Annotated in this window: 44 protein-coding genes and 6 pseudogenes (2 of these 50 cut by a window edge); 30 read left to right on the top strand and 20 right to left on the bottom strand. The window is 61.3% G+C overall.

Annotated features, from left to right (window positions below; translation table 11 throughout):
* Positions 1-1,223, top strand: the 3' portion of a protein-coding gene (locus EJ070_RS00510; protein WP_126089913.1) for an acyltransferase family protein. 649 nt of this gene lie to the left of the window's left edge; the window shows 1,223 of its 1,872 coding nt (coding positions 650-1,872); its start codon lies off the left edge, out of view; it ends in the stop codon at positions 1,221-1,223.
* Between the two features lie 489 nt (positions 1,224-1,712).
* Here EJ070_RS00510 and EJ070_RS00505 read toward each other — a convergent pair whose 3' ends face one another.
* On the bottom strand, positions 1,713-2,852 hold the full coding sequence (locus EJ070_RS00505; RefSeq protein ID WP_126089912.1) for a porin: 1,140 nt from the start codon (positions 2,850-2,852) through the stop codon (positions 1,713-1,715).
* Positions 2,853-3,534: 682 nt separating this feature from the next.
* On the opposite strand from EJ070_RS00505, the gene EJ070_RS00500 reads away from it, so the two are divergent.
* A complete protein-coding gene (locus EJ070_RS00500; RefSeq protein ID WP_091595902.1) occupies positions 3,535-3,891 on the top strand; it encodes a hypothetical protein in 357 nt (118 codons plus the stop codon).
* A 495-nt stretch (positions 3,892-4,386) separates the two neighbouring features.
* Positions 4,387-5,713 (top strand): annotated as a pseudogene (hemN, locus tag EJ070_RS00495) (oxygen-independent coproporphyrinogen III oxidase).
* 231 nt (positions 5,714-5,944) lie between these two features.
* Here the strand turns inward: hemN and EJ070_RS00490 are convergent.
* From EJ070_RS00490 to EJ070_RS00445, 10 genes are all read right to left on the bottom strand, one after another.
* Entirely contained in the window at positions 5,945-7,588 is a 1,644-nt protein-coding gene (locus EJ070_RS00490) for an MFS transporter (RefSeq protein ID WP_029354881.1), read from the bottom strand.
* Positions 7,589-7,761: 173 nt separating this feature from the next.
* On the bottom strand, positions 7,762-8,745 hold the full coding sequence (locus EJ070_RS00485) for a beta-ketoacyl-ACP synthase III (RefSeq protein ID WP_126089911.1): 984 nt from the start codon (positions 8,743-8,745) through the stop codon (positions 7,762-7,764).
* Positions 8,742-10,007 carry an adenosylmethionine--8-amino-7-oxononanoate transaminase gene (locus EJ070_RS00480; protein ID WP_126089910.1) on the bottom strand — a complete coding sequence of 422 codons (1,266 nt, stop codon included), beginning with the start codon at positions 10,005-10,007 and terminating at the stop codon, positions 8,742-8,744. Before EJ070_RS00480 ends, EJ070_RS00485 begins: the two co-directional genes overlap by 4 nt.
* Positions 10,007-10,642 carry a dethiobiotin synthase gene (bioD, locus tag EJ070_RS00475; protein WP_126089909.1) on the bottom strand — a complete coding sequence of 212 codons (636 nt, stop codon included), beginning with the start codon at positions 10,640-10,642 and terminating at the stop codon, positions 10,007-10,009. The genes EJ070_RS00480 and bioD overlap by 1 nt, the downstream gene beginning before the upstream one ends.
* Positions 10,639-11,778 carry an 8-amino-7-oxononanoate synthase gene (locus EJ070_RS00470; protein ID WP_126089908.1) on the bottom strand — a complete coding sequence of 380 codons (1,140 nt, stop codon included), beginning with the start codon at positions 11,776-11,778 and terminating at the stop codon, positions 10,639-10,641. The genes bioD and EJ070_RS00470 overlap by 4 nt, the downstream gene beginning before the upstream one ends.
* Complete coding sequence (gene bioB / locus EJ070_RS00465; RefSeq protein WP_245456833.1) at positions 11,775-12,743, bottom strand: biotin synthase BioB; 969 nt, start codon at positions 12,741-12,743, stop codon at positions 11,775-11,777. Before bioB ends, EJ070_RS00470 begins: the two co-directional genes overlap by 4 nt.
* Positions 12,744-12,950: 207 nt before the next feature.
* Positions 12,951-13,832, bottom strand: coding sequence for a carboxylating nicotinate-nucleotide diphosphorylase (gene nadC / locus EJ070_RS00460; protein ID WP_185928335.1), 882 nt, complete (start codon positions 13,830-13,832; stop codon positions 12,951-12,953).
* A 1-nt stretch (position 13,833) separates the two neighbouring features.
* Complete coding sequence (locus EJ070_RS00455) at positions 13,834-15,375, bottom strand: L-aspartate oxidase (RefSeq protein WP_029354892.1); 1,542 nt, start codon at positions 15,373-15,375, stop codon at positions 13,834-13,836.
* Positions 15,372-16,346 (bottom strand): quinolinate synthase NadA, encoded by a 975-nt coding sequence (gene nadA, locus EJ070_RS00450; protein WP_029354894.1) that lies wholly within the window; start codon positions 16,344-16,346, stop codon positions 15,372-15,374. The genes EJ070_RS00455 and nadA overlap by 4 nt, the downstream gene beginning before the upstream one ends.
* 62 nt (positions 16,347-16,408) lie before the next feature.
* Positions 16,409-17,371, bottom strand: a complete 963-nt coding sequence (locus EJ070_RS00445) for a hypothetical protein (protein ID WP_095521262.1) — start codon at positions 17,369-17,371, stop codon at positions 16,409-16,411.
* Between the two features lie 171 nt (positions 17,372-17,542).
* On the opposite strand from EJ070_RS00445, the gene panB reads away from it, so the two are divergent.
* The 4 genes from panB to EJ070_RS00425 all read left to right on the top strand — a co-directional run bounded on the left by panB (position 17,543) and on the right by EJ070_RS00425 (position 20,826).
* A complete protein-coding gene (gene panB / locus EJ070_RS00440; RefSeq protein WP_126089906.1) occupies positions 17,543-18,379 on the top strand; it encodes a 3-methyl-2-oxobutanoate hydroxymethyltransferase in 837 nt (278 codons plus the stop codon).
* The gene (gene panC / locus EJ070_RS00435; protein WP_126089905.1) at positions 18,376-19,284 is read left to right on the top strand and encodes a pantoate--beta-alanine ligase; all 909 of its coding nucleotides are present in this window, start codon (positions 18,376-18,378) and stop codon (positions 19,282-19,284) included. Before panB ends, panC begins: the two co-directional genes overlap by 4 nt.
* Positions 19,285-19,381: 97 nt before the next feature.
* Entirely contained in the window at positions 19,382-20,101 is a 720-nt protein-coding gene (locus EJ070_RS00430; RefSeq protein ID WP_029354898.1) for a LuxR family transcriptional regulator, read from the top strand.
* 92 nt (positions 20,102-20,193) lie between these two features.
* A complete protein-coding gene (locus tag EJ070_RS00425) occupies positions 20,194-20,826 on the top strand; it encodes an acyl-homoserine-lactone synthase (protein WP_029354900.1) in 633 nt (210 codons plus the stop codon).
* Between the two features lie 364 nt (positions 20,827-21,190).
* On the opposite strand, the gene EJ070_RS36720 is transcribed toward EJ070_RS00425, so the two are convergent.
* The gene (locus EJ070_RS36720; protein ID WP_029354901.1) at positions 21,191-21,439 is read right to left on the bottom strand and encodes a DUF6074 family protein; all 249 of its coding nucleotides are present in this window, start codon (positions 21,437-21,439) and stop codon (positions 21,191-21,193) included.
* Between the two features lie 535 nt (positions 21,440-21,974).
* Here EJ070_RS36720 and EJ070_RS00415 point away from each other — a divergent pair.
* Positions 21,975-22,679: a Crp/Fnr family transcriptional regulator gene (locus EJ070_RS00415; protein WP_029354903.1), complete on the top strand. Its 705-nt coding sequence runs from the start codon at positions 21,975-21,977 to the stop codon at positions 22,677-22,679.
* A gap of 488 nt (positions 22,680-23,167) precedes the next feature.
* Here EJ070_RS00415 and EJ070_RS00405 read toward each other — a convergent pair whose 3' ends face one another.
* The gene (locus tag EJ070_RS00405) at positions 23,168-23,557 is read right to left on the bottom strand and encodes a hypothetical protein (protein ID WP_029354905.1); all 390 of its coding nucleotides are present in this window, start codon (positions 23,555-23,557) and stop codon (positions 23,168-23,170) included.
* Positions 23,558-24,267: 710 nt separating this feature from the next.
* Here EJ070_RS00405 and EJ070_RS36715 point away from each other — a divergent pair.
* The 4 genes and pseudogenes from EJ070_RS36715 to EJ070_RS00390 all read left to right on the top strand — a co-directional run.
* A pseudogene (locus tag EJ070_RS36715) lies at positions 24,268-25,239 on the top strand (cation:dicarboxylase symporter family transporter); the annotation flags it as partial.
* Between the two features lie 856 nt (positions 25,240-26,095).
* Positions 26,096-26,374: a thioredoxin domain-containing protein gene (locus EJ070_RS36710; protein ID WP_329609616.1), complete on the top strand. Its 279-nt coding sequence runs from the start codon at positions 26,096-26,098 to the stop codon at positions 26,372-26,374.
* A gap of 82 nt (positions 26,375-26,456) precedes the next feature.
* The gene (locus EJ070_RS36705; protein ID WP_051695369.1) at positions 26,457-26,651 is read left to right on the top strand and encodes a hypothetical protein; all 195 of its coding nucleotides are present in this window, start codon (positions 26,457-26,459) and stop codon (positions 26,649-26,651) included.
* A gap of 476 nt (positions 26,652-27,127) precedes the next feature.
* A complete protein-coding gene (locus tag EJ070_RS00390; RefSeq protein WP_051695374.1) occupies positions 27,128-28,129 on the top strand; it encodes a zincin-like metallopeptidase domain-containing protein in 1,002 nt (333 codons plus the stop codon).
* A gap of 149 nt (positions 28,130-28,278) precedes the next feature.
* Here the strand turns inward: EJ070_RS00390 and groL are convergent, their stop codons facing one another.
* The 3 genes and pseudogenes from groL to EJ070_RS00375 form a co-directional block, all read right to left on the bottom strand.
* Positions 28,279-29,946 (bottom strand): chaperonin GroEL, encoded by a 1,668-nt coding sequence (gene groL, locus EJ070_RS00385; protein WP_126089904.1) that lies wholly within the window; start codon positions 29,944-29,946, stop codon positions 28,279-28,281.
* A gap of 65 nt (positions 29,947-30,011) precedes the next feature.
* A pseudogene (gene groES, locus EJ070_RS00380) lies at positions 30,012-30,305 on the bottom strand (co-chaperone GroES); the annotation flags it as partial.
* Between the two features lie 101 nt (positions 30,306-30,406).
* Positions 30,407-30,715, bottom strand: a complete 309-nt coding sequence (locus tag EJ070_RS00375) for a hypothetical protein (protein WP_126089903.1) — start codon at positions 30,713-30,715, stop codon at positions 30,407-30,409.
* 1,010 nt (positions 30,716-31,725) lie between these two features.
* Here EJ070_RS00375 and EJ070_RS00370 point away from each other — a divergent pair.
* From EJ070_RS00370 to EJ070_RS00340, 7 genes and pseudogenes are all read left to right on the top strand, one after another.
* Positions 31,726-32,049, top strand: coding sequence for a DUF736 domain-containing protein (locus EJ070_RS00370; RefSeq protein ID WP_029354915.1), 324 nt, complete (start codon positions 31,726-31,728; stop codon positions 32,047-32,049).
* Between the two features lie 180 nt (positions 32,050-32,229).
* Positions 32,230-32,499 carry a helix-turn-helix domain-containing protein gene (locus EJ070_RS00365; protein WP_029354917.1) on the top strand — a complete coding sequence of 90 codons (270 nt, stop codon included), beginning with the start codon at positions 32,230-32,232 and terminating at the stop codon, positions 32,497-32,499.
* A 92-nt stretch (positions 32,500-32,591) separates the two neighbouring features.
* Positions 32,592-33,044, top strand: coding sequence for a S26 family signal peptidase (locus EJ070_RS00360; RefSeq protein WP_245464777.1), 453 nt, complete (start codon positions 32,592-32,594; stop codon positions 33,042-33,044).
* The gene (locus EJ070_RS00355; RefSeq protein WP_024505647.1) at positions 33,032-33,715 is read left to right on the top strand and encodes a lytic transglycosylase domain-containing protein; all 684 of its coding nucleotides are present in this window, start codon (positions 33,032-33,034) and stop codon (positions 33,713-33,715) included. Before EJ070_RS00360 ends, EJ070_RS00355 begins: the two co-directional genes overlap by 13 nt.
* Before the next feature lie 179 nt (positions 33,716-33,894).
* Positions 33,895-35,865, top strand: a complete 1,971-nt coding sequence (gene rlxS, locus EJ070_RS00350) for a relaxase/mobilization nuclease RlxS (protein WP_126089902.1) — start codon at positions 33,895-33,897, stop codon at positions 35,863-35,865.
* A 356-nt stretch (positions 35,866-36,221) separates the two neighbouring features.
* Positions 36,222-37,205: pseudogene (locus EJ070_RS00345) on the top strand (ATP-binding protein).
* 17 nt (positions 37,206-37,222) lie between these two features.
* Positions 37,223-39,689 (top strand): annotated as a pseudogene (locus EJ070_RS00340) (S8 family peptidase).
* Between the two features lie 214 nt (positions 39,690-39,903).
* On the opposite strand, the gene EJ070_RS00335 reads toward EJ070_RS00340, so the two are convergent.
* The 4 genes from EJ070_RS00335 to EJ070_RS00320 are packed head-to-tail and all read right to left on the bottom strand — an operon-like array spanning position 39,904 to position 42,858.
* The gene (locus tag EJ070_RS00335) at positions 39,904-41,463 is read right to left on the bottom strand and encodes an E2 ligase fold family C protein (RefSeq protein ID WP_091595803.1); all 1,560 of its coding nucleotides are present in this window, start codon (positions 41,461-41,463) and stop codon (positions 39,904-39,906) included.
* A gap of 3 nt (positions 41,464-41,466) precedes the next feature.
* Positions 41,467-41,955: a Mov34/MPN/PAD-1 family protein gene (locus EJ070_RS00330; protein WP_091595801.1), complete on the bottom strand. Its 489-nt coding sequence runs from the start codon at positions 41,953-41,955 to the stop codon at positions 41,467-41,469.
* Entirely contained in the window at positions 41,952-42,569 is a 618-nt protein-coding gene (locus tag EJ070_RS00325) for a putative metal-binding protein (protein ID WP_091595799.1), read from the bottom strand. The genes EJ070_RS00330 and EJ070_RS00325 overlap by 4 nt, the downstream gene beginning before the upstream one ends.
* Positions 42,562-42,858, bottom strand: coding sequence for a DUF2604 domain-containing protein (locus tag EJ070_RS00320; protein WP_024505654.1), 297 nt, complete (start codon positions 42,856-42,858; stop codon positions 42,562-42,564). Before EJ070_RS00320 ends, EJ070_RS00325 begins: the two co-directional genes overlap by 8 nt.
* 922 nt (positions 42,859-43,780) lie before the next feature.
* On the opposite strand from EJ070_RS00320, the gene EJ070_RS00315 reads away from it, so the two are divergent.
* From EJ070_RS00315 to trbG, 11 genes and pseudogenes are all read left to right on the top strand, one after another.
* On the top strand, positions 43,781-47,245 hold the full coding sequence (locus EJ070_RS00315) for a Ulp1 family isopeptidase (protein WP_245464776.1): 3,465 nt from the start codon (positions 43,781-43,783) through the stop codon (positions 47,243-47,245).
* A gap of 218 nt (positions 47,246-47,463) precedes the next feature.
* Positions 47,464-49,494: a conjugal transfer protein TraG gene (locus EJ070_RS00310; protein ID WP_091595898.1), complete on the top strand. Its 2,031-nt coding sequence runs from the start codon at positions 47,464-47,466 to the stop codon at positions 49,492-49,494.
* A 116-nt stretch (positions 49,495-49,610) separates the two neighbouring features.
* Positions 49,611-50,024, top strand: coding sequence for a CopG family transcriptional regulator (locus EJ070_RS00305; RefSeq protein WP_029354930.1), 414 nt, complete (start codon positions 49,611-49,613; stop codon positions 50,022-50,024).
* Entirely contained in the window at positions 50,021-50,989 is a 969-nt protein-coding gene (gene trbB / locus EJ070_RS00300; protein WP_091595797.1) for a P-type conjugative transfer ATPase TrbB, read from the top strand. Before EJ070_RS00305 ends, trbB begins: the two co-directional genes overlap by 4 nt.
* A gap of 12 nt (positions 50,990-51,001) precedes the next feature.
* Positions 51,002-51,310, top strand: a complete 309-nt coding sequence (locus tag EJ070_RS00295; RefSeq protein ID WP_024502851.1) for a TrbC/VirB2 family protein — start codon at positions 51,002-51,004, stop codon at positions 51,308-51,310.
* Positions 51,310-51,582, top strand: a complete 273-nt coding sequence (locus tag EJ070_RS00290) for a VirB3 family type IV secretion system protein (RefSeq protein WP_126089901.1) — start codon at positions 51,310-51,312, stop codon at positions 51,580-51,582. The genes EJ070_RS00295 and EJ070_RS00290 overlap by 1 nt, the downstream gene beginning before the upstream one ends.
* Positions 51,576-54,026: a conjugal transfer protein TrbE gene (gene trbE, locus EJ070_RS00285; protein WP_029354937.1), complete on the top strand. Its 2,451-nt coding sequence runs from the start codon at positions 51,576-51,578 to the stop codon at positions 54,024-54,026. Before EJ070_RS00290 ends, trbE begins: the two co-directional genes overlap by 7 nt.
* Positions 54,023-54,748, top strand: a complete 726-nt coding sequence (gene trbJ, locus EJ070_RS00280) for a P-type conjugative transfer protein TrbJ (RefSeq protein ID WP_091595793.1) — start codon at positions 54,023-54,025, stop codon at positions 54,746-54,748. Before trbE ends, trbJ begins: the two co-directional genes overlap by 4 nt.
* A 33-nt stretch (positions 54,749-54,781) precedes the next feature.
* A complete protein-coding gene (gene trbL, locus EJ070_RS00275) occupies positions 54,782-56,104 on the top strand; it encodes a P-type conjugative transfer protein TrbL (protein ID WP_091595791.1) in 1,323 nt (440 codons plus the stop codon).
* A pseudogene (gene trbF, locus EJ070_RS00270) lies at positions 56,105-56,773 on the top strand (conjugal transfer protein TrbF); the annotation flags it as partial. It abuts the gene before it with no gap.
* Between the two features lie 63 nt (positions 56,774-56,836).
* Positions 56,837-57,671: the 5' portion of a P-type conjugative transfer protein TrbG gene (gene trbG, locus EJ070_RS00265; protein ID WP_164746653.1), read on the top strand. Its footprint extends 179 nt past the window's final position; only the first 835 of its 1,014 coding nucleotides appear in the window; the start codon lies at positions 56,837-56,839; the stop codon falls past the right edge of the window.

Raw genomic sequence — 57,671 nt, 5'->3', positions numbered from 1 at the left:
TCCTGATGGAGTCGGTGGGGTTGGCCGGATTTGGCCTTCTCGCCATCGGGTTCTTCGCGCTTTCGGAGAGCGACCCGTTCCCAGGCTACAACGCCTTGTATCCATGCATCGGAACGGCCCTTCTGATCTATGTTGGCCAAAATTCCCCCTCGACGGTCGCCAGCCGCATGCTCGAAATCCGGCCGCTGGTCTGGATTGGGCTCATCTCGTATTCTTTGTATCTTGTTCACTGGCCGCTCAATGCGTTCGCGCATTATCTTTCGTTCCAAAAACTCGATCCTTTGATGACCGGTGCGATGTTGGTAGCAAGCCTCGCATTGGCTGCATTCTCCTGGAAGTTTGTAGAGCAGCCGTTTCGACAGAAGAGGGCCTTCACCGCCCCGGGGCCTATCTTCGCCTTTTCAGCGCTCGCGATCGTTGTTCTTTGTGCCGGCGGAGCGGCGGGGGCGCTCGGCAACGGCTTTCCGCAACGGTTTCCGGACTATGTCCAGCGGCGCATTTCCGTCGGGGACTGGAGGAATGGCATCTGTTTCAACGAGGGCACCAGCCGGATCGAAAGCTGGAATATGGAGGATTGCACGCGCACTCGCGGTTTTCCAACAACGGTTTTTTTGTGGGGCGACTCCTTCGCCGCGCACTATGTTTCCGGCCTGGGTGCTAACATAAATCGGTTGCAGGCGAACATCGTGGAATATACGTACGCCGGCTGCCCACCGATACTCTCTTACTACTCTTACGCTCGTCTTGATTGTGTCCGGTTCAATCGCAAGGCCTTGGACATCATCTTGGAAGCGGACATCAAGACGGTTATCCTCAGCGGTAAATGGAGTGACTATGAGGTCAGAGGCTTCGACGGTCTTCAGCAAACAATCGATACGCTTCGTGCCCTGGGCGTGCGCGTGTTTGTCATCGGCCAGTCTCCGCAGTTCCCAACTGACGTCCGGAAAATTGCGTTCTTCGCCAAGCGCCAAAATCTGGACGATACGTCCTGGCCGATGGCGATGGACCCCGGCATCAACGAACGTGTGCGCTCATTTACCAAAGGCGCCACATTCATCGATCCGCTGAAATTCCTGTGCAGCGCAGGACGCTGCCCCTATTCCGACAGAGGAGAGTTTATGTATTTCGACTATGGTCATTTCTCTTCAGCCGGCGCCACACTGGCAATCTCGAAATACTGGCCGGCTTTTGGCAAAGACAATGCTCTTCCTAAGACGAAGTAGCGGGTCAGACGGCTGACAAGCACCAGTGCGGGTCCCTGTGATTGCTCCTGCTTCGGCAGCAGCCGCGACGATGGAGCTGTTCAGGTTTAAGGCCACCCGATAGCGACCTAGGATGGGTGCTGCCACGCGGATCGGACTAAGCGTGCATTATCACGTAAATGTTGAGAGAATGAATGGCGCCGCGAAGGGCAATTCCAGCCATCCACAGCGACAGGCGTGTCGCGGTCCCGACATAGCAGTGGCACTTACCTGACACGGCCTCACACTGCCCTCTAAACGGCCCCGAATTTGAACTGACCACCCCTGGCCGGTTCATTGGGCAGGTCAAGGGCTAGGCTGTATTACACAGGGCTCACCCCTTTCAGTCTCAAGTTGGTACGATGGGCCGTGGACGGTCGATGCAGACTTCAAGGATGGCGAAAGAAGCTCTCTATGCGTGCGTTGTCGAGGCAAGTGCCTTTGCCAGAGATGCTCGCGGCTGGAGAGATTTCAAAATGAGCGTTGGAAGCGGAGAATGCCGCCGACGCTGTTCGGCTTGCTCGTGCCCTTGACGGTGGTAGGGTCGGCAGGGCCGACGCCAAAGTTGCCGTAGTGGTCGTAATCGACCTCGGCTGTGACCGTGAAGCCAGGAACGACCATATAGACGACGTTTGCAGCCAAACCAGAATTCTTGAGCTGATCACTCGAGACCTGAAAGTTGAACGAAGTTTTCTCGTCAAACTCGTAGGTGGCGCCCGCCCAGAAAGCCCACTGGCCGTTCCAGATTTTGTACGAGCCGCGCACATGATTGGCGATTGCGCCGTTTGAGTCCTCGTTGAGACTGCCATTGGAACCGTAGCCGAACAGTCCAAACAGCGACAGCTGGTTTGTGACAGCGACGTCGACACGGATCTTGCCGGCCAAAGCTTCGTAGTTGCTGTCATAAGCCGCGACGCCGGTGATCGAGCCCCAGCCTTGCGTGTATTTCAAGCCGGCGACAACGTGCGGAATATAGCTGTCGATAGTACCGGCTGAGCCCGATCCTTGTTCGAGCGAAATCACGGTCGAAATGCCGTTGCCGGCGTCGAAGTAGTACTGAGCCACGTTGGTGTCGAAGCCGGCCGACCGAACGAGCATACTATCGAGAACGTTGCCAGCGTAGCTTACAAACGTATCGAAGGCCGACCCGTCCTTGCCAACTCGCAGGCCCCCCAGCTCGACCCAGGCAGAAGCCAGTGCGAGGCCGCTGTTGAAATCATAGTTCTGAGGACTGTCACGCGAGTTAGCGCTATTGCCAAAATTCACGTGGGTTTCGGTATAGGTCGTCAACGCGCCGAGCTCGGTCTGCTGGCCGCTCCAAGTTTTGAACGTGAAGCGTGTGTTGTTTCGCCAAGTGCCTTGGTCCTCGCCAGTTCTCACATCCGAGGTTCTTGCGCTGTCATAGGATCGGACATCACCCAGGCCGATATCATAACGGACATAGCCGCCGATGCGCAGGCAGGTGTCGGTGTTGGGAATATAGAAATACCCCGAGCCGAGGACGTCGCAGATCTTGATGTACTCGGCCGGTTCCCGCTCGGCGCCAGCTGCTCGAACGACGGAGGCGGCGATCAGAGCAGTTAAGCCGAGAAGACGATTCTTGATGTACATGTCTAGATCTCCATGAAGGAATAAAAAGGATAGAGGCGTAAGAGAAAGCTTTACTCTAAATTTTGTGCGTGTTGTCTCCAATTTGTGGACGTAAAAGCGCTTGACATGGGAGGTTATCCAGCGTAGAAGCCACATGTACTTAGAATAGTGTTTTCTGCTAGGAGATTCATTATCGTTTATATGTGAAACACTCCGGTCAGACCGCTGCAGCCTCGGAATAGAGCAGCAAGCGACATGCCAACCTGAAGCGTAGATGCGGCCGACACCAAAATTGGGCCGACGCGCCTTCGTCTCGCTGGAATCACTTTTTTTGAGGGTCACTGCGAAAAGCAATGTGCGACACGGTTCGCCATGTTCGATATGTGACAGTCTCGTTTAACAGCGACGGCTTCCCGTCTGACCGCAACGGAGGCCGCTTCATGCGCTACCGAGAAGGATTACTGCGCGCGTGCGGTCCGCAAGGGCTGCGCCAGGAACAGAGGGCGTCCACGTCCGATGTGTCGCATGGTGGCCGAAGCACCTTTTCGCCGCTGTAAGTTCGCCGTGCAGGTACATTGCGCGGCCGATAGCGAGAAGGGATCGCACCCTGAAACGGTTGCCTACGGCTCGCCTCGAGTAATTGGCGATGAACAGCATTCTCGAGAACTTAGTCTCGACGGAAAGAGCAACGAAAGGAAGCCGCTTGGACGAGCACGATCCGAAGGAAGAACTGATCGAGACCATTTTCCGCAACGGCACAATCACTGCCGTGGGTATCCTGCTTGCCTTTTCGCTCGGCTTCCTCACTCATTGGGCGGCGAACCCCTTGCCATGGCAACTCTACGATCTGTTCGCCGTAGTGCCGATCCTGCTCGGCATCGCACTGCAGATGAGAGCGCTGTCCATGCTGCTCGACATGAGTTCCTTGCGCCGCCCCATCTACGAACGCGCCAATCGCATTTTCATGGTCGGCCTCATCCAGACCGCGTGTGGCGTCGGGATGGCGATCTTGGTCGATCTTTTCGGGATATCGGTAGGGGGCACGCTGCCCGGCGCTTGACGACAAGCCACACCGCCGCTCATCGCTCGAAGCGACGTCAAGCTGGGGAGCCTTGTGCACCCCCTAGCGGCGCCTTCCTTTCATCAAATGAGCGGACGTCAGCTTTAGAGCGTCTCGGTGGCTAAAGCCGGTATGGTTTTTCGGCCGGCAGGGAAGGCCGCTGGCTGGACCTGGATGGCGTCTGAACGAGGCTTGACAGGTGCGTTGCGACGTTTGGCGTCGGACATGAATTTCGCATTGCAAAGTTCTTCCGCAGACGCCTCAAGCACACTGCATCGGCGTCACGTACTCAAACGTTGAATGCGGCACCGCACCATCACCTCAGGCGGACCATGGCACGCGCGCTCGGTTGATACCGTCCTGTCCAAGCGAGACTGCGACATCGCCGCCTCCGCCTTGAAAACGCGGAGAAAGCGGGACGCACTGACTTAGGTCAGAGACAGGACGAGCGCGCAACGAAACAATGATGGATCAGCGACGTGGGACGACAGCTCCTTGCACACCTCAATCCTGACAAAGTACCGGGACCCCCGGCCGCCTTGGTATACCATCTATCCGACTGTGCCAGACTTCTCTGCGGCGGTTGGTGCTGACGATTATGAGGAATGGCTGAGGGGCCTCCCGGCCGACGAATCGGTGTCGCTCTATTTCCACATTCCGTTTCGCCGATCCATGTGCTGGTATTGCGGCTTCCCTACCGCGGTCACCCGTCGCAACGGCCCGATCCTTAATTATTTGGCGGTGCTGCGTCAGGAGATCAGTTTGGTGTCGGAGCAAGCGCGGCAAGGGCTGCCGGTGAGCGATGTGCATTTCGGCGGCGGAACGCCTCACCTTATCGGGCCAGCCGAGCACTTAGCGCTGATGGAATTTCTACACGCCACTTCGCTTTCAGCAAAACTGCTGCGATCGCCGTGGAGTCGATCCCCGAACGTTCACACCGGAAATGGCCGAAGCCTTGGCAGCTACCGGTGTCAACCGCGCGAGCATCGGCGTGCAGAGCTTTGATCCCGATGTGCAAAAGGCGATCAATCGGATCCAGAGTAAGGTGCAGACGGCCGCTGCCGTCGAAAATCTCCGCCGGCATGGCGTTGGCCATATCAACTTCGATCTCATCTTCGGTCTCCCGAAACAGACTGTGCAGTCCTGCATCCAGACCGCGATGGCTGCGGTCGCCATGCGCCCCAACCGGTTTGCGGTGTTCGGCTACGCGCATATTCCTTCCGTGATAAAGAATCAGCGCCTAATCGAGCAGGCAGGTCTACCGGACGGCGATGTTCGCGCCGAACAGGCTGCAGCTGTCGCCGAGACACTGGTTGGCGTCGGCTACCGGGAGATCGGGCTCGATCATTTCGCTCTGCCGGACGACGAACTCGCGCTAGCGCAGAAGACCGGGCGCCTGCGGCGTAATTCGCTGGGATACTCGGCCGATACTTGCAAAACCGTGATCGGCTTCGGCGCGTCGGCTATTGGCCGAGTCGGCGAGGGGTACGTTCAGAACGAAGTAACACGGGATTCTTACGCCCGGCACATCGCAAGTGGACGTCTGGCGACATCAAAGGGCCACCGTCTGACCGACGATGACCGGGTGCGCGCAGCAATCATCGAGCGACTGATGTGCGATTTGGAGGCCGACGTGCCGACCATCTGTGCCGCCCACGAAATCGAACCAGCTCGTTTTCTCGATTCAGTTGAGCGTTTGGTGACGCTGGCTGAGGAGGGGATCGTGGACGTCGAAAACGGCTTCATCCGCGTGCGGCCGGAGCACCGCTTTGTTGTTCGCGCCGTTGCTGCTGCATTCGATGCTTTTCTCGCGAATCGATGAGTTGAGGCCACGACTCCGAAGGCATCAGACCTTGTTTGGCGCTCGTCGGCATGGGCTCTCGCAGAAGACTCCGCAAGCGCATGCAGGGGACTTCCACTTGACGCCGCGTTCATCATCATCTCGCCTGGGTGCGCTCGATCGCACAACTCGGAGCACGCTGCTCTCGGTGTGAGGCTGTGCTCTGCAAAGCACCGGTGATCCACCCTGTCCCTGGATAGCAGCTTGATGGCGTCATCTTGGAGGACGAGAAAAGATTGTCGAGGTACGGGTACGAATTGCCTCGGTCGTTCGTTCAATCGAAAGCACTGTCTGCGGAGGCACCTCTCCTTCATGCAGTGACAGGAGATGCTGGCCGACTTCCTTATCTGCTGCGGTGAGTCGATGATTTAGGCGGAGAAAGTCCATCCAGGTGGGGGTGCGGAATGTCTCCGTCCAAAGTGACGGTGTTTGCAGATTTCGCTGGAGCGTCCAGTTTCGTGCACCGGCACGGCTCTGGACGTGTCGCCGCGTGCGCATGTAGCCCAGAAAGGCCTCGATATTTTCCTCCGATATCAAATACTCGACCTTGGCCACGATAGGGCCACTTCTGGGTTTCAGATCGAGAGCCACGTCCGGCGGATGAAAAACTGAACTTTCTTGATCCGTTTCTTCCCAGGGACGGACCGGCAACACGATCCCCGCTGCTGCAACCAGCAACAGAGCGCCCGCGGCGCCCTCCAATGCTGAGGTCAAGGAATAGTTTTGCGCGACAGAACCCCAGATCCAGCTGCCAGCAGCCATACCGCCTGCGCTCAAGGCGTAGTAAATGGAGAGCGTGCGGCCTACAACCCACCTTGGGCTTGCCAACTGCACCGACACGTCAATGCCCGTCCAGGTGATAAGCCAACCCGCTCCGCCGAGCGCCAGCGAAATGGCCGCCACAGGAACCGACGATGTCAGGGCAAGGGAGAGGCAACAGACTGCACAAGCCACAGAGGCGAAGGCCACCAGCCTGTTTTGAGACGTGACCTTCCTCAAGAAGCCGTTGCCCATGCCCGCGATGAAAGCACCCATGCCGAAGCCGGCCAATAAGATACCGTAGACAATTGGCCCACTCTTCAACTGATCCCGGACGACGAGAGGGAGCAACGCCAGAATGGAGATGCTTGCCAATCCGAAAAGAGCTGCTCGGGCGGTCGCTGCCCTGATCTCCAAAGACATCGCCGTAAAGCGCACTCCGTCATGAATTGCCGTCGTCATTCTCTCACGAGGGAGAGGCGAAGAGCGGACCTCCCATTTGGTGCGCCATATCGCGCTTATAGGCGCCAGATCACTCACCGCAGCCAAGGCGAAAGCGGCCAGCGGCCCAAAGACGGCCAGGATCACGCCCCCTAAGGCCGGACCAACGCTGCGCACAATGTTGTATCCGACGGACATAAGCGTCACTGCGGCCGGAATGTCGCGTTTGTGAAGGATATCGCCGACCGAAGCGTGCCAGGCCGGATCATTCAAGGCAAAGCCGCAGCCGGCCAGGAAACCTAACCCGAGAATCAGCCAAGGACTGACAAATCCCAGACCCACAGAAATCATCAGCGTCATCGACGCCGATGCTATCAGGCAGTGTCCCGCAAACATCACCCACCGGCGGCTGAAGTTGTCGGCAATGGCTCCGGCGAAAACTGAGAGGAAGAACACCGGCAATGTAGATGCGGCCTGGACGAGTGCAACCATAAGGTCGGACGCAGAAATCGTTGCCATAAGCCAACTGATGGCGACCGTTTGCACTAGCCAACCCAGGCTGGAAATCTGGGTGGCCGTCCAAATTGAGCGAAACACCTTGTTTCGAAATGGAGCCAGCGTCTTTGAAACGGGCGGTTGAGGATTTTCGCTCTGCATGAGGTTTTGCTGGCCTTCGATGAGCGCTGCGATTTGAGCAAGCGGTTCGGTACTTAGACATCGCGGAGCACCGCACGGAACCAGCTCTATGGAGCTTGCCGGCGACTATTTACGTATTGAGCCATTCTCATAGTCTCATTCAATGAGCAGTCCTATGCGCAAGCGTTGCTTTGCTAAATTCCCACGACAAGCGCGCCGCCGCTGAGACCCGCACCCGCTGCCGCCAAGAGGACTTTCTCGCCAGGCCGAAACGGCTGCGCCCGATGGGCGAGCGACAATGAGAGCGGGATCGTCGCGGCGGAAGAGTTGCCATATTCGGCGATCGTCTTGACCATCGAGTGATCTGTGATGCCGAGGTTCCTGCCGACCGCGTCGAAAATGCGAGCATTGGCCTGATGCGGCACGAAACGATCGAGGTCTTGCGGCCTCAGTCGGGCAGCAGTGAGCGCATCTCTCGAGCAGGCGGTCATCATCTCCACGGCCTTGCTGAATACTTCACGGCCGTCAGTGATCGTCATCCGTGTCTGCGCGAGGTCGAGGTCGCCATGGAACGGCGTGTTGCTTCCGCCGGCGGGAATCTGGATCAGCCCGTAGCCCGAACCGTCGGAATCCACCGAAGCACCAAGAATGCCCCGGTCAGTGTCTTCGCACGGGCCGATCACCACGGCGCCGGCGGCATCGGCAAACAGCACGGCGCTGGCGCGCTCGGCCGAATTGATGCGGCGGCTGAGGATGTTGGCGGCGATGACAAGGCTCGCTTTGCCGTGCAGGCGGGTGAACCCGTCGGCGAACATCAGCGCATAGATGAAGCCGGCGCAGGCGCCGGTCAGGTCGATCGCGCCGGCGCGACCTAGTCCCAGCCGATGTGCGACCAGGGGCGCGCTTGGCGGCAGAAGATGATCGGGTGTGGAGGTAGCGAGCAACAGTAGGCCGATGTCGCCGCGGTCGATACCGGCATTGGTCAGCGCCATGTCGCCGGCGTGCGCGGCAAGGGCCGACAGCGTGTCTTCGTCCGCTGCCCAGAAGCGCGACCGTATCCCGGTGCGCTGCTCGATCCAGCCGGGTTCAAGCCCGAGACGATCTTCGATTTCCGGATTCTCCACCTTGCGCGCGGGCGCATGATGGCCAAACCCGAGAATGCGCGATGATCGGCTCATGGCTTTGAGCCGAAGCGTTCGCCGGCCTCCTCGATGGCGTCATAGAGCCCATCCAACTCGTTGCCGGTAATGCAATAGGGCGGCAGAAGGTACAGGACATTGCCGAGCGGGCGCACGAGCAGGCCGCGCTCAAGAAAAAAAGCGCGCAGTTTTGGCCCGATCTCGGCCAGATAACCGGCTGAGCCGGTGCGTAGGTCGAGTGCCGCGATGGTGCCGGTTGCCCGGCAATCGGTGAAGCGGGGGTTGTCGCGAAAGCGCTGGAGGCCAGCGGCCTGCATCGCGCTCGAGGCCGCGATCCGCTCGGCCACCGGCTCGTCGTGCCAGATCTCGACATTGGCAAGTGCCGCCGCGCATGCAATCGGATTGGCGGTGTAGGAGCTCGAATGGAAAAACGTCTTCTTGCGATCCTCGGAATAGTGAGCCTGGAAGATGGCATCGGTGGCGATCGTGGCGGCCAGCGGGATGGTACCACCGGTCAGACCTTTCGAGGTGCACAGGATGTCCGGCGAGACGGACGCCTGTTCGCAGGCGAACATGGTTCCGGTGCGCCCCCAGCCGGTCATCACTTCATCGGCGATCAACAGCGTGCCGGCGGCCTCAGTGATCCTCTTCAATTCGGTCAGAACCCAGGCCGGATACATGAGCATGCCGCCGGCGCCGAGCACGAGCGGCTCGACGATCAGCGCGGCGGCGCGCCGGTCGCGGGAGAGTGCCTCGAACCGATCCAGCGTTTCCTGCTCGCGCCCGGCGGCCGGGAAGGGGATGGTGTCGACCTCGAACAGCAAGGGCTCGTAGGCGGCGTTGAACACGCCACGGGCGCCGACGCTCATCGCCCCGATCGTGTCGCCATGATAGCCGTGCTCCATGACGACGATGCGCGAACGCGGCGCGCCGATGTTGCGGAAATAGCCGAGCGCCATCTTCAGCGCGACTTCGATTGAGGTCGAGCCACTGTCGGAATAGAACACCCGGTCGAGGCCGGCGGGTGCGAGGCCGACAAGCGCCTCGGCCAGGCGCTCGGCCGGCTCGTGGGTGAAGCCCGCGAAGATGATCTGGTCGAGGCTCGACGCGGTCGTCTCGATGGCCTTCATGATGCGGGGGTGGCGGTGGCCATGAGTGACGACCCACCAGGAAGAAATCGCATCCAGGATGCGGGAGCCGTCGGCCTTGTGGAGATAGGCGCCTTCAGTCAGCACGATTTCAGGGATCGAGGGCTCTAGCGCGTGCTGCGTGAACGGATGCCAGACTCGAGACTGCGCCATCAGTCGCCTCCGGCAATCATGGCCAGGTCGAAGCCGGAAATCATTGCATCTCTCAACGTTTCACCCGTCAGCGGACCGAGGTGCGGCAGCCTGCCGAGCTGCGGCACGCCGCCGAATTCCACGATTGTCCTTTGCGTATCGGCCACCTCTTCGCCCATGAAGGCAATGCCGATGAGCGGGATGGAGCGGGCTCTCAGGGCCTCGATCGACAACAGCGTATGATTGATGGTGCCGAGCGCGGTGCGGGCGCACAGTATGACCGGCAGCCGCCATTGTTCGAATATGTCAATGAACCTTGTCTGTCGATTGAGCGGCACCATCAGCCCGCCGGCGCCTTCGATGACGAGCGGTGTCGGCAGGACCGGAAATGAAAGATCGTCGGCCTCGATCGCGACGCCGTCGATTTCGGCTGATCGATGCGGCGACAGCGGCATCGCCAGTCGATAGACTTCGGGCAGCACGCGTCCGTCGGGCAAGCCGGAAAGCCGGGCAACGACCTCGCTGTCAGTCTCCTCGTCGAGGCCCGATTGCACCGGCTTCCAGTAGAAGCCGTCGAGCAGGCCGGCGAGCCCGGCCGAAAATACTGTCTTGCCAATTCCGGTGTCTGTTCCGGTGACGACGATGCGTTTGGTCATGCTGTGGCCAACACCTCGACGAGAGCCTCGACCATGGCGGAAATGTCGGTCTCGTCGACGTTGAGCGTCAGCGAAATGCGCAGGCGCGATGTGCCCTCGGGCACCGTCGGCGGACGTATGCCGCGTATGTCGAAGCCGCGTGCCTGCAGGGCCGCCGCCACCGCCATGGTGCGCCCAACGTCGCCGATGACAAATGGCTGGATCTGCGAGCCGCTGGGTACGACGCCGCAGCGCTCGGCCAATTGGCGGCCGGCGCAGGCAACGCGTTCCTGCAGCTGAGCGCGGCGCATGGGCTCGTCGGACAGAATAGTCAGCGCTTCGCGCGCCGCGACCGCCATCAGCGGCGAGGGCGCGGTGGCGTAGATGAACGGCCGGCACCGATTGACGAGATAATCGCACAGTGTCCTCGGCCCGGTGACGAGTGCACCGGATGCGCCGAGCGCCTTGCCGCATGAGTGGAGCGTGACGATGTTGTCGCGGCCTTGGCACGCGGCGGCCAGTCCCCGGCCGTCCGGTCCCCAGATGCCGGTGGCATGCGCTTCATCGACGACGATGAATGCCTGGTGCCGATCGGCCATCGCGACCAGGCTCTCCATCGGCGCGCGGTCGCCATCCATGCTGTAAAGGCTTTCGACGGCGATCCACACGCGCCCCATGCCGCCTTCGGCGCGCCAGCGGGTGATTGCGTCCTCGACAGCGTCGACGTCGTTGTGCGCGGCCAGCTTGAACTCGGCGCGCCCGGCCTGCGCGCCCTCATGCATGCTGGCATGGGCGAGTTCGTCGAGGACCAGCAGGTCGCCTTTCTGCGGCAGCGCGGTCAACAGGGCGAAGTTGGCGATGTAGCCGCTGCCAAAGAACAGCGCACGGTCGGCGCCGAAGAATGCCGCGGCGTCCGCCTCCAGTTGCTCATGTTCCGGTGCGTTGCCGCGCAACAGCCGCGACCCGGTGGCGCCAACCGGCGTGCCCCGCGCAATCGCCGCCGCAACCGCTTCGCCAAGTCTTTTGGAGGCGGCAAGTCCGAGATAATCGTTCGACGAGAAGTCGAGACCGGCGCGCGGTGCGAGCGTCCGCAACCGGTCCTTGCGCGCCAGTCCGCGCAAGGATGCGTCATAGCGGGCAAGAATTGCCTCGTTCATTGCGTGGCGAGTTCCATCGGCTCGATGCCGAGACGCTGGAACAGAAGGCTATCCTTGTCCTCGCCGGGATTGTCCGCCGTCAGCAGCGTGTCGCCGACAAAGATCGAGTTAGCGCCGGCAAAGAAGCACAACGCCTGCGTTTCGTCGCTCATCGCCGTCCTGCCGGCGGACAGCCTTACACAGGATTTCGGCATCATCACCCGCGCGAGCGCAACGATGCGGACGAAATCGATCGGATCGATGGCGTCGGCCGCGGCAAGCGGCGTGCCTTCGATGGGAATAAGCATGTTGATCGGCACGCTTTCCGGCGGCTCGGGCAGGTTCGCCAGCGTGACCAGCATGTCGATGCGATCGGTCTTTTCTTCTCCCATCCCGACGATGCCGCCGCAGCAGACTTTCATCCCAACCGCGCGCACGTGCCCAAGCGTTTCCAGCCGGTCGGCAAAAGTCCTGGTTGAAATAACCTCGCCATAGTAGCCCTCAGAGGTATCGATGTTGTGGTTATAGTAGTCGAGACCGGCCTGCTTCAGGCGAGCAGCTTGCTCAAGATCGAGCATGCCGAGTGTCATGCAGGTCTCCATGCCGAGCGCCTTGACGCCCTCGATCATGGCGACCACGACGTCCATGTCGCGCTCCTTGGGACTTCGCCACGCCGCGCCCATGCAATAGCGCGTTGCGCCGCCATCACGCGCCTTGGCCGCTTCGTCGATGACATGCTTGACGTTCATCAGCTTCGACGCCTTCACCCCGGTTTCGTAATGCGCAGACTGGCTGCAATAGCCGCAATCTTCGGGGCAGCCGCCGGTCTTGATGCTAAGGAGCCGCGACAGCTGCACTCGGTTTCGATCGAAGTTCTGGCGGTGGATCGTCTGAGCTAGGAACAGCAGATCGTTGAATGGCATGCCGTAGATGGCCTCAGCCTCTTTGCGGTTCCATCGCGGAGGCGTTCCATCGACCGATTGCATGGTCTGGTTCACGTCGAACTCCGAGTTCATTCCAACCGTCATCGTCAAACCTTTGTTGCTAGTCCGGTACGCCTTCAGGAGTCTGTCGACCGGCAAGCCCGGTCCGACTTGGCTTTGGAGCGCACTCGCTAAAAGGCGAGCTGCGGCACGTCTTCCCACCGCCTTCCTACGCCTGCCGAGCTGATGTTGCTCCTCATGCCGTAATCCTCAGTTCAAATGCTTGCAGATGTTCTGGTGGTCCGGCATGTCCAGGCCGATGTCGAGGATCGGGGCGCTGTGCGTCAGCCATCCCATGGAGATGAGATCGACACCGGTCGCCGCAATCGCCGCCGCCGTTTTCGGCGTCACCCGACCGGAAGCCTCGGTGATCGTACGGCCACCCACTATAGAAACCGCGCGGGCAAGATCCTCGACCGACATATTGTCGAGCAGCACCGCGTCAACACCAATCGCGAGCGCTGCATCGAGCTGCTTCAGCGTGTCGACCTCAACCTCGACCTTCACCATATGCCCTGCGGCGGCGCGCGCCCGCTCTATTGCTGTGCGGATATCGCCGGCGATCGCGATGTGGTTGTCCTTTATGAGCACGCCGTCATCGAGGCCGAAGCGGTGATTGGCACCGCCGCCGACGCGCACGGCGTATTTTTCCAATACCCGCAGGCCGGGCGTCGTCTTTCGCGTCGATACGATCCTCGCCTTGTGACCGCGCACGGCCTCAACCATCGCCGCTGTGGCAGTGGCAATGCCGCTCAGCCGGCATAAGAAATTGAGGGCAGTGCGTTCGGCCGTGAGCAGGCCTCGCGCGGGTCCGGACAATTTTGCAATGGTTTCCCCGGCCCCGACATCGCTGCCATCAGGGCGCCAGATCTGGATGTTGATCGCGGGTTCCACGAGCAGGAAGGCGTACGAGACCAGATCGAGCCCGGCAACGACGCCCGCCTGCCTCGATTTGAGCACCAACGTGGCAGTGCAATCATGCGGGATAACCGCATCGCTGGTCAGGTCGCCGCATCTGCCCAGGTCTTCGAGGAGCGCACCGCGCACAATCGGTTCGATCAGGGTCGCGGGGAGGGGGGAGAATGAAATCATATCAGGTGCTCCGTATGGTAGCCCGGCAATCGAGTGCGGCCGCGGCCCGCATTGCGCTGTGCAGTGTCAGCCGTGATGGGCGCGCGTCGGCATCGTGGAGCGGGAAATCGGACCGACAGTGCGCGCCTCGACTCTCTTCCCGCCCCAGGGCCGCCACGGCGATCATCAGTGAGACCAAAGCCGGACCAGAGGCAGCGACATTGTCAGCTGCGATCGGCAGCAGGGTCGCCACCGCTTCGCGCATTGCCTCGCCGTCGCGGATGATACCCAGGGCGGCGGAGACAATTGGGCGGACCGCGGAAGCGTCTGGTCGTGGAGGGACGAATGTGGAGCATCTGCGCGGTCGCCGGGTATACGACGTGCCGGCAACGCTTTCGGCAACCCAGCTCGCGGTGACCGCCGCTTCGGTGAGCGAGTTGCTGGCCAGGCGGTTGGCGCCGTGCAGGCCGGTACAGGCGACCTCACCGCAGGCCCACAATCCCTCGATGGAGCTGCGGCCGGCGCTGTCTACGGCGACGCCGCCCATGTGATAATGTGCCGCCGGGCGCACCGGGATCGGGTCGGTCGCGGGGTCGACCCCTGCGCTCCGGCACAATTCGGCGATGCCTGGAAAACGCTTGCCAAATCTCGGGCCGAGACTTTGCCGTGCATCCAGGAATACGCGGCGTCCAACGGCAAGCTGGTGCCAAATGGCGCGCGCGACGACGTCGCGAGGCGCAAGTTCACCGCCAGGTGTGTCAGCGAGGAAGCGCTCTCCTCGCTCATCGATGAGCACCGCGCCTTCGCCACGCACGGCTTCGCTCACCAGCGGCATCGGCCGGCGCGGACCGTCGAGCGCAGTTGGATGGAACTGTATGAATTCCAAGTCGGCGAGTTCCGCCCCCGCCCATGCGGCGAGCGCCAGCCCGTGACCCCATGAGCCAGCGGGGTTTGTCGTATCGCAAAACAGCCCGCCGACGCCGCCGGTCGCCAGCACCGCGCGACGCGTGGGCAGAGCGAGCGCGCCGGCTCGTCCTGCGGCGACCACGGCGATGACCGACCCGTCCTGCACGACCAGCCGGCGGACCTCCACATTTTCGATAGTGGTGATCGAGGCTGTACGCCGAACCGCGGCGATGAGCACGCGCACCAACTCGCGACCGGTGGCGTCGCCGGCTGCATGCACAATCCGCCGTCGCGAGTGTGCCGCCTCGAGCCCAAGTCGCAACGCGCGGTCAGGGTGCTGGTCGAAGGCGACGCCGAACCTTTGGATCGTCCTAATCGCTTCGGGTGCAGCTCGGACCACTCGCCGCACCGTGGCCTCGTCGCAGAGTCCGTCGCCGGCAGCTATCGTGTCGCAAAGGTGAAAATCCGGGCCGTCGTCGCCGCCGAGACTTGCCGCAAGACCGCCCTGGGCAAGCTCACTGCAGGCTCCGGTTCCAAGCGGCGCGTTGGTCAAAAGCACGACCGGTTCCGGCGCCAGATGAAGCGCCGTCATCAGGCCGGCAATGCCGCCGCCGATGACGACCGGCGCCCCGGCGATGTCGCGAACCTCCAGGCTCATAGGGAAAGCATGCGCTCGACCGCGCGGCGGGCGGGGCCGGCAATTTCCGGATCAATCCGGACCTCATGCCGGTTCTGCTCGAGCGCGGCGCGAATGTTGGCCAGGTTGATGCGCTTCATGTGCGGGCACAGGTTGCATGGGCGAACGAACTCGACGTCGGGATGCGCGACCGCGACGTTGTCGCTCATCGAACATTCGGTCAGAAGGACGACACGCGTCGGTTTCTCCCGCTCGACATAATCCGACATCGCTGCGGTCGAGCCGGAGAACTCCGCCTCCGCGACAACGTCTGGTGGGCATTCTGGATGGGCCAGCACGATGACGCCTGGATGGGCATCGCGCAGTTCCCGAATGTCTGCTGCGGTGAAGCGCTCATGCACCTCGCAATGGCCTTTCCAGGCGATGATCTCGACGTCTGTATCGGCTGCCACGTTCCTCGCCAGATATTCGTCCGGCAGCATCAGCACACGCGCCACGCCAAGCGATTCCACCACCGCCTTCGCGTTGCCGGACGTGCAGCAGATGTCGGACTCCGCTTTTACGGCGGCCGATGTGTTGACGTAAGTAACAACGGGGACCCCCGGATACCGCAGCCGCATTAACCGCACGTCGTCTGCCGTGATCGATTCGGCCAGCGAGCAGCCGGCGCTGAGATCCGGGATGAGCACGGTCTTGTTCGGATTGAGCAGTTTTGCCGTCTCGGCCATGAAATGAACGCCGGCAACCACGATGATGTCGGCGTCGACCGTCACCGCCTTGTGGGCCAACGCCAGGCTGTCGCCGACGATGTCTGCCACGCAATGAAAAATTTCGGGCGTCTGGTAATTGTGCGCCAGCACCACCGCATTGCGCTCACGCTTCAGCGCTAAGATGGCTTCAATATCGCCGGCGAACGCGAGCCATTCAACGGGAGGGATCACCCGCCGGACACGCTCATACAGGGACGCAGCCATAGGTAACGCCCCAGCCATTGACGCCTCGATTATATTCGGTTTGACAATAAGGGAATATGTCTACCTTGACTATAAGTATGTCAAGCCCGCGCCAGCGGTAATTTTGTCCCGGCGATAGCCCTGTCGTCGAGAACGGCATGGCGGAAGCGATAAAGCTTCGCCGGTCGGCCGCCCGTGTCGAGGGAGGTCTCCCCAGTCTCCTCAACAAGATCCTGCTGCTCGACCAGTCTCCGGAAGTTGGGCTTGTTGATGAGCCTGCCAGCCAGAGCTTCCACGGTTCGCTGCAGTTGCAGCAGCGTGAAGGAAGGCCGCATAAGCTCGAACACGACCGGCCGGTATTTGATCTTCGAACGCAGCCGCGCAATCCCGGTTGCCAGAATGCGACGGTGGTCAGCGACCATTGGTTTGCCAGCCGCGGCCGCAATCGCGTCCCTGCCGCCACCGGCCTCTTCAATCAGAGCAGCTTCATAGAGCAACTCGTAGCGTTGGAGCGTGAGTTCCTCGTTCCAATGGCGGTCGTCGAAGCCGAAGGCTATCGCAGCGCGCTGCCGGCGCTCGCGTTGAGTGGTCGGCTCGCTGGCGCTGCCGGCCCACTCAATCAGGCGGGGCCGCAATCTATCGAGCAGCACAGGCGGCGTGCCGAAGCGGTGGTCCTCCCAGGGAAAATATTCGTACCAACTTTGCCAGCCGCACGCGGTCAAGTTCGTTGCCTGTTCCTTCCTGGTCAATGCGAGATAGCTGATTGAGATGACGCGCTGGTGGCGCTCAGTGCCGATGCGATCGCGATCGGCGAAGGTGTAGAGTTGCTCGATGTATCCCAGTGCATGGCCAGTCTGCTGCTCCACCCACCCCCTCAAACCCGACTGCAGCGATCGATGCTCAAGCGCAAAAGGTCCAGAAGGGAGGGTGTCCGCATGACCGACGGTGAGGACACAGGGCTCACTGTCGTTAACGGCGACCACGACGGCAGTCAGGTCCACTTTGGCTTCGTCAGCTTTGACGGCGGCTTTGCCTTTCTTGGTTCTTCTTGTCTGAGGATCCATGTTTGCGAAAGTGGGTTGGCCCAACGGAGCGCCTTAATCGATTGAATGTACCCTTGGCAGCCAGCACGTCAACACCGTACTACTCAAGCACTGTTTTTAGCTCTTCGCAGTCGCACAAAAATATGCCAAACGCGACCCCGCTGTTGGTAACGTAAGGGAAGGGGGCGTCGGTTGAGCGCGGCTGGTGAGATAAAAGGGATTAACCCTCCAGATATTCGATTGCGAAAAGGCCAAACGCCACTTGTATGCTTGACGGCCTACACCACGCCGGTCGCGAGGCTACTCGATCGCCACTGCGACATCGTTCTTGTCGGCGACAGCGTCGGCATGGTGCTGCACGGCCTGTCGTCGACGCTGGGCGTCACGCTCGACATGATGATCATGCACGGACAGGCCGTTCGCCGCGGCCTTGAACACGCGCTGATGGTCGTCGACCTGCCCTTCGGTTCCTACGAGGAAAGCCCAGAGCACGCTTTCGGCAACGCTGCGCGCGTGATGGGTGAGACCGGTTGTTCAGCGGTGAAGCTCGAGGGCGGCGAGACCATCGCGGAAACCATCCGCTTCCTTACCGCGCGCGGCGTACCTGTCATGGCCCATGTGGGGCTGACGCCGCAGGCGGTAAACACGTTCGGAGGCTATCGTGTGCAGGGCCGGGGAGCCGATGCAGAGCGGATCAGGCGCGACGCCAGGGCGGTAACCGAGGCGGGCGCCTTCTCCTTGGTGCTCGAAAAGATACCGGAGCAGCTTGCACGGCAGATAACCGCCGATATCGACATACCCACCATCGGCATCGGTGCCTCGCCAGCTTGCGACGGCCAGATTCTGGTGAGCGACGATATGCTCGGGCTCTTCACCTCATTTCGGCCGAAGTTCGTCAAACGCTATGCCGAGCTCGGTGAGCAGGCTGAGGCGGCAATCGCCGCTTACGCCACCGATGTGCGGAACCGGCACTTTCCGGCGGTCGAACATCTCTATGTCAACGCCTTGAAGGCCGGAGACTTCACATGAGCGTGCCGATCGCTCGAACCGTGAGCGAGCTGCGCGCCGTCGTTGCGCAATGGCGTCGCTCGGGTGCCACGATCGGTATTGTGCCGACCATGGGAGCCTTGCACGACGGGCATCTGAGCCTTGTGCGGAAGGCGCTTGAAAGGGCCGAGCGGGTGATCGTGACGCTGTTCGTAAACCCCAAGCAGTTCAACAGCCCCGCCGACCTGATTGCCTATCCTCGGACGGAAAGCGAAGATGCTGCCAAGCTCGCGCCGCTGGGCACGCATCTGCTCTATGTGCCGGACGCAGAGGAAATGTACCCGGCGGGCTTCGCCACGGTCGTTTCAGTGTCCGGCATCAGCGAATGCCTGTGCGGCGCATTCCGGCCCGGCCATTTCAATGGCGTGGCGACGGTCGTGGCCAAGCTCTTCCTGCAGGCCGGCGCTGACTTCGCCTTTTTTGGCGAAAAGGATTTTCAGCAACTTCAGCTTGTCAGGCGCTTGGTCCGGGACCTCGACATTCCGATCACTATTGTGCCCTGTCCGACAGTCCGCGAAGCCGATGGTCTTGCGCTATCGTCGCGTAACGTGCGGCTCTCCCCAGCCCAACGCGCCATTGCCCCAAAACTAGCATCGGTCCTGCTCGATACGGCCGAGCGGCTTGCACGCGGCTCTCCCATCCTGCCTACGCTCGATGAAGCGCGTGCAACAATTCTGGCTGCCGGCTATCGCGAGCTCGAATACCTGGAGCTTCGCGGAGAAACAGACCTGCAATCGTTAGCAAGCCTTGACCGATCGGCACGCTTGCTTGCTGCGGCTTGGCTTGGCGACACGCGGCTCATCAATAACGTCGCAATATCACCCATCGGTAGTTGGTCAGGTGCGCGGAGCTCTCTCCAATCGGAAGCAGCACAGCAATTGCGGTGATGACGGCGGCGCGTCGCGCCCTGCAGGGACAGGCCATTATTTAGAACCACGTCTCCGCCCGGCTTCCAGCAACCTCCGCGAGGTACGCAAAGCGCAGATGCATCGCGTATTTGAAACCTTGGTCGAGCAACTCTCTGCAAGCGTCGATGCCGTCGATCTCCATGAGGCAATGGCGTCCGCCGCAGCCGGGTTCGACTTTCCGTTCTTCGCTTATTTCACCTACCCATCCGCTTCCGGCGACACGCCGCGATTGATCTCGAATTATCCATCATCATGGACATCACATTACCTGCAACTGCGCTACCACAGCGTGGATCCCGTGATCCTGCGGGGACTGCGAGGCTGGGATACCTTCGACTGGGGTGTGGACCGCGATCACCGTTATTTGCCGACCTCGCAGCAGGAAGTCCTGGAAAAAGCAGCTGAGTTCGGCATTCGCGGCGGACTGACCATGTCGATGCATGATCATCGCGGCCGGTTCGCCGCACTGACCTTCGCCTCCAACGAGGCGCATCCGCCACTTTTGAGGTCGCTGACGCGCTACGAAAAAGCAATGCAGTTGGTTGCGATCAACGTTCATATCCATGCCCGGCGCAGGCTCGCCGAAGATTGCGTGGTAGATGGCATAACGCTCACCCCGCGGGAGTTCGAGTGCCTGAAATGGGCGGCGTGCGGCAAGTCGGCCTGGGATATCAGCCAGATTCTCGGTGTCTCGAAACGCACCGTGACCTTCCATCAGGAAAACGCCAAGGCGAAGCTTGGCGTGCGAACCATCAACCAGGCCATAGTGCGGATGGCTGCTCGGGCGAGATCCTGATCCTCTCCAAGGCTAGCTGTAAAGGTCTACAGGCTGCATTCATGACGGCTTTGCCCTTCGATTGCGTGGACACATCCCGCACGGAGACGACAATGATGCAGCTGATAACACCCGACTGCTACGCCGAGTTCGCGAGCGAACTCAGGGAAATGCACGGGCTTAGGTATCGGGTTTTCAAGAAGCGGCTCGATTGGGAAGTGCAGACCGAAGGCGAAATGGAAACGGACCCGTTTGACAGCCTGAACCCCGTCTACCTACTTCTCAAGGGGTCCGATTGGCGAACTTGCGGCTGCGTCCGCCTTTTGCCGACCACCGGACCGACTATGTTGCGCGATACGTTTCCGGCGCTGCTGGATGAGATGGTGGTCCCTGCGAGTGCCGATATCTGGGAGAGTAGTCGTTTCGCGCTCGATCTCCCTGCGACAGCGCCGAAGGCTGCTGGCGGCCTGGCACAAGCAACCTACGAGCTCTTCGCGGGCATCATCGAATTCGGCTTGGCCAACAATCTCTCCGGGATCGTAACGGTGACAGATACGCGCATCGAAAGGATCCTTCGTCTCGCGACCTGGCCGTTGTCACGTATCGGACAGCCCCAGCAGGTCGGCAACACCGAGGCAGTCGCCGGCTTCCTCGAGATTTCCTACGCCAGTCTCTTGCGCATCCGCTGGAGGGGACGCCTGAACGGGCCGGTGTTGTGGCAACCAGTTCTCGTCCAATCGGCATAGCGCCTGCGGATGGTCAGCCGTGACCTGGGTTAAGTCTGCTCACGGCCGCCACCGCCCGCCGTCAAGCTGAGCGGACCCGGCCCCACGAGCATTCGACTGTTCCGGTCGATCGACTCGCGCGGCCGGACTTCGGATTTCCGTAGGCGCAACCCGCAGTCCAGCGTGAGCACGCCAAAGTGGCGCCCGTCCGCTTGGAAAGAAGCCAATGTGGCTTCTGAGATCGCCTTGGAATATTGGACCGGCCGCCGTGAGCGATCCCAACCTCAAACCTTTGCCGGTATGCCGGTTTGGCCGGACCGTCGGCCAGTCGGAGCAGTCCCCCGATAAGGACCCGAGCTGACGCGCGATCCAACAGCGCCCAAGCCTATGCTATGTGCATTACCGTTCGGTTGGCCATATCGTCCAAGACCGCATGAAGAAGCCTTCCAACCTCCTGCGCAGCGAACTCTGGCGCAATTCCTACATCGGACAATTGAATGAGCATTTTCTTGGCAGCACAGCGCCAGAACGCACTCGCCGCCTCGCCGTTCTTGGTCTCGAGGGCCTGGGCGATACTTTCGACCAATGTGCGTCGCCGATGCAGCGGAAATACGCAAATGTTTGAGTCATGCATCAATCACCTCACAGTTTCAGTTCCACAAAGAAAACACCGGCGTCTTCAAAAGCGCCGCGCTAGCGCGGTGACGGTTCGCGGCGACATGACGAGTTCCACTTCCCCTCGACAAGCCATTGGGCGATGAGCCGCCGGACCGCACATCCGGACCGCACATAAGGTGAACCACCATTGCTGATCCGGCTGCGTTTCCTGTGCCGTTCCGCGACGAGGCGTTCCAGCCCGAATTGACGTCCAATGACTTGATTTCTGAAAGGGCAGGGCGGCACGAATCACCCGACTGTTCCGCCGCTTACATTCCTGCGAGCTTGTGTATGAATGATTAAAGCGTGCCCGAGCCGTTCTTGGTGGCCGCAGAAGGGAATCATGTCATCCGCGCCTATCGTAAGGCCGCGCGACTTCTAGCATGGCTGCACTGCCCCGACAGGGCTTTGCAATCGCGCGTTTCGAAGCCTATGCTTGGCATCGGCCGTCAGTTACTTCGGATGCAGCCGACAGTAAGAGGTACGCGCTCTTGCCCGCATGAGAGAGAGCCTTGCCCGAATCCCTTTTTCGCAACCGGGTGCTGAAATCCCTTTCGCCGGAGGACTTCGCGCTGTTGCGACCATCGCTGCATCGCGTCGAACTGGACATCAAGGCTCAGTTGGAGATCGCGCATCAGCCGATCAGGAATGGATATTTTCCCGAGAGGGGCATCGCCTCGGTGGTCGCCACCATGACCGGCGGACGGCAATGTGAAGTCGGCATTATCGGATATGACGGGATGACAGGAATTGCTCTCATTCTCGGACAGGACAGCTCTTCCAACGAGACCTATATCCAGGTCGCAGGCAATGGCTGGCGCCTGCCGGTTGAAATCATTCGTCCTGCGGTTGCGGAAAGCCCGTCGCTGCGCACGTCAGTGCTGGACTATGCCCACGCGTTCCTTGTCCAGTCGTCCCGGACGGCACTGGTCAATGGCCACTCCAAAATCGAGGAACGGCTGGCCCGCTGGTTGCTGATGATCCATGACCGCTCTGACGGAGACAAGATCTACCTGACGCATGAATTTCTGGCGACCATGCTCGGCGCCCGCCGTCCCGGGGTCACCACGGCCCTGCAAATGCTTGAATATCGAGGACTTGTCCGTGCCAAGCGCGGCGAGGTCACGATTATCGACCGCGTCGGATTGATGGAACTCACGCATGGCGCTTACGGCGAGGAGGAGCAACGTTATTTCGGCCTGGCCACCGCTGCCTGATTGTCCGGTATCGGACATAGGCTTGAAGGCTGCCGAACTCCCGTCCTAGATCGTGTCAGTCAGAGTTTCAGGGAGGCGGGTGAAAAAGCCGCCGAAGCCTATGTTCTGTCCAGAGGCAAGGCCCGGTTCCTCTCCACCGCCCAGGCGATCCGCGCCATTCGAACGCTTATGCCGGCGTGCAAAGCGACCGATCGCGAGTTGAGGAATTGGTGGCGGCGACGTCCATCGTTCACGGTGTGCCCGTCGCCTTCGACGCAAAAACAGCCGAGGGAGTAGAACCACGGCTGCATTCCTAGGAGGGCATGCCGCGCCGTCCAGACTGTCAGATCGGGCATTCGTCAGATGGTTGTCCGCTAACTTAACTGGCAGAGTCTACAGGACGTGTCCAGCATTGCGAACTCACCGATCGCTTGGCGGCCAAAGCTGCCGGCAAGCGATCGCCTCATCCAGCCGTCTGCACCATCTCATCACAGACATCATCGGTGATGCTACCTGCCCAGCATATGTCCAGCATTTCGCAGGGCGGCCAGAAGGAGCCTCGCATAGCCTGTGACATCGATCTGGGCCTGCATGGACAGGGGCATGCTGGTCCAGTTCTCCAATGGTGCAATGAAAGGTGAGAAGGTGCCATTGACAAGGCAACAGCAGCTAACAAGGCCCTCTCGGTCCAATGCCACCACACCGATCTTGTCGCCTGGATATCCAATGGCTGCGACTCGCTGGACCTCCAGGTCACCGTCAACCCGCACGTCGAAAAGAAGGCTACCACGGCTCCTCGTGGCTATCTCAGCCGCCTTCTCATCAAAGCTTGAAGAGAGCAAGCGGACGCTTTCCACCGCCATCTGGAAAATCACCAAATCCAGTTCATTCACGGCCATATGGGCAATTGCGCGCAATGGGTGGTGATTGCAATGACACACACTGCTTGTTCACAGATGTCGGTCACGAACGATCATTCGTCGGGTTCCGGTTCCGACCAACGGTGTGGCCACCTGATCGTGCTGCGGTTCGAACATTCCTAACGCGAGCCGAGCGCTGTTGATGAGGATGGAGTCTAGGTCTCGGGCCCTGCCTCGCGGCTTGCTCATCCTTGGCAGACCCCTTGCAACGCCGCCGCGATGGCGCAAACGCCAGATGACGCTGATCCATCGCTTAATCGTGAACTGAGCTTCTGAACACCCTTGGTGGGACAGCAGGGTGGAAGGGCTTGACCAACGCTGCCGCCGTTTTCGAAGAGGGCCCGTCCTCGATTGAATCTTTGGAGCCCCGTGCGGCGCGCAGGAAAATGTTGACCATCTGGACGCAGGTCCCAGACCCCAAGGCAAACAGGGAACCTTCCAGCCAGCCAAGCTGCGCCGAAGCAAAGAGCGACCTTTGGAATTCCCAAGAACGGACCCTTCCATAGTTGACTGGCAACCGCAGCGCGAGTGCGGGAGAGCGAACAAGCACTGCGTGAGAGGTCCTGCGCGTTTTCCCCTCTTTGCTATTTGGCACATCGCTTGCGCCGAAGTGGGCGCAGCGTTCGACCGGAGCACTGCATGGGAGAAGGAGGAGCCCCACCCCGATCCGGTCAAGGAGAGAAACGGTGTTGGTTCCACAAGTCCCCATAGCGAACGCAGCGGCCCGCAAGCGCCATTTTGCCCGGGCCTACGTGCAGATGCTTGCCGCCATAATCCTGGGTGCTGCAATCGGCTATTTCCATTTGGAGACCGGCCAGAGCCTGAAGCCGCTCGGCGATGCCTTCGTCGATGTCGTCAAGATAATCACCGTACCTGTCATCTTCCTGACAATAGCGACCGGCATTGCCGGCATGAGCGATCTGCAGAAGGTCGGCCGAGTTGCCGCCAAGGCGATGGTTTATTTCCTCACCTTCTCGACACTTGCACTCGTTGTCGGACTGATTGTCGCGAATATCGTTCAGCCTGGCGCCGGCCTCAACATCGATCCGGCCTCGCTCGATGTCCAAGCCGTTAAGGGCTATGTGGCCACGGCTCACGAGCAGTCCGTGACCAGCTTCCTGATGAACATCATCCCATCAACCATTGCCAGTGCCTTCGCGGAAGGCGACATCCTGCAAGTCTTGTTCTTCTCGGTCCTGTTCGGCGCGGTCTGCCGCTACAACGGCCGCTCGATCTTCTCTCTCGTCCGATACATCAAGGACGAGCTGCTGCTCGCAACGTCCTCCTCGGAGGCCGCGCTGCCCTCGCTCATGGAGAAGATGGAAAAGGCCGGCGCCACGCATTCGGTCGTGGGTCTCATTCCATTCAATCTGGACGGCACGAATATGATGCTCGCCGCCCTCTTCATCGCCCAGACGACGAAAACTGATCTGCCGATCGGCTGCCGGATCCTCATGCTGTTCGTCGCATTGTTCCCTTCGAACGGAACAACCCGCATTACCGGTGCAGGCCTCGTCACAATGGCTGCAACGCTCTTTCTTGTTCCGGCCGCACCGGTCACCTCCGTGGGTCTTATTCTTGGCGTCGATCAGCTTATGTCCGAATGCCACGCGCTGACGATATTTCTCCGCAGCGTAGCGGCAACGCTGGCTGTCGCCCGGTCTGGGGCGAGCGGGATAAACGACGATTCGGGGAGCGCCTCACTAGCGGACCGTTCAGCGCTCTGGCGGTGGACGGTCAAGTCGCCCGGCGTGGTGAACGCAGTTCCCCGCGCGAACGACGCTCAGCTATTGGGGTGGGCCCGATGGCGCAAAGCCGTATTTGAGAAACCGCCAGATCGCACCCGCACCTGTGCGCCTGTAGCAACTGCGGGGCACGATCAAAAGCGACCCATTTTACACCGAAAAGGCGGGCCGTTGCTGCCACGCCGTCCATGGATTGGAGCCTCATGTCTAAGACAACGGCCACCACTCTCGCGGTTCTCCTTTTTCTCCTCGCCGTGCTGCTTTCCGTGCTGGCGAGCCATAATAGCGCGCACCCGCCGCGGGAAAGGCCGCCCCCGCCCATGCAGTCGTGCCAATGGACAGTCAAAAGTGGAGCGGCGCACTCGTCAACGACCCCGCTTCGCCAAATCGCCGGCAACCCGGAAGGTCCGGGGACCCTTCAGCGCTCTGCCGGGCGGACGGTCAGTCGCCCGGCGTGGTGAATGGCGGTCGCGGTTGCCCGGCCCGCGCGAACGACGCTCAGCTGGGTGGGGTGGGCCCGATGGCGCAAGGCCATCTTTCCAGAAACCGCCAGAGCGCACCGGCATCTATAGCTGTGCGCCCTCGCGACTGCGCCCTGTGGCAAGTGCGGGGCTCGATCAAAAGCATTTTACACCAAAAGGCGGGCCGTTGCTGCCACGCCGTCCATGGATTGGAGACTCATGTCTAAGCCGACTGCCATCACTGTCGCAGCTCTTCTTTTACTCCTCGCCGTGCTGGCGAGCCAATATAGCGCGAACCTGCACCGGCAGGCGTGGTCGATCGACAGGCAAAAGTGGAGCGGCGCATTCGACAACGACCCCCTTCGCCAATCGCCGGCAACCCGCAAGGCGATGCCGTTCTGGTCATATTCAATGACTACCACAACTGTCCGCATTGCAGACTGGCAGATCTCAACTACCAAAAAGCCTTCAAGAATGATCCCAATCTGAAGCTTGTGATCAGACGGTTCCCGGTCCTGGGACCGGATTCCCAATCGCACTCGCCTCGAGAAAACAGGGAAAGTTCGACGAATTCCACCGCGCCCTTATGACTTCCCCCAGTTGGATCATTGAAAGGATCACTCTCAAGATCGCAGCGCGTGTGGGCCTTGACGTGGAGCAGCTCAAGCGGGAATGCAAGATCCGGCCATCGCAGATGAACTTGCGCGCGTCCGCGCACTCGCGAAAGGTCTGCACATCGACCGTACGCCCGCGTTGGTGGTCGGCGATATAGTGATCGCCCACCTGGTCGACATGGCCAGCTTGCAACGCTTGCTCGCCGATGCGCGCTCAAAGCGTGCAGGCTCTCGTGCGGGGCAGCATCTGTAGATCGGCCACGCTGTTGTTGCCGGAGCGTGCCGTTTGTGGCAGCTGGCTTTGCTGTTGCTCCTCGGCATCTTGTTGCGGTCATCCAGCTGCCGTGGGCGCCAACAACAATCCTGAGCGCCCGCGCCTGAAGGCGCTGGCCGGGTGCTCGTGAACCGAGCCCGCTTATCTTCGCCAGGCTCAGGCGGTCTTGGCCCTGCGGCTTCGCCCCCTGGCGCGGGGCAGCCTTCGGCTGCTGACGGTCGCCGGCCTGTCGGCCGGCGTCGTTTTTATCGTGGCCTTCCCCGGTGGCGCAGGGCGGGCAGCACTCCCTTCTAGGCCCGCCGCGGCGTCCCGCAACCCTTCGCTTTCGCTTCGGGTCCTCCACTCCGTTCCGGTCCTGCGGATGCAGTCCGCCTCCGACGTCGGGCCTTTCCGGTCGCTTTCGCCGCCCACCCCGCTTCCGGGGAGGGCGCGATTGAAGAGCGGAGGACATCACGATGCGTGCAAACAACAAACGTTGCGGCAGCCGACAGGCTGGCGCAGAGAGTGGCGGGCGCACCGGCGCCAGCCTTTATCAGGAAATCACCGACCGCATCATTGCCGAACTGGAGCGCGGCACCGTGCCATGGGTCAAGCCGTGGGGCAGGGCAAGGACAGGCCTCGGCCTGCCGCGGAATGCGGCCACCCAGCGCCGATATTCCGGCATCAATATCCTGATCCTGTGGGGCGGGGTCATCGATCGCGGTTTCCCCAGCCAGAACTGGCTCACCTTCCGGCAGGCGCTTTCCCTAGGTGGCAATGTCAGGAAGGGTGAGCACGGCACCACCATCGTTCACGCTGACCGCTTTGTTCCCAAGAACGAAAAGCAACGCGCCGACACCGATGGCGACGAACCGCAGGCGGTGCCCTTCCTGAAGCGCTTTACCGTCTTCAATGTCGCGCAGTGCGATAATCTGCCCGAACATCTTTATGCCGCCGGCGAGCCTCTGCCTGAGCGCGAGATGGTCCCGCAGGCCGAGGCGCTCATTCATGCAACCGGCGCTGATTTTCGCATCGGCGGCGAGCGCGCCTTCTACATGCCCGGCAGCGACACCATACAGGTGCCGCCGCAGCCGGCTTTCTTCCACCAGATCGACTATTACCGGACCTGCTTTCACGAGCTTGGCCACTGGACCGGCCACCCGACGCGACTCGCGCGCGACCTGTCCGGCTCCTTCGGGTCCAACACCTATGCGCGCGAGGAACTGGTCGCCGAAATCGCATCAGCCTTCATCTGCAGCAGTCTCGGCATCGAGCCGACCGTGCGCCATGCCGACTACATCGGCTCATGGCTGACGGTTTTGCGCGAGGACAACCGCGCCATCTTCCGCGCCGCAAGCCATGCCTCGAAAGCCGCCGATTTCCTGCTTGGCCGCAATGCCGATGTCGAAGGCGAGGCACATGCCGAAACCGCCTATGGAAGCGCGCAATCATCACACGCGGCCGCCTTGCGCCTCTGATGACGCAAAAGCCGCGCAACCAACTCGACAGTTCTTTTGAGGTTGCGCTAACATGGCCGGCGTTGGCGCCGATCGTTTATCGGATCGAGGTTCGCAAAAAAAGGGCGGCATTGCTGCCGCCCCTCGTTGCGAAAGCTGCCAGAGCTGGATTAGAAATCCATACCGCCCATGCCGCCCATGCCGCCCATGCCGCCGCCACCCATGCCGCCAGGCATGCCGCCGCCGCCAGCCGACTCCTTCTTCGGAGCCTCCGCGATCATGGCTTCGGTGGTGACCAGCAGGCCGGCCACCGAGGCCGCGTCCTGGAGAGCGGTGCGGACAACCTTGACCGGATCGACGATGCCCATGGCGATCATGTCGCCATATTCGCCGGTCTGGGCGTTGTAGCCGAAGGTCGCGCCCTTGTTCTCAAGGATCTTGCCGGCAACGATCGATGCTTCCGCACCGGCGTTGGCCGCGATCTGGCGGGCCGGAGCCTGCAGCGCACGACGAACGATGTTGATGCCGGCGGCCTGGTCGGCATTGACGCCGGTGGCCTTGATGTTGGCCGAAGCGCGCAGCAGCGCGACGCCACCACCAGCAACGATGCCTTCTTCGACGGCCGCGCGGGTCGCGTTGAGGGCGTCATCGACGCGGTCCTTCTTTTCCTTGACTTCGACTTCCGTCGCACCGCCGACGCGGATCACCGCAACGCCGCCGGCGAGCTTGGCCAGACGTTCCTGCAGCTTCTCCTTGTCGTAGTCCGAAGTGGTCTCTTCGATCTGCTGCTTGATCTGGGCAACGCGGCCCTGGATCTCGGCCTTCTTGCCGGCGCCGTCGACGATGGTGGTGTTCTCCTTGGAGATCGACACCTTCTTGGCGCGGCCGAGCATGTTGAGGCCGACATTCTCGAGCTTGATGCCGAGGTCTTCCGAGATGACCTGGCCACCGGTGAGGATGGCGATGTCTTCCAGCATGGCCTTGCGGCGATCACCGAAGCCCGGCGCCTTGACGGCGGCGATCTTCAGGCCGCCACGCAGCTTGTTGACGACCAGCGTGGCCAGAGCCTCGCCTTCGACGTCTTCCGAGATGATGAGCAGCGGCTTCGAGGTCTGCACGACGGCTTCGAGAACCGGCAGCATGGCCTGGAGGTTGGACAGCTTCTTCTCGTGCAGGAGGATGTAGACGTCCTCGAGCTCGGCAACCATCTTGTCGGCGTTGGTGACGAAGTAGGGCGAGAGGTAGCCGCGGTCGAACTGCATGCCTTCGACGACTTCGAGTTCGGTCTCGGCGGTCTTGGCTTCCTCAACCGTGATGACGCCTTCGTTGCCGACCTTCTGCATTGCTTCGGCGATCATCTTGCCGACCGAAGCATCGCCGTTGCCGGCGATGGTGCCGACCTGGGCAACCTCTTCGGAGGTCTTGATCTTCTTGGCGTTCTTGATCAGCGTCGCAACGACGTCGGTTACCGCGAGGTCGATGCCGCGCTTCAGGTCCATCGGGTTCATGCCGGCGGCAACCGCCTTGTGGCCTTCCTGGACGATCGACTGCGCCAGAACGGTCGCGGTCGTGGTGCCGTCGCCGGCGATGTCGTTGGTCTTCGAAGCAACTTCGCGGACCATCTGCGCGCCCATGTTCTCGAACTTGTCCTCAAGCTCGATTTCCTTGGCGACGGTGACGCCGTCCTTGCTGATGCGCGGGGCGCCGAACGACTTGTCGATGACGACGTTGCGGCCCTTGGGGCCGAGCGTGACCTTCACCGCGTCGGCGAGGATGTTGACGCCGCGCAGCATGCGCTCGCGGGCATCACGGGAGAATTTTACGTCTTTGGCAGCCATTTTTAGCTCCTGGCAGGGGCTTCAATCGAGCCCGGGAATTCAGTTGACGAAAGGGCCTGATATGAGCCGATGATGCCCATGATGTCGGATTCCTTCATGATCAGAAGGTCTTCGCCATTGAGCTTGACTTCGGTGCCCGACCACTTGCCGAACAGGATGCGATCGCCGGCCTTGACGTCCAGTGGGACGAGCTTGCCGGCTTCGTCACGGGCGCCGGAACCAACGGCGATGATCTCGCCTTCCTGCGGCTTTTCCTTTGCCGTATCCGGGATGATGATCCCGCCAGCGGTCTTGGATTCGGATTCGACCCGGCGAACGACCACGCGGTCATGCAGCGGGCGGAACTTCGACTTTGCCATTTTCGGATTTTTCCCTGGTGCGGATGTTGAGGGGTTTTTGTTAGCACTCGCGATGGACGAGTGCTAACGCGATAGTGAGGTAGGCTGTAAGCGGGCACTCGTCAAGACGGACGAGGGCAGGCGAGGAGCTCTGGCCCCCTCCCCGGTGGAACCCAACGCATACGCGCATCCGCGTTGATGGCTGCGAGCCCCACATTTCCATTGAATTCGGCGTCATGACGCCAACTTGCGCGCGCCGCTTCCAAGTCGTCAGTCGTGCTGCCGTCAGCACGAACATAGGGCTGCGCTTCACTTCCCGTCGAAGCCGCGGCAAGCAGCGTCGCCGTCAGCACGCTCCTTTGCAGATGCTTGCCAAAGGTGGACAGTGAGCGCACCTGCGCCGGGCTGTTGGTGCGAACGTAAGACGTCATTGACAACTCCTTTTTGCAAGTCGAGCCCTTCTCCACCTTCGGCCGCCGTCGACGCGAAGAAGTCCGCATCGCGTTGATGACGAGCTGCGAAAAAGAGAAAGATGTGTTTGATGGCTGCGGCCCCAACGGTGCCTTCAGATTTGAGATCACTTCCGCCGCGAGCGGCTGAAGCTCCTCGCAACGTCACAATCGAATCTGCTGCCAAGCCTCCAGGAAAGGAGAGCATTGCTCATCTCGCGCTTGTGCATGCAGTCAACCTTCGATCCGTGTTGCCACATCTCAAGTGCAAATGCCGTGCCAAAGCTCACTGGGTAGTGAACGCATGGCTCTCCCTGAAAACCTCACAAATCCAGCATGGTCAATTGTGCGGAACCCGACATGCGTCTTCTGCCACTGTCAGCTTTCGGACAGGCATGACGCGTTTCGCGCCGACCACCGGTCGATCGGTTTTGGGGCCGGTCTGTTCGCCTCATAAGAGCGCGTCACGTTGCGTAGCGGTTTCCCGAGCGCCGCCACATGACACTGGACCTGCAGGTAGCACCGGCTTCTCATCCAGCCTTGCTTTGGCCCCTTCGCGTATCAAATTCCCGCTGGCGAGCCCTGCTTTCATAGATCGCACCATGCCGGATGTCTGCTCTGGCGCCCGACCCGCTGGCACGATCTCGATCCGGCATAAGGGCGCAGCATCTTTGCAGGCCGTTTCATCCCGGCGTCCTGCTTGGCTGAAAGACCGCACTTGGCGAGCGGTCTCCATGCTCTCTCCAAGGACCATCCCTGCGGCTGGCTTGTCGACCTATGGGCGGGTCCGGCCGCCCGAAACCCTCGCCATCAGCTTTTTTCCCCGCCGCCTGCGGCGGCTTCCTCGCGCCGCTTCGCTCACAAAAAAGCTGCCCGCTCGGATCCTTCGCTGTCGCTGCGGCCCTGTCGGATTCAGGCGGTCCTGACGCGCCCATTACGGTGCGCCATCGCAGGGGATGGTCCCCGGCGAAACCACAAAAGGAGACTTCGAAATGACCGCGATCGGTTACGTCAACAAGCAGGAAAACGGCGCCTACAAGGGCCAGCTCAAGACGCTCAGCGTCCGCGCCGACATCGATATCGTCCCCAACCAGGCCAAGAGCGCCGACAACCATCCCGACTTCCGGGTGCTTACGCAAGGAGTCGAAGTTGGCGCCGGCTGGATCCGCACCGGCGAGACTTCCGGCAAGGATTATGTGAGCCTGTCGATTGCAGCGCCGGAGTTCGGACCGCGCAAGCTCTACGCCAATCTCGGCCGCGCCGCCGGCCAGGACGATCACGACACCTACGCCATCATCTGGAACCCGGCCGACTGACCGGCCGAGATAGAGCCTCGCGCCGCAGCCCCGGCGCGGGGCTCATTCCCAGGAGTTCCACCCAAACCCCGTCCGCCCTAAAGGGCGGCGAAAACTCTCCCCCGACTCTTCGCCCGTCCCCGAGACGATCTCCCTCGCCCATCCTCGCCCTCGCTTGTCCGAAGCGAAACGAGGATCATCATGGACGACGAAAACGAACGCGCGGCCCGCGCGAAAAAGGGCAGCCCGTTTCTCAGCACAGCCCAAGCCGCCTTCTATATCGGGCTCTCCCAGCGCACGCTCGAAAAGATGCGGCTCAAGGGCGGCGGCCCGAAATTCCGCAAGCACGGCCGCTATGTCCGCTATCACATCGACGAACTCGACCATTGGTCGAAAGGACACCCGCAGCACTCCACCGCCGGCGATGGCAAGGCCGGTTCCGGCCAGGGCGGCACGGGAGGCCGTTCATGAGGCGGCGCCCTTCCATCCATCTGATCGGCAGCCGCCTGAGGCGTGTTCGAGCCCGTAAGACGGTCGCCTTGGCCGCGGCCGGTCTCGGTCTTTTGGGCTTCACGGCGCTGGGAAAGCCCACCCCTTGGCTGGTCTGGAACGCCTCGGCCAGCGCGCCGATCGGCCTTTACCGCATCGCTGCGGGAGCGCTGGCGCGTGGCGATCTCGTGCTCGTGCGCCCGCCTGAATACGCGGCGTATCTCGCCGCCGAGCGCAGCTATCTGCCTCGCAATGTGCCGCTGGCAAAACGTCTTGCAGCGCTGCCGGACGATAATGTCTGCGCCTTCAATGACGCCATCATCATCGGCGGCGACATCGTCGCGCGCCGGCTCAAAATCGACGCCGAAGGCCGACCTTTGCCATGGTGGAACGGCTGCCGAGCGCTCGGGGATAACGAGGTTTTCCTGCTCGGCAGCGACAAAAACCGCTCCTTCGACAGCCGCTATTTCGGGCCTGTTCCCACTCAAAATGTCATCGGGAGGCTCGTACCGCTATGGACCGAGTGACCCTCCTCTTGTTGGGCATGATCGCCATTGCGCCATGCGCCTGTTCCGCCTCGACCGGCGCTGAGCCGGTCGCCATCTCCCAAAGTCCGCAGCTGCGAAAGTGGCAGACGTTGGTATCGGAAGCAAGCCGGCGCTTCCATATTCCCCAAGCCTGGATCTATGCCGTCATGGCTGCCGAAAGCGGCGGCAAGACAATGCGCGGCGGCCGCCCCATCACCTCCCCCGCTGGCGCCATGGGCCTCATGCAGGTGATGCCCGGCACCTATGAGGAGATGCGGGTCGAACACGGCCTTGGGCCTAACCCCCACGATCCGCGCGACAATATCCTGGCCGGCACGGCCTATCTCAGCGCCATGTATGACCGCTTCGGATTTCCTGGCCTGTTTGGCGCCTACAATGCCGGTCCCGAGCGCTACGACGAGCATTTGAAGCGTGGCAAACCGCTGCCAGAAGAGACCGTCGAGTACCTCGACCAACTCAAGGCGGCCGGAGTTTCGGCGGCCGACATCGAGGCGTTCGAAAGCCAATCTGTCGCTCCAAAGGCGCAAATCGCTCCTCTCGGACGGTCGCTGTTCTTCATTCATGACGGTGTTCACTCAGGCGTGCGAAACGGCGATCTCTTCGTGCCGCTCGGCAAGGACGGCGCGCAGCCGAAGGAGCCGGTGCGTTAGCCATGGGCGGACGGGGGCGCGTCTGGCGGGGCTGGGCGCGTAAGGCAAGATAAAGGTACCGCCTCCAGGAGGCGGTTAAATCTTTGTCTGCACATCGTTTTTCCAGGAGGCTGCCGCCGGTGCCAAGAGGGTTGGACGTGTAAGTGTCTGATTTTGCTTGATATGTCTGGGAGGCTCGCATGAAGGATGACGAGTTCAGGCCGAAGCTCGGCAAAATCGGGTCGCGCGGCTCGAAGGCAGGCAAACGCTATGCCGGTCAAGTCCGGGCAGCCGTCAACCGAGCCGGCGGCCAGCCCCAGCCCGGCGGTCGCTTCACGGGCAGCCGGACAGGGCGCGGCGGGGCGGCTGCGGCGCTGCTGAAATCGCGCGACCGGTATGCCGCCTTCCGCCAGCGCCGGGTGATCGTCAAGGCGCGGATCGTCAAGCTCGCCGGCAAGGGCGCGGACGGGGCGCGTGCCCATCTACGCTATCTTCAGCGCGACGGCGTCACCCGAGAAGGTGCGCCTGGCGAGCTCTACGGCGCCGACAGCGACCGCGTCGACGGCAAGGCGTTCATCGATCGCGCGGACGGCGACCGCCACCAATTCCGCTTCATCGTCGCTGCCGAAGACGGCATCGAGTATGAAGACCTGAAGGCGCTGACGCGGCGGCTCATGGCGCAGATGCAGGAAGACCTCGGCACGAAGCTCGACTGGGTCGCGGTTGATCATTTCAACACCGGCCACCCGCACAGCCACATCATCGTCCGAGGCAGGGACGACCGTGGCGAGAACCTGGTCATCGCGCGCGAATATATCTCATCTGGCATCCGCGAGCGGGCGGCCGAGCTGGTCAGCCTCGATCTCGGTCCGCGAACCGACCGCGAGATTGAGCTTCGCCTGCGCCGGGAAATGGAGCAGGAACGCTTCACCAGCATCGACCGTCGGCTGCTCAGCATGCGTGATGATGACGGGCTGGTCTCGCCGGGCGGTCCCGACGCCATTCGCCAGACGCTGCACCAGGGACGGCTGCGCAAGCTCGAGCGGATGGGTCTGGCCGCGGAGGTCGGCGCTGGCTCCTGGCGCCTCGACGATGAGCTCGAAGCCACGCTGCGCCGCACCGGCGAACGCGGCGACATCATCAAGACCATCCACCGCGAACTGGCCGGCAAGGGGCTTGCACGCAGTGCCGCCGACTGGGTGATCCACGATCGAGCCGGCGAGCCCGTCCAGTCTCTCGTCGGTCGCGTTGTCGCGCGTGGACTGGCCGACGAGATCAATGACCGCTACTACATGATCGTCGACGCCGTCGACGGTAAGAGCCATTGGATCGACATCGGTAGAGGCGAGGCGATGGAAACGATGCCTAATGGCTGCATCGTGCGTGTCGCGCCAAGGAACACCGAGCCGAGGCGGGTCGATCGTACCATCGCCGAAATCGCCGCCGCGAATGGCGGCCGTTACGACGTCGATATCCACCTGAAGCATGACCCATCCGCCACCGAGAGCTTTGCGCGAACGCATGTGCGGCGGCTGGAGGCGATCCGCCGCGCGACCGGCGGCGTTGAGCGAGAGCCGAACGGCACCTGGCTCATCGCGCCGGACCATCTCGATCGCGTCGCGAATTATGAGGGCCAGCGGGCCAGGGCCGAGCCTTTCGTTGTCGACAAGCTCTCCTCAATGGCGCTGGAGCGACAGGTCAGCTTCAACGGCGCCACCTGGCTCGACCGGGAGCTGGTTGCCGATAGACCCGAGCCTTTGCACGGATCCGGCTTCGGCTGCGACGTGAGAGAGGCGCAAGCTCGCCGGCGGGAGTGGCTGATCGCGCAAGGCCACGCGCATGAAGAACAGGATCGGATCGTCTATCGAGCCAACATGCTTTCGATCCTGCGCCAGCGAGAACTGAACCGTGTTGCTGGCCAACTGTCGGAGGAACTTGGCCTGCCCTATGCCGAAGCGCGATCCGGAGGACGAGTAGAGGGTACGCTCCGCCGCTCCGTCGAGCTTGCCAGCGGAAAATATGCCGTCGTTGAGAAGTCGCGCGAGTTCACGCTGGTGCCATGGCGGCCGGTGCTTGAGCGCCATGTGGGCAAGGAGGTCTCCGGTGTCGTGAGTGGGGAGGGGATTTCATGGACCGTCGGCCGGCAAAGGAGCGGACCTGGTGTTTCGTGAGATGGTGTACAGCTTTTTTAGCCAGCGGCGCGGGCAGCCATGCGAGCCCGCGTAGACCTTATGGCCGCACGCCCGCAATCGGTCGCATGGACCTGCCAGGCGGGGCGGCTTTGGAGCGTTCGGACCCGACACGCTGCGTGAGTGGCCAGACTTCGAGCGCTCGAAGATGCGGACTGTTGTCTGCTGGCCGGCGTTATTCCGGCTGGCCTATGACCGCGGCGCAACAGTTCACCGCTGAAGTTGCCACGGGCGAACATCGACAAGAGAAAAAACACCATTGCGCGATACAAATCGCCGTTGAAAGCGTTTAGGTTGCATGCGCTTCGCCAAGTAAACGGATACCCCAGAAGAGAGCCATGACCACGGCCCGCCATATCGTGACGCTGCTTAAAAGCCACATTGCCGGCGACGAGGATCGTTTCCTCTCTATCGCGATGCAGCTTGCTGCGCATGAGGCACGTCAAGGCCATGGCAAGCTTGCTCAGGAGCTCAAGGATCTGGTCGACGCAGCCAAGAGCAGGGACGCCCGGATTGCCAAGAGCAGTCGGCCGGTTCCCCTTTTTCAGCCAAAGGGCGAGCTCGCAGGGCTCCTGCATGTGCGCTATCCGGACCTGCGACTGACCGACATGATTTTGCCGGACAGTCTGCGCTCGCGCCTGCACCGCGTGCTGGGAGAGGCAGCGCCAACAAGCAAGCTTGCGCGAGCACGGGCTTGTTCCCCGTCGCAAACTGCTTCTGGTCGGCCCGCCAGGATCAGGCAAGACGATGACCGCATCGGCATTGGCCGGGGAGCTTCATCTGCCCCTTTTCACGATCGTCCTCGATGGTTTGATCACCAAGTTCATGGGAGAGACTGCCGGAAAGCTGCGGCTTGTTTTTGATGCAATGCAGGCGACGCGGGGCGTCTACTTCTTTGACGAATTCGATGCCATCGGCGCGCGTCGAGGCGAACGCCAGGATGTTGGCGAGATTCGGCGCGTGCTGAATTCGTTTCTGCAGTTTCTCGAGCAAGACGACAGCCACAGCCTGATTATTGCTGCAACAAATCATCCCGAGCTGCTCGACAGAGCTTTGTTCCGCCGTTTCGACGATGTCATCGAATACGCCGTGCCCGATCGGCCGATTATCGAGGCGCTGCTTCGGGCTCGACTCGACCGCTTCGACACCAGAGGGCTTGCCTGGAACGAGGCGATCTCTCAGGCAGAGAGACTGTCGCAGGCCGAGATCACCCGCGCGGCCGACGACGCTGCAAAAACCATCATATTGCGGGGGGGCGGATCACCTCGGAAGCGCTCATCGACGCTCTGAAGGAACGCCGGCAGGCTTCGCTGTCTGAGTAGCGACAGCACAGATCATAATGGCAGACGATTTTCCGCGCGACCGCGCCCATATCCACCTTCGCAACAACGGCATTCGGGAAGCCTATCGGCGGCCCAACCAACTTATACATGCACCGCCGCTGCCGGCGCGTGATCGGGCGTCGCATGCTGCGGCCTTGACGCAATCCATCGAACAAGCGGTCGAAAGTGCACGCCAGCAGATTGCGGCGCGTGACCCCCAGCTGTCGGTCGGCACGCCTGGCTTTTATCTCGAGATCGATCTGCCCATGTCCGGACGGGCGGCCCTCGACCAGTTGGCCGATCGTCGCCAGCACATGGAGCTGGTCGCCGTCCATGAGCCAACTCAACCCGGTGCTCCCATCACAGCGTCGGTGTTCCTGCCGCAAAGCGCGCAAGCCTATTATTTGCGGAAAGTCGAGGCGTATCGAGACGTTGACACTGACCGCGGCAGACCGCGCAACGAGCCGCTCGTCTCCCGCATGGAGACAGTCAGGCTGGCGACTGCACGATCGTTGTTTACCGACCACGACGACCTCTTCCCCCGGGCCGCTGACGAGCAGGTGTGGTGGGAAGTCTGGCTGCGCGACGGTCCCGCGAGAACTTCGAGCACATTGCCGAAGCCCTGAACATCACTTTGCGCACGCATGCGGTCAGGTTTCCGGAGCGGGTGGTCATGCTGGCACTCGCCAGCACGGCAATGCTCGACCGCATGATTGCGCACAGCGATGTCGTCGCCGAGCTGCGGCGCGCGAAGGATACGCCGTCCTTCTTCATGGGCCTTGGCGGCGCGGAGCAAAGGGACTGGAGCGACGAGCTTCTCGGGCGCGTCAGACCGCCTCAACCGATATTGCGGTCTGCATTCTCGACAGCGGCGTGCGTCGCACCCACCCGTTGATCGAACCCGCACTTGCCGTTGAAGACTGGCACACCGTCAAACCGGCATGGGGCAGCGACGACACACCTGCGTGGAGCGGCCACGGGACGCGAATGGCAGGTGTCGGCCTGTACGGTGATCTGGTCCCGCTCCTGGTCGGAGGCGATCCAGTTCCATTGCCCTTTCGGCTGGAGAGTGTTCGTATCCTTCCGCCAGAAGACGAGGCAAACGATCCAGAACTCTATGGCGCGATCACCGCGGAAGCGATCGCCCGCGCCGAGGTGCAGGCGCCGGAGCGCCGCCGCGCGATCGCAATGGCTGTGACAAGCGCCAGTCCGGCGCGTGGAAGGCCCACATCGTGGTCTGCCGCTATCGACCAACTCTGTTTCGAAGAGGAACAGCGACGCTTGATCGTTCTCTCTGCCGGCAACATCGGCGATGACCTCATGCCGGCCGAGCATTTGACGCGCAACGATCTGGAAGCAGTCGATGATCCTTCTCAGGCCTGGAATGCGCTGACGGTCGGCGCTTTCACAGAAAAGGTCGATATCATTGACACCGACTTTGCGGGCTACGCTCCGATCGCGCCGGTCGGCGAGCTCTCGCCGCGCAGTCGCACTTCGGTCGTTTGGGACAGGCAGTGGCCGGTGAAGCCCGAGGTCGTCTTCGAAGGCGGCAATCTCGCCCATGACGGTGTGTTGCCTGGCGAGCCGATCGACGATCTGCAGATATTGACCACTTTCTATCGACCCGAACTGCGCCACTTCACCACCCTCGGAGATACGAGCGCGGCAACGGCCCATGCCGCACGGATGGCGGGACTAATTCTATCAGCGCGCCCCGAGCTGTGGCCTGAAACGGTTCGCGCCCTGATCGTCCACTCGGCCGAATGGACTCCGGCGATGCGCGCACGCATCGATGCGTGCAACGGAGCGAAGGGCGAGATCCAGGCGCTCGTGCGGCGCTATGGTTATGGCGTGCCAGATCTTGGGCGCGCGCTTCTGTCAACGGTGAACGACCTCACGCTTATCGTTGAAGATGAGCTTCAGCCTTTCCAGCGCGAGGGCGGCGCGGCTGCCAAAACGCGTGACATGAAGCTGCATCGCCTGCCTTGGCCGAAGGAGCAGCTCGCGGCGCTCGGCGCTGCCCAGGTCGAGCTCCGCGTCACGCTGTCCTATTTCATCGAACCCAACCCCGGTGAACGCGGATGGACCCGCCGGCATCGTTACGCGTCCCATGGTCTTCGGTTCAGAGTAAAGTCAGCGACCGAGACAGTCGACGAATTCCGAGCCCGCATCAATCAGGCCGCTCGGGACGAGGAGGAAGGGGCGCCTGCTGGAGGCGGAGAAGAGTGGCTGCTCGGCACCTTCCGCGATCGCGGCTCGTTGCACGCCGATTTCTGGTCGGGCAGCGCCGCCGATCTCGCCGAGCGTGACGCGATCGGCGTGTTCCCGGTCGGGGGCTGGTGGAAGGAGAAGCCTTACCTGGAACGCGTCGACGCTCTGGCTCGGTACGCCCTGATTGTGACGATTCGGGCGCCTGGGGTCGATGTTGACATCTTCACACCCGTCGAAGCAGCCCTGACTGTCGAGACGTCGGTCGAGACCTGATGCAGCACTGTCCAAACCGGCCAACAACGGAGGTTTGACCAGCCTCTGGTGCCATGGCGGCTGGTGCTGGATCATCACGTCGGCAAGGAGGTGTCAGGGATCATGCGCGGAGGACGATAGGCGGGCAAAGGAGCGGGCCAAGCGTGTCATAATGGCGCCCATGGTCACGCCCACAAGCCGCGCCCCCTGCGTCCACGGAGAGGTGCGCGTCTGCTTAGGCGGCCGAGACATCGCTTACCTGATCAACGGGCTCGCCGTATTTGCGCCTGTAAGCGGCAATGAAATCGTCGTCGCTACAGATGCAGCGGCCGCTGGAGTCCTTGGCCTTCGGATCGTGCAAGTGAGAGCCAAGGGGGCGCAGAAGATTCACCCGAGTGCTCGTCGTCGGGCTCATGGGAAACCCCGCACTATGTTTGACCAAATCCGCGGCAAGCATAATCCCGGCAAGCACCGACTGAAAGGCCATCGGAACGACAGTTCGAACGCGGCGACTTCCTTCGCTAAGCTGGAACACCAGACCGCCGCAGATAGCCTGCTGATAAAAGGAGCGCAGGGGCTGGCCGACAAACGGGGCTAGCGGTTCAAACGGCACAGCCATCGCTGTAGCCACGCGAACTACAAAGTCGTTGGGAACTCCGGCATTGGTCTGCAGGAGCGTTTTCACCTGCTCGTGTGCTTCCGGTATTCCGAGTTCCTCGGCAATCAGCTGGTGCTCGTCCTTGGATTTTCCGGATGGCAGGTACATGCAACAAAGGCAAGCCTGGCCGTCATCGAAACCATGCCGGGAGATACCGAGATCGTGCTCCTGCGTCCAAGCGTTTGCGATCCATCGCGGCAGTGCACCTTGGACAGCCAGACGGTCGGCGGCGGTGTCAAGCGCCACACCCACTTGGTCGAAGACCCAATTGCCCCGGCGCGCAACATATTCTGCCCACGTCAGAGGGTGCGCCTCGACCTCAAGGGCAGTCGATCTAAGGGCGGTGGCTGCAAGAACCGCCTTGGACATACCAATCTCCGCCTGGCCGGCCAATGCGTAGCGCTGCAGGTTTGAGAGTTCGATCGCTTCGTGATCGATTACATGCAGACGACCCTTGAGATCGGGTTGTCTCGCTAGCGCCCAAAGCGAGCCATGGCCTATCGCACCGAGCCCAACGAGGTGGGTTTCGCCAAGGTCGACTGGAAAGTCGATCGGGCCAGCCTCCCCGGCTTTGGTCTTGTCGTAGCTGCATAGCGAGAGGTCGATGGTTTCGTCCAACTCGGCGCCGGTCAACTGGGCGGCGAAGATAGTTCGAAAGACGTTGGCGGCGCCGAAGCAACTGGCGGCGCCAGCTCCATAAGGCAGCAGACTTGGGCCAGAGCCCACCGGGTCCGTACGCGACAGCTTTGCCGCCCAACCGTCCGATCCCACGAAAAAGATCGGGCACCGGAGTGATGGGCGCGTTACCCCTGCAACGACGCAGACGGTGGCAGACTTGCCGGAACGCCGGATGCCGACTTTTGGATTGATCGACTTTGCCAAGCGCTCCAGCGCTTGGGCTTGAGAGCTCGCCGCGCTGTCCAGCGGGAGTATCGCCAGAACCGGGTAGAGCCTAGCGAGCAATCTCACCGCAAGATCTAATGTCGCCTGGCCTTCGGCGCAGGAAGCGGCCTGATGGTCGAAGGCGACTGCCACGACCTGCTTTTCAAGAGCTGCTTTGAAGTCTCCCAGATGAAAATCGGCCAGGACCTGAGATGCCGCCGTGGCGGCGCGATCGATGAAGTTAGCGAATGCCATTGTTCAACTCGATATCATGATCATTCGCGACAGTGCCGCGGGAGGGAGCGCATTCCATTTGGCCTTTTCGTCAAGCCGATAGGCGGCGACCCGAGCAAAATCGAAAGGCTCGCGGGCGAAATTCGGCACCACCAGCGACAGACACCCAACCGTGGTAGCAACCGCATAAGCGTCGTCCGTCGTCGAATGGTAGGCGCGGCCCGGATGGCTGTGAATCTGGGCCAAGAGTTTCAGGCCGCTTTTGTAGAGCCAGACATTGAGCCGGTGCAGTTCTTCGGCCGCAACGATCACGCAAACGCCATCGTTTGTTCGAATGTGACGCTGCGCCGGGATAACCGTCTCTGTTACGGCAAAGTGCCGGTCTTCCTGAACGCCGACCCAAAGTGCCATCCCCTCATTGCCCTCGCGACCAACTGAGCGCAGATGCCCATGCGTGGTCGAGATGCAGCCGCGCGGGAGAGTCACGATCGTTACATCTCTCAAACCAGTCATTCTTGTATCGCCTGAGGGGATACCACCATTCCTACGATTGTCGGTTGGAGTTGAATCTGCAACTGCTCTATAGGAACGATTCCGTACTTGATGATCTTGTCCAGGATGAAGGCCAAACAGCCTTCGCCAGAACCCCGATGAAGTAGCCATGGATCACCTGAATGGGCTGGATTGTCGTGGTATTCCCGGACGCCCGCCATGCACAGGAATGGTTCGTCCTCGGGACTGTTGGCCTGGATGAAGTCCGTCAGCGGCACGGCGTTCTGCTGGATGAGAGCTCCTATCATCTCCGGCGGCGTTCCGGGCAGCGGCGGACGTCTAAGCATTTTCAGGTATAGATCTTTCCGGGCAATCGGATCACGCGTAAACGGATCGACGAAGACCACGGACGGTGGTCTTAAGTCGTAGTCGGTGAAGTCGACCTCGCTCGCTGCGCTGACCACCCGTGGCTTTAACTTGGGGCTGGCGAAAATGAAGAAAGCGCGCGGAAAAGTCGCCTCGATCAAGAAGCAGCCCTGAGCCCGATAGACATCAGCATATGGCCGGAACCGGCCGATCTCCCGATCAAACTTCGCTCGGGAGACCTCCGGATCCACACTTTGGGGTTTAGGCACCTGCGACGCCCGCCTTCAGGCTGAGGAACAGGGTCACAGTATTCGGGAAACCGAAATCGCCAAGCTTCTTGTCGACGTCGAGCAAGTTGCCGGCCTCATCCTTGAATTCCCAATTCTCGGCTGGTTGGGCGACATTCTGCGTGTTCTCAAGGGCTTTGGTACGAATGACGTGAAGCGGCTGGTTGGGATTGGCTTCGACCTGCGTGGGCTGGCCGTTCACCACCACCGTGATCTCGATCTTGCCCGGTCCGCCGCCGTGATTATCGCCCTTACCCGAATCCTTCGACATTGTCCTACTCCTGTGGCTTGCCAACCGCCCCACGCCCTGGCACCCACCTGCGAGTGAGACCGGCGGTCTTCAATCGTTCACCCGGCGCCACGGCCGCGAGTACGCGAAAGACAGGGGATAAGCTACCGAATCGGTGCTTGCCTTCTTTTATGGGTGACTTGAGCCGCAAGTAAATGGTCTCAAATTGCTCCTCACAACTATAATCGATTAGAGCAATGCGAAAATATTGGCGACACGCCTATTCATCTGCTCTCTCACTCGCCTGCTCCGTGCTCGGCAAGGGGAGCTTTGATCTGCGTCACGCGTCCCCAAGCAGCTGATTGCGCCGGCAGCGCCATAGGAACCGTCGTTCAGAGTCTTCACCACTCAAGCACCCGCATGGATGCATGCCGACGCTCGTCTCCACAAAACAGCGCAAGTGGTGCCTTGTTGGATAAGGTCGCCTCGTACCTGGTGCAGCATCTCTCGGAACGCATGCCGCTGCGAGACCAGGCCTCATCATCGCGTCACATAGGAGCTGAAGCTTTCCGGATCGGGTATCCAATCGGCATCCAGTTGCTCGGCGATATGGTTGAATTCTGCCCTCAGGACAAGAGTGAGTAGAGCAGCCCCGCTACGAAAATCCCATCCTGGTTCGTTTGACGCATCGACTATTCAGATTGATTGGCGTGATACCCGGCGCGGCCGCAACACGCGAGGCCGTCAACCGCTGAGCAGAAAACCAGCCTTCGCCTTCCGCGGCGGCGGACCTCGTCAGCCTCTCGAAAGCTTGCCTGAGTAGGTTGCTCATGTGATCTGTGGAAGTGAGGATAGCGTGCACCCGTACAAACTAGACATTCATCGTGGCAGCTTGGCTGCAGGTGCAGCACGCCGTACCGCACGAGCAAGCGGACAGGCCGGCCAAGCCGGTTTTGAGCAGCACTTGGGCGAACTGCAGGCGGCGGACGAGTTGATGGGTGCGCCAGGCGAGGAGGTCCTCGTCAATGGCTCGCATGGTAAAGGTGAGTTGAGACCAACGAAGAGGCAGAGGATCCAAAGCAATCTGCAGCATGCTGTCACTGAGCGGCAACCAGGTGAGGTTGGCAACTCAGGCGCTCGCGTGATGATGCAACTCCCCACCCATCAGGTGGGTACATCGGAACGGGAGGCGCAACTTGTGATGCAGGGGGACGAGCACGAATACACCCCAGCACCGCATCTCGACGGGTCGATGCCCTCGACAGTGCAGCCGGATCGTCCAATTGTGGTCCCCGACGGTGCCGACAAGCGTCCTGTTTATTCCAACGATGCCACCGCCATCGAAGGGCTGAAGTCAGCACTCCTTGCGGGTAAAGCCAGGCCGGACACGGTCACTCGCAGCACAAATTCTCTTTTCGGCTTTAGTCGTTGGCTCTTTCAAAACAACAAGCCAGGGCTTGCTGCTCGGCTTTACCATCCGTCGCTGAGCCAGGATCTCGAGGAGTACGAGAGTAGGGGTGGTTCCTCCACCGTGGCTGGCGCACTGCGTCAATTGATGAAGTCGATGGGCGGAGCCGGCCCGATTGTGGGTCGCGCTGTCCTGAACCCCCATCCTGACGACGCCGCGCTCACCAGACATTTCAGATCCGCGAGCGGCTACGCAACTGCTCTTAACCATTTCAGTCATTACCTACGTCAAAATGACAAGCTCGGAATTGCGGGTCGCATTTACGATAAATCGCTGGATAAAGATGTTGAGAGCTACAAGGCCGCCTCCTCTAATGGTGGAGCTCCGATCGAATCTGCGCTGGTTTATCTCCGCAAGAACCCGCCGCGCGTTATACTCGGGAATCATCTGGAAAACGCGGTCAGCATGGAGGCTCGTCCCCGTGGCGACGCTGCTCAGCATACCGCACCACAGCAGGGATTCGATTGGCCAGAGGAGCTCCTGCCGGTAGGTTATAAGGAGGGCACCGATCTACCATTGTCTCTCGCCCCAACCGCGCACCAACACCAAGCGCCCGACTTTGGAGAGGCCGTCCCTCACTTGAACTGGCGCCACGGCGACCAGGGCGCCCCGGAGGAGCTGGTAGCTGCACGGGACAGGAGCAGCCCGCTGCCAAGCGAGGCGGTGCCACATAAATCTGGACGGGGACTCGCTACGCAGCCCAGATTGTGGGCGGAGAAATCCGCCTCGCCAGAGCTCTTTCGACGGCGGGCGGAGCAGGCTCTGCCGGCGTCCGCCAGAGGTGTGGAGACATCCTCCGCGGTTGATGAAGCCGCGCAGGCCGCTCGCCAAGCTTTGGCTTGGTTGCAGCAGGAGATGGAGGGGATCGAACCGATGCAGGATCCTCATAAGGTGGCTACACCGGAATGTGAGGCGCAGCTCGTCAGGCAGAGGGATGAGCACGAATCCACCCCAGCACCGCATCCCGGAGGTGGTGGGTCGATGGCCTCGACAGTGCAGCCGGATCGTCCAATTGTAGTCCCCGACGGTGCCGACAAGCGTCCTGTCTATTCCAACGATGCGACCGCTATCGAAGGGCTGAGGGCAGCATTCCACGCGGGTAAGGCCAAAGCGAACACGGTCACTTACAATGTAAATTCTCTTTTCGGCTTTAGTCGGTGGCTCCTTCAAAACAACAAGCCAGGGTTTGCTGCTCGGCTTTACCATTCGTCGCTGGATCAGGATCTCAAGGAGTACGAGAGTACGGGTGGTTCCTCCACCGTGGCTGGCGCACTGCGTTACCTCAAGAAGTCGACAGGCGGAGCCCAGATTATGGCTCGCCCTGTCGTGATCCCCTATCCTGACGATGCCGAGCTCATTAGAAATTACAGAGCCGCTTCGACCAAGGAGTACCTGGCAGCGCCTGCGACCGGACGGAATCCAGATACCGTGGGCGGCTATACAAATTTTCTTAGACATTTTAGTCAGTACCTGCGTCAAAATAACAAGCTTGGGATTGCGGCTCGGATTCACGACAAATCGCTGGATAAAGATGTTGAGAGCTTCAAGGCTGTCTCCTATGGTAATAGGCTAAGTATCAGTTCTGCATTGGCTCACCTCCGGGATATCCTGCCGCGCATTGTGCTCGGGCGCGAAACTGTCCTTTCTGCTCATCCGGCAGACGCAGTCACCAGGCGCGTTGGGGCCGCTGCTGAAGCTGGGCCAGCGGCACCGGCAAGAGCTCCCCAACCCGCCTCGCCAGCAACCGCTAGGCTGCCAGGCACCTACCGCGGCCTTCCACTGGTTGATGTGACCACACTGACTACCAGTTCCTCTGGGGCTCAGATCGGGGCGCTCGATCCGACAGCCCCGTCCAACGTTGCAACGGGGCGGGTGCTCGGCGCCGCCGAATGGCTGAGCGACGCCCATATCCAGAGAGATTACAATTTGCTGGAGGGGCAACTGCAGGGGATCAATCCGGCGCTCGCTGCCCGGACTCGGCTGGTGGATCCTTCCGTATCCCATCTACTGCGACACACGTCGCCGCAAGACGCTCGAGGCATATTGCAGTCCATCTATAATCAAAACAACGCCACAGCCGACTTCCTGTTCTTGCCAGTGAATAATGGCACGGCTACTAGCCCCGGCACCCATTGGTCGCTGCTGCTCGTTGATCGCCGCGACCCGGAAAGGCGGTTCGCCTATCACTACGACTCCCTCCAGCGAGAGGGATATAACGACGTGCCTGCAAAACAGCTCGCAGGACTGCTGAATGCCACCTTGGCGCCAGCCCCCATGGCCAGACAGACGAACCATTATGATTGCGGCGTATTTGTCCTGGAGGGCACGTGGGCGCTGGTTGAACGATTGGTGAAAGGGCAGCGGCCAGACCACGAGCCGCTGCCCCTCGACAACCTCGTTGCCGATCGGCAGGCGCTGCAAGACCGGCTAAGGAGGCGCTTGCCGCACGAGGAAGAGCCGCGGCAGCTGCTGGAGGATGAACCCGCCTCCCCACCGATGATGGCATTCGAGCCAGGGGAACTGCGGCAACTGTTGGAAGACGAGCCTGCCTCCCCACCAATGATGGCGTTCGAGCCAGGGGAACTGCGGCAACTGTTGGAGGACGAACCTGCCTCCCCACCAATGATGGCGTTCGAGCCAGGGGAACTGCGGCAACTGTTGGAGGACGAGCCTGCCTCCCCACCAATGATGGCGTTCCAGCCAGGGGAACTGCGGCAGCTGTTGGAGGATGAACCCGCTTCCCCACCGATGATGGCGTTCGAGCCAGGGGAACTGCGGCAACTGTTGGAGGATGAACCCGCTTCCCCACCGATGATGGCGTTCGAGCCAGGGGAACTGCGGCAACTGTTGGAAGACGAGCCTGCCTCCACTTGGGCACAAATCAATTCGACCCCACATGCGCGAGCGGACGGTGTTCATCAGCCAGCCCAGGCGCCGTGGCTCCCTGAACGCAGAAGATAACTTTGCGGAGGAGCGGTCACGCAACTGTCGGCGGCGCCGGGCCTCAGGGTGAATGGAAAGGATGGAGTGGCGGATGGTGTCGCGTGAAGGCGCAACACGCGTGCTGACCGACCTGATACGTAGGAAGTCGTTCATTGCTCCCAAATCGTATGTGAGGAACATTCCTGTCCCGGCTGCGCCGCGCGATGCTAGGTCGCGTTGTTCAGCGGGCCAAGCCGATGACACCTACGAAGCTACTGATCGGGCAGATCGCCGTTGTGTGCGCAATTGTCATTATCGGCGTATGGACGGCAACCCAATGGTGCGCTCAAATGCTGACCTACCAGACGCCTCTCGGCGCACCATGGTTTCTCTTCGCCGGCTGGCCAATCTACAAGCCGTGGAAGCTGTTTGAATGGTGGTTCCACTTCGATGCTTATGCGCCGGAGGTCTTCGACAAAGCCGGTACGCTTGCAGGCGCCAGCGGATTCCTGGGCTGTGCCGCCGCAATCGCTGGCTCGCTTTTGCGCGCGCGACAGCGCGGGTCGGTTACGACCTATGGGTCTTCACGGTGGGCCACGACTCATGAGGTCGAGACGGCAGGGTTGTTACGGCCGGCGGGCGTTTTCCTCGGTAGGCTGAACGATCGCTATCTGCGCCATGACGGCCCGGAGCACGTCATGGCATTTGCGCCGACGCGTTCGGGCAAGGGCGTGGGGCTGGTTGTTCCAACGCTACTTTCCTGGACCGGGTCTGCCATCATTCATGATATAAAAGGCGAAAATTGGCAGTTGACCTCCGGCTGGCGGTCGAAATTCTCGTACTGCCTTCTGTTCAATCCGACCGACCCGAGATCGGCACGCTACAACCCGCTGCTGGAGGTACGCAAAGGCCCAGATGAGATCCGAGACGTTCAAAACATCGCCGACATCCTCGTCGATCCCGAGGGCGCGCTGGAGCGACGGAACCACTGGGAGAAGACCAGCCATTCACTCCTAGTTGGCGCCATTTTGCACGTGCTCTACGCTGAAGAGGAAAAGACGCTGGCCCGCGTCGCCACCTTCCTGTCGGACCCGCAACGCTCGTTTGCCGCAACGCTACAGCGGATGATGACGACAAACCATCTCGGGACGGGGCATAACCCTCAGGTCCATCCCGTAGTGGCCTCGGCGGCTCGCGAACTCCTGAACAAGTCGGAGAACGAGCGCTCAGGCGTCCTCTCGACCGCCATGTCCTTTCTCGGGCTTTATCGTGATCCAACGGTCGCGACGGCCACTTCGTCCTGCGACTGGCGCATCGCTGACCTAGTGGATGGAGAGCGACCGCTGTCGCTCTATCTGGTCGTGCCGCCTTCGGATATCTCGCGCACCAAGCCTTTGGTGCGACTGATCTTGAACCAGATCGGCAGGCGGTTGACGGAGCGCCTGGAGGGGGACCCGAAGAAGAGCCGTAAGCATCAACTGCTCATGATGCTGGACGAGTTTCCGGCGCTCGGTCGCCTCGACTTCTTCGAGACGGCGCTCGCCTTCATGGCAGGTTATGGCATTCGCTCCTATCTGATCGCACAATCTTTGAACCAGGTTTCAAAGGCCTATGGCGAGAACAATGCTATTCTCGACAATTGCCACGTGCGAATTGCCTTTTCCTCCAATGACGAACGCACGGCCAAGCGCATCTCGGATGCCCTCGGCACCGCAACCGAACTTAGGTCGATGCGCAACTATGCGGGCCATCGGCTTGCGCCCTGGCTTTCGCATGTCATGGTGAGCCGCCAGGAAACCGCGCGCCCGCTCCTGACGCCAGGCGAGGTGATGCAATTGCCGCCGTCAGACGAATTGGTCCTGGTTTCTGGGTTGCCGCCGATCCGCGCCAAGAAGCTGCGCTATTATCAGGATCAGAATTTCACAGACCGGGTGCTGCCTGCGCCGGTGCTGCGCGACGGTCCCTATGCGGACTGCCCTGCATCACGCCCGGACGGCTGGACTGGACAAGTGTGCAGCGTCGATAGCCGACTTGCTGCGGACGACGAAAGCGCCGACGCGCCAGTTGAAGACGAGGGAGGCGTTCAGCAGCAACGCCATCCAAGCCTGCCCGTAGAAGACGTTGTTGTCTCTCAAGAGCCCGATCAGGCCGATCTGTTGAAGCCCGCAGACGATGACAGCGAAGCGCTCGCGGACAAGCGTGTCATGGATCGGATTTCCACTGCGGCCCGCGCCTACGGTATCAACGAGGGCAGGGGCGACGACAAGGATGTCATTCCCGGCTTCTGAAGTCCGCTGAGTTGCAGAGCGCATCTCAGCGTAGATAACGGCCATAAGCAATTTTGAGCGTCTGGCCGATCCTTCTCCCGTCGCCGGCGCAACGCCGGGCCGTCGGAACGAGCCGCATGAAGCCCCACCGCATTCGCCATCAGTTTCTGCTTGAGCCGGAGCTCAGCGAGAAACTGGACAACCTCAGTCGCGATCCGTCAACGACCAAATCAGCGATCGTGGCGAAGGCGGTCGAGGCGTTCATCGAGCGGCGTGGCGAGAACGAGTTCGATCGGCGCTACGGCGTAAGGCTTGACCGGCTCTCCCGCGACCTTGCCCACGTCAGGCGCGATGCCGAGGTGATCCTGGAGAGTCTGGCGCTCTTCATCCGCTTTTCGATCACGCTTCATGCCCACACGCCTGTGCCGGACAGGGCGACCCAGGCGATTGCCCAGGAGCGTTTTGACAAATTCGTTGAGCAGGTCGGCCGCCAGATCGCTTCCGGCAAAAGGTCGCTTAGCAAAGACAATGGTGGGGGAGGGGAAGGATGAGCTCTCATCCCGAGGCCGACCACCGGCGGCGTGTCATGCTGCGCACCGCCCTGGGTCCGGCAATCACCGAAGCCCTTGCCGATCCGTCCGTCATCGAGGTGATGGTCAATCCCGACGGTGCGCTGCGGCTCGACCGGCTGGGCGAGGGCCGAGTCAATACGGGCGTGCATCTGCACCCGTCCGAGGCGGAACGCATCATCCGCCTGGTCGCCTCCCATGTGCGGGTCGAGGCGCACGCGGACAATCCGATTGTCAGTGCCGAACTGCCGTCGGGCGAGCGCTTCGAGGGTCTGCTGCCGCCGGTCGTGCTCGCGCCATGCTTTGCCATCCGTAAACCAGCGGCAAAGCTCTACACGCTGGCCGACTATGTCGCGGACCGGATCATGCTGCCGCTGCAGGTCGATGTGCTCAAGAGGGCAGTCCGCGAGCGGCGCAACATCCTGGTCGCCGGCGGCACGTCTTCGGGCAAGACAACCCTTGCCAATGCGCTGCTGGCGGAGGTCGCAGAATGCGACGAGCGGGTGATCCTCATCGAGGACACGCGCGAACTGCAGTGCGCGGCCAGGGACTGCGTTGCCCTGAGAACGAGGCGGGGCTCGGTCACCCTTGCCGATCTCGTGCGCTCAACGCTGCGGCTCAGGCCCGACCGCATCATCGTCGGCGAAGTAAGAGGTGCGGAAGCACTCGACATGCTGAAGGCATGGAACACCGGGCACCCCGGCGGCATCGCCACGGTTCACGCCAATTCGGCGCGCTCCGCACTCTACCGTATCGAGCAGCTCGCACAGGAAGCAGTCGTCACCGTTCCCCGCCGCCTCATCGCCGATGCCGTCGACCTGCTCGTCTTCATCGCCGGCCGCGGCTCGTCGCGCCACATCGACGCAATCGCCGAGGTCACCGGTCTCGACGGCAGCGGCGATTACGCCGTTGCCCCGCTCACGCTTTCGCAACTCCAGCAGCTTTGAAAGGCCTTCCTCATGCGCAAGAAGCTTCGCTTTCTTTCGTCCACAGCGCTCGCGTTTCTTATCACGGCCCCCGTTTATGCGGCCGGCTCCGGCATGCCGTGGGAGCAGCCGCTGCAGCAGATCCTGGAGTCGGTGCAGGGACCGGTCGCCAAGATCGTTGCGGTGATCATCATTATCACCACCGGCCTGACGCTTGCCTTCGGCGACACCGCCGGTGGTTTTCGGCGCCTGATTCAGATCGTCTTCGGTCTGTCGATCGCCTTCGCGGCATCGAGCTTCTTCCTCTCCTTCTTCTCCTTCGGTGGTGGGGCGCTCGTCTGATGGCCGCCGGGGAGCAGCATATCGAGGGCTTCGCAGTACCGGTCCACCGTGCGCTGACCGAGCCGATCCTGCTCGGCGGGGCTCCGCGCGCGGTGGCGATCCTCAACGGTACAGTGGCCGCGGCCCTTGGCTTCGGCTTGCAGCAATGGATTGCTGGTCTGGTGCTTTGGATCGCGGGCCACTCGTTAGCGGTCTTTGCCGCAAGACGCGATCCGGACTTCGCCAGCGTGCTTGTGCGCCACCTTCGTCTGAAGGGGTGGCTTGCATGCTGAACCTTTCGGAATATCGAAGCAAAGCCGACCGGCTTGCCGACCATCTACCCTGGGCTGCCTTGGTGGCGCCCGGCATCGTGCTCAACAAGGACGGCAGCTTTCAGCGGACGTTGCGGTTCCGCGGCCCGGATCTCGAAAGTGCGACGGAGGCTGAACTCGTCGGCATTTGCGGCCGGGCGAACAATGCTCTCAGACGCCTTGGCTCTGGCTGGGCATTGTTCTTTGAGGCCGAGCGCATAGAAGCGCTGGGCTATCCGAACTCGCATTTTCCTGACGCCGCGTCGTGGCTGGTCGACGAAGAACGCCGCGCTGCTTTCGAGGGGAAGGTAGCGCACTACGAGAGCCGCTATCATGTGACCTTAGTGTTTATGCCACCGCCCGACGCCCAGGCGCGCGCGGAAAGCGCGCTCGTCGACTCTCATTATTCCCAAGGAGAAAGAGACTGGCGCCAGGATCTGGCGAGGTTCCGTGACGAGACCAACCGCGTGCTCGATCTCTTCTCGGGCTTCATGCCCGAAGTACGCGTCCTCGATGATGCTCAGACGTTGACCTATCTCCACGGCACGATTTCGCCTCGACGCCATCCTATCATGGTCCCGGAAACGCCGATATATCTGGATGCCATCCTGGTCGATGCGCCGCTTGCCGGTGGCCTGGAGCCGATGCTGGGTGAGCAGCATCTTCGCACACTGACCATCCTCGGCTTTCCGAACCTCACCCGGCCCGGGATTCTCGATGCCCTCAATCATCAGGATTTCGCCTATCGCTGGATGACGCGCTTCATTCCGCTCGAGAAAACGGAAGCCACGAAGACGCTGACGCGGTTGCGCCGGCAGTGGTTTGCCAAGCGCAAATCGATCGTGGCAATCCTACGCGAGGTCATTACCAACGAGCCGGTCCCGCTTGTCGACAGCGATGCCGACAACAAGGCGCTCGATGCCGACGAAGCCCTTCAGGCATTGGGCGGCGATCATGTGAGCTTCGGCTATCTCACCACGACCGTGACGGTGTGGGGCGAGGATCGCCAAGCCGCTGCAGAGAAGCTTCGCGCGGTCGAGCGCATCATCAATGGGATCGGTTTCACCACGATCCGAGAAGGCGTCAATGCGGTCGAGGCTTGGCTCGGCTCATTGCCTGGCCATGTCTACGCTAACGTTCGCCAACCGCTCGTTCATACTTTGAACCTTGCCCATCTCATGCCGCTGTCGTCGGTTTGGGCCGGTCCTGCGACAAACGAGTATCTCGCGAAAGTCACCCAAACCGAAGCGCCACCGCTTCTCGTTGCCGAGACCAGCGGGTCGACACCGTTTCGGCTTTCCACCCACGTCGAAGATGTCGGCCACATGCTGGCTGTTGGTCCGACCGGCGCCGGCAAGTCGGTTCTGCTTGCTCTGATTGCTCTGCAGTTCAGGCGCTATGCCGGCGCCCAGGTTTATGTCTTCGACAAAGGCAATTCGGCCCGTGCTGCAACACTTGCCATGGGTGGAGAACACCACGCGCTAGGAGCGGACGGTTCCCTTGCCTTTCAGCCACTGCGCAGCATCAACGACCAGGCTAGCCGAAGCTGGGCGGCCGAATGGATCGCCAGCCTTATTGCCCACGAGAACGTCACCGTCACGCCGGAGGTGAAGGAGGCTATCTGGTCAGCGCTGGCCAGCCTTGCCACCGCGCCGGCGCAGGAACGCACACTGACCGGCCTTTCGGTCCTGCTTCAATCCAATGCGCTGAAGTCCGCATTGATGCCCTACACGCTCGACGGTCCCTTCGGCCGCCTGCTCGATGCCGATCATGATGGGCTGGCCTTGTCGGATGTGCAGTGTTTCGAGACCGAGGAGCTGATGCACAGCCAAGGCGCTTTGCTGCCGGTGCTTACCTATCTGTTCCAGCGACTTGAGGAACGGTTCGACGGACGGCCCACGCTGATCATGCTCGACGAGGCGTGGGTCTATCTCGACAATCCGCTGTTCGCCGCCCGCATCCGCGAATGGCTGAAGGTGCTGCGAAAGAAGAACGTGTCGGTTGTCTTCGCTACGCAGTCGCTGGCTGATATCGCGGGCTCTGCCATAGCGCCGGCAATCATCGAAAGCTGCCCGCAGCGCATTTTCCTTCCCAATGATCGTGCCGTGGAACCCCAGGCGCGCACAGCCTACGAACGCTTCGGTTTAAGCGAGCGGCAGATCGAATTGATCGCCCGCGCCACGCCGAAGCGTCAGTATTATCTGCAATCGCGCCGCGGCAACCGTCTGTTCGAGCTCGGGCTTGGCCCCATCGCTCTTGCGCTTTGCGGTGCTTCCGATCCGGCCACGCAGACTCTGATCGACAGGATCCTGTCCGAAGACGGGCAAGGCAGCTTTGCCTCGCAGTTCCTGATCGCGCGCGGCCTCGATTGGGCCGGCGAACTTCTCAAGCAATTCCCTCAACCAGACAAGGAGCAATTAGCATGATGCGGCGACGCCTTCTCTCCGGCCTGATCACCGTTTCCCTGATCGCCAAGCCTATGGCCGACTATGTGCAGCCCGCCTACGCCCTTATCGTGTTCGATCCGTCCAATTATGCGCAGAACGTGCTGACGGCCGCGCGCGCCCTGGAGCAGATCAACAACCAGATCCAGTCGCTGCAGAATCAGGCGACCATGCTGCAGAACATGGCGCGCAATCTTCAGCGTCTGGATTTCTCTTCCGTTGGCCAACTCACCGGTTCGCTCCATCGCATCGACGGCTTGATGGACCAGGCGAGTGGCCTCAGCTTTGATCTGGGCAAGCTTCAAGACCAGTGGCGCAGCCAATATCCGGAAAGCTACGACGCCACGATCAAGGTCAGCGATGTGGCGAGTGCTGCGCGCGAGCGTTGGCAAAGCGCCATGCAGGCGTTCCGCCAGACCATGGGGGTCCAGTCGCAAATCGTCGAGAACGTCCGCGCCGACGGCGATCTGCTCGCCGATCTCGTCAACCGCAGCCAAGGGGCGGCCGGTGCGCTTCAGGCAAGCCAGGCCACCAACCAGCTGATAGCGCTTTCGACAAAGCAGCAGATGCAGATCCAGACGCTGCTCGCAACGCAGTTTCGAGCTGAGGCCGAGGATGCCGCCCGCAAGGCCCAGTCAGAGGAAGCCGCCCGCGAGATGACGAAGCGATTCTTGGGTACCGGCTCGGCTTATCCCGGCAATTAATCACGAGTTCATCACGACGAGGAAGGCAGCGGCATGAACGACCTTGGCGTCATCGATCGCTTCATGGAGACCTTCATCCGCTACATCGACAGCGGGTTCGGTCTGCTCTCGGGCGACGTCGCCTTCCTCACTACCATTCTGATCGGCATTGACATCACACTTGCCGGCCTGGCGTGGGCGCTCGGCGAGGAGACCAGCGTTCTCGGCCGGCTTGTCCGCAAGGTGCTCTATGTTGGCGTCTTCGCCTTCATCCTGAACAATTTCAAGAACCTCGCCGATATCATTTATCGTTCTTTTGCCGGTCTCGGGATTAATGCGTCGGCCGGCAATCTGTCGGCAGACAATCTCCTGCGCCCGGGCCGCATTGCCGCGACCGGTTTCGAAGGTGCTTGGCCAATGCTTGACCAAGCCAGTCAGCTCCTGGGCTTCCCGGAAATCTTCGGCAACGCACTGACCATCTTCGTGCTGCTGATGGCCTGGTTCCTGGTCATCATCGCCTTCTTCATCCTTTCCATCCAGCTTTTCATCACCATCCTTGAGTTCAAGCTCACCACGCTGGCAGGTTTTGTTTTGGTTCCATTCGCACTTTGGAACCGTTCAGCGTTCCTGGCCGAACGCGTGCTCGGCCATGTTATCTCGTCAGGCATCAAGGTGATGGTGCTCGCCGTCATTGTCGGCATCGGCTCCACGCTCTTCGGGGAGTTCGCTTCCGCATTGCAAGGCAAGGAGCCGGATCTGGCCGCTGCCATGTCCCAGGTACTGGGCGCACTGGCACTGCTTGGCCTTGGCATTTTTGGGCCGGGGATCGCGTCGGGTCTTGTCTCAGGCGCACCGCAGCTTGGCGCGGGCGCCGCCCTCGGCACGACCGCGGCGGCAGCGGGTGTATCACTCGTTGCTGGAGGCACGGCATTTTCTGGCGCGCGTATGGCAACCAGCGGCGGTCTCGCCGCCATCCGCGCCGGCACAACAATGGGATCGGCTGCTTCCACGTCCTGGCAGATCGGGCGCGCAACCTCGCCCGACGTTGGCCTCTCCGGTGTGGCTGCTGGAATGCATGGTGTAACCAGTGCCGCTGGCGGCGCCGCTATACGCGTAGCGCGATCCGCCACTGCAAGTGTTGGGCGCAACGCCGATGCCGGGCGCGATGCCGCGTGGACCGCGACCGGCGGCACGCCGACCGCGTCAATGACCGAGCGCTCTGCCGGTTCGGCCACTGTTTCGGCGCCGACGTGGGCAAGGCGCCTACGTTCTGAACAGACCGCCCGTGCACATCGCCACGCTGCCATGCAAGCTGTCCGAGACGGAGACCGGCCGGGAGGCAGCGCCAACCCCTCTCTCAACGACAAGGATGACTAGATGCTCTTCAAGCGACCCGTGCACCGTTACGGCAAAACACCCGAACCGGTCACGCCGTATCAAAAAGCCGCCCAGCTGTGGGACGAGCGCATCGGCTCATCTCGACTGCAGGCCAGGAACTGGCGGCTCATGGCCCTTGGGTGCCTGGCCTTGGCGACCGGACTTTCCGGCGGACTCGTATGGCAGTCGATGCAAAGCCGTGTCGTGCCTTACGTCGTCGAGGTCGATGGCTTCGGCGAGACGCGCGCCGTCGCGCCGGCAATCCGGAATTATGAGCCCTCGGATGCTCAGATCGCCTGGCATCTCGGCCGCTTCATCCAGAATGTCCGTTCCGTTTCCACCGATCCGGTTTTGGTACGGCAGAACTGGTTCGCAGCTTACGACTTTGCTAGCGATCGCGCAGCGCTCTTCCTCAACGAATACGCCAAGGCGAACGACCCCTTCGGTCAGATCGGAACGCGCAGTGTCTCGGTACAGGTCACCAGCGTGGTCAGGGCCTCCGAAAGTTCATTCCAGGTCAAATGGACCGAGCAGGTGTTTGAGCGCGGAAGCCTTGCCAGCACGATGCGCTGGACTGCGATCCTCACGATCGTGATCCGCTCGCCAAGCAATACGGATCAGCTGCGCAAGAATCCGCTCGGCGTCTTCATCAACGCCATTGACTGGTCACGCGAGCTCGACAGCGCCGTCCCACCCCCCTTTCTCCGACGGAGTCCACCAATGAAAGATAAAATGTCACCGATTCGTGCCGTGCTGATCCTATCGGTGTCGGCAGCGGTCGTTTCCGCTTGTGCATCGAAGAAGGTGCCGCCGCCTGAGATTTCCTATGACGCTGCTGACTTCAAACCGGCCGCGATCGAGAAGGCGCCGGAGAGGCCGATTAGAATTGTCGAGGTGCCAAAACCACTGCCGCTGCCTGGCCAATTGCAGCCCGAGTCCGGCAAGGCCGAGGACAAGCGCCCCCCTGAAGAACGCGTCGCTGATGCCAACAAAGCCGCGACCCAGCAACCCACCAAGTACGGGTATGTTAATGCCGTGCAAGTCTACCCCTTCACCGATGGCGCGCTTTATCAGCTCTATGCCGCGCCGGAGCGCGTGACCGACATCGCTCTGCAGCCGGGCGAGAAACTAACCGCCGTGTCGGCTGGCGACACCGTGCGCTGGGTCATAGGCGATACCGCAAGCGGCACCGGTGACAATCAGCGCACCCATGTTCTGGTGAAACCCTTCGCGCCGGGTCTTGCCACCAATGTCGTCATTACGACGGACCGGCGGACCTATCATTTGCAGCTTCAAAGCACCGAGAAGACAGCAATGGCGGCAATCTCCTGGACCTACAGCCAAGACCAGATCATCGCGCTTCGCCAGCGCAATGCTCAAGCCGAGGCAGTTACACCGGTCGCGTCGAATATCGCGCTCGAAAACCTTCGCTTTCGCTACTCGATCAGTGGCGACACACCGCCCTGGAGACCGACGCGAGCCTTCGACGACGGCAGCAAGGTCTATATTGAGTTCCCTCGTCGCATAGATCAGGGCGAGGCGCCACCACTCTTCATCGTCGGCGCAG

It is taken from the genome of Mesorhizobium sp. M1E.F.Ca.ET.045.02.1.1 (genome assembly GCF_003952485.1).
In the GTDB taxonomy this organism is placed as follows: domain Bacteria; phylum Pseudomonadota; class Alphaproteobacteria; order Rhizobiales; family Rhizobiaceae; genus Mesorhizobium.
This window is presented reverse-complemented; position numbering and strand designations above follow the sequence as displayed.

Coding starts and splice junctions, on each gene's coding strand:
- EJ070_RS00505 (WP_126089912.1), bottom strand. CDS start 2,852: ATGTACATCAAGAATCGTCTTCTCGGCTTAACTGCTCTGATCGCCGCC.
- EJ070_RS00490 (WP_029354881.1), bottom strand. CDS start 7,588: ATGCAGAGCGAAAATCCTCAACCGCCCGTTTCAAAGACGCTGGCTCCA.
- EJ070_RS00485 (WP_126089911.1), bottom strand. CDS start 8,745: ATGAGCCGATCATCGCGCATTCTCGGGTTTGGCCATCATGCGCCCGCG.
- EJ070_RS00480 (WP_126089910.1), bottom strand. CDS start 10,007: ATGGCGCAGTCTCGAGTCTGGCATCCGTTCACGCAGCACGCGCTAGAG.
- bioD (WP_126089909.1), bottom strand. CDS start 10,642: ATGACCAAACGCATCGTCGTCACCGGAACAGACACCGGAATTGGCAAG.
- EJ070_RS00470 (WP_126089908.1), bottom strand. CDS start 11,778: ATGAACGAGGCAATTCTTGCCCGCTATGACGCATCCTTGCGCGGACTG.
- bioB (WP_245456833.1), bottom strand. CDS start 12,743: ATGCAATCGGTCGATGGAACGCCTCCGCGATGGAACCGCAAAGAGGCT.
- nadC (WP_185928335.1), bottom strand. CDS start 13,832: ATGATTTCATTCTCCCCCCTCCCCGCGACCCTGATCGAACCGATTGTG.
- EJ070_RS00455 (WP_029354892.1), bottom strand. CDS start 15,375: ATGAGCCTGGAGGTTCGCGACATCGCCGGGGCGCCGGTCGTCATCGGC.
- nadA (WP_029354894.1), bottom strand. CDS start 16,346: ATGGCTGGGGCGTTACCTATGGCTGCGTCCCTGTATGAGCGTGTCCGG.
- EJ070_RS00445 (WP_095521262.1), bottom strand. CDS start 17,371: ATGGATCCTCAGACAAGAAGAACCAAGAAAGGCAAAGCCGCCGTCAAA.
- panC (WP_126089905.1), top strand. CDS start 18,376: ATGAGCGTGCCGATCGCTCGAACCGTGAGCGAGCTGCGCGCCGTCGTT.
- EJ070_RS00430 (WP_029354898.1), top strand. CDS start 19,382: ATGCATCGCGTATTTGAAACCTTGGTCGAGCAACTCTCTGCAAGCGTC.
- EJ070_RS00425 (WP_029354900.1), top strand. CDS start 20,194: ATGATGCAGCTGATAACACCCGACTGCTACGCCGAGTTCGCGAGCGAA.
- EJ070_RS36720 (WP_029354901.1), bottom strand. CDS start 21,439: ATGCATGACTCAAACATTTGCGTATTTCCGCTGCATCGGCGACGCACA.
- EJ070_RS00405 (WP_029354905.1), bottom strand. CDS start 23,557: ATGGCCGTGAATGAACTGGATTTGGTGATTTTCCAGATGGCGGTGGAA.
- EJ070_RS36705 (WP_051695369.1), top strand. CDS start 26,457: ATGCAAGATCCGGCCATCGCAGATGAACTTGCGCGCGTCCGCGCACTC.
- EJ070_RS00390 (WP_051695374.1), top strand. CDS start 27,128: ATGCGTGCAAACAACAAACGTTGCGGCAGCCGACAGGCTGGCGCAGAG.
- groL (WP_126089904.1), bottom strand. CDS start 29,946: ATGGCTGCCAAAGACGTAAAATTCTCCCGTGATGCCCGCGAGCGCATG.
- EJ070_RS00375 (WP_126089903.1), bottom strand. CDS start 30,715: ATGACGTCTTACGTTCGCACCAACAGCCCGGCGCAGGTGCGCTCACTG.
- EJ070_RS00370 (WP_029354915.1), top strand. CDS start 31,726: ATGACCGCGATCGGTTACGTCAACAAGCAGGAAAACGGCGCCTACAAG.
- EJ070_RS00365 (WP_029354917.1), top strand. CDS start 32,230: ATGGACGACGAAAACGAACGCGCGGCCCGCGCGAAAAAGGGCAGCCCG.
- EJ070_RS00355 (WP_024505647.1), top strand. CDS start 33,032: ATGGACCGAGTGACCCTCCTCTTGTTGGGCATGATCGCCATTGCGCCA.
- rlxS (WP_126089902.1), top strand. CDS start 33,895: ATGAAGGATGACGAGTTCAGGCCGAAGCTCGGCAAAATCGGGTCGCGC.
- EJ070_RS00335 (WP_091595803.1), bottom strand. CDS start 41,463: ATGGCATTCGCTAACTTCATCGATCGCGCCGCCACGGCGGCATCTCAG.
- EJ070_RS00330 (WP_091595801.1), bottom strand. CDS start 41,955: ATGACTGGTTTGAGAGATGTAACGATCGTGACTCTCCCGCGCGGCTGC.
- EJ070_RS00320 (WP_024505654.1), bottom strand. CDS start 42,858: ATGTCGAAGGATTCGGGTAAGGGCGATAATCACGGCGGCGGACCGGGC.
- EJ070_RS00310 (WP_091595898.1), top strand. CDS start 47,464: ATGACACCTACGAAGCTACTGATCGGGCAGATCGCCGTTGTGTGCGCA.
- EJ070_RS00305 (WP_029354930.1), top strand. CDS start 49,611: ATGAAGCCCCACCGCATTCGCCATCAGTTTCTGCTTGAGCCGGAGCTC.
- trbB (WP_091595797.1), top strand. CDS start 50,021: ATGAGCTCTCATCCCGAGGCCGACCACCGGCGGCGTGTCATGCTGCGC.
- EJ070_RS00295 (WP_024502851.1), top strand. CDS start 51,002: ATGCGCAAGAAGCTTCGCTTTCTTTCGTCCACAGCGCTCGCGTTTCTT.
- EJ070_RS00290 (WP_126089901.1), top strand. CDS start 51,310: ATGGCCGCCGGGGAGCAGCATATCGAGGGCTTCGCAGTACCGGTCCAC.
- trbE (WP_029354937.1), top strand. CDS start 51,576: ATGCTGAACCTTTCGGAATATCGAAGCAAAGCCGACCGGCTTGCCGAC.
- trbJ (WP_091595793.1), top strand. CDS start 54,023: ATGATGCGGCGACGCCTTCTCTCCGGCCTGATCACCGTTTCCCTGATC.
- trbL (WP_091595791.1), top strand. CDS start 54,782: ATGAACGACCTTGGCGTCATCGATCGCTTCATGGAGACCTTCATCCGC.